Raw genomic sequence first — 57,671 nt, 5'->3', positions numbered from 1 at the left:
GTGGAAACACCCGTCGGCCAAAGACATGCCGTACGTGCTGAAGATGGTTGAAGGCGTGAAAGCCATGGGCCTGGAAACCTGTATGACCCTCGGTCGTCTCGATCAGGATCAGACGGAAGCACTGGCCAAGGCCGGCCTCGACTACTACAACCACAACCTCGACACCTCGCCGGATTTCTATACCAGCATCATCACCACCCGTACCTACAGCGAGCGCCTGCAAACCTTGGCCTACGTGCGTGACTCGGGGATGAAGATCTGCTCCGGCGGCATCCTCGGCATGGGCGAGTCCCTTGATGACCGCGCCAATCTGCTGATCCAGTTGGCCAACCTGCCGGAGCATCCGGAGTCGGTGCCGATCAACATGCTGGTGAAAGTCGCCGGTACGCCGCTGGAAAATGCCGAAGACATCGACCCGTTCGACTTCATCCGCATGCTCGCCGTCGCGCGCATCCTGATGCCGCAATCCCACGTGCGCCTGTCCGCCGGCCGCGAAGCGATGAACGAGCAGATGCAGGCCCTGGCGTTCTTCGCCGGTGCCAACTCGATTTTCTACGGCGACAAACTGCTGACCACCGCCAACCCGCAGGCCGACAAGGACATGCAACTGTTCTCGCGCCTGGGGATCCTGCCGGAAGCGCGCGAAGAGCACGCCGACGAAGTGCATCAGGCCGCGATCGAGCAAGCGCTGGTTGAGCAGAAGAGCAGCGAGCAGTTCTACAACGCTGCTGTTTGATCGACGCTGATCTCCGTAGGAGCGAGGCTTGCCCGCGAATGAAGGGCCTCGGTCAATCTGAATGACCGCAGCGCTCCCTTCGCGGGCAAGCCTCGCTCCTACAGGGTTGTGTGTTTTTTCCTACTCACGAGGCCTGCATGTCTTTCGATCTCGCCGCACGCCTTGCTGCCCGTCGTGCCGAAAACCTCTACCGCCAACGCCCCCTGCTCGAAAGCCCTCAAGGCCCGGAAGTGGTGGTCGACGGCCAGCCGTTGCTGGCGTTCTGCAACAACGACTACCTGGGCCTGGCCAATCACCCGCAAGTGATCGAAGCCTGGCGCGCCGGCGCTGCCCGTTGGGGCGTCGGTGGCGGGGCATCGCACCTGGTCATCGGCCACAGCACGCCACATCATGAGCTGGAAGAAGCCTTGGCCGACCTGACCGGTCGCCCGCGTGCGCTGCTGTTCACCACCGGTTACATGGCCAACCTTGGCGCGGTCACCGCGCTGATCGGGCAGGGCGATACGGTGCTGGAAGACCGCCTCAATCACGCATCGTTGCTGGATGCCGGTTTGTTGTCCGGCGCGCGCTTCAATCGTTATCTGCACAACGACGCGGCCAGTCTGGCCAAGCGTCTGGAGAAGGCCACCGGCAATACGCTGGTAGTCACCGACGGCGTGTTCAGCATGGATGGTGATATCGCCGACCTGCCGGCACTGGCCCGGGAAGCCAAGGCCAAAGGCGCGTGGTTGATGGTCGATGACGCCCATGGCTTCGGTCCGCTGGGCGCCAATGGCGGCGGGATCGTCGAGCATTTCGGCCTGAGCCAGGAAGACGTGCCGGTACTAGTCGGCACCCTCGGCAAGGCGTTCGGCACGGCGGGTGCGTTTGTGGCCGGCAGCGAAGAGCTGATCGAAAGCCTGATCCAGTTTGCCCGCCCCTACATCTACACCACCAGCCAACCGCCGGCCTTGGCCTGCGCGACGCTCAAAAGCCTTGAGCTGCTGCGCACTGAACATTGGCGACGCGAGCATCTGAAAACCTTGATCCGCCAGTTCCGCCATGGTGCCGAACAGATCGGCCTGGAGTTGATGGACAGCTTCACACCCATCCAGCCGATCATGATTGGCGATGCCGGGCGTGCGGTGCGGCTGTCGCAGATGCTGCGCGAGCGGGGGCTGATGGTCACGGCGATTCGTCCGCCGACCGTGCCCGCCGGCAGTGCCCGTCTGCGCGTGACCCTGACCGCCGCCCACAGCGAGGCGCAGGTGCAGCTATTGTTGAATGGACTGGCCGATTGTTTCCAACAACTTGGACCGGAGCCAAACCATGCGTGATCGACTGATTCTGCTACCCGGTTGGGGCCTCGGAATCTCGCCGCTGGAACCGTTAGCGGCCGCCTTGCAGGGGCTGGATGAGCATCTGCGGGTCGAGATCGAGCCGTTGCCGGAACTGGAATCGAGTGATCTTGAAGAATGGCTCGATGAGCTGGATTCGACGATCCCGCAAGACGCCTGGCTCGGTGGCTGGTCCCTCGGCGGCATGCTGGCGTCTGAGTTGGCGGCGCGTCGTGGTGATCGGTGCTGCGGTTTGCTGGCCCTGGCCAGTAATCCTTCTTTTGTCGCCCATGAGCAATGGCCGAGCGCGATGCCCGGCGAAACCTTCGACGCGTTTCTCGCCGGTTGCAAGGCCGATCCGCGGATGACGTTGAAGCGCTTTTCACTTCTCTGCGCGCAAGGGTCAGAAGACCCGCGCGGACTGTCGCGCTTGTTGCTCGGCGGCGCGCCGCATACCTCTGAAGCGGTGCTGATGAGTGGTCTGGAAGTACTCGCCCAACTGGATACCCGCCAAGCGTTGCAGGCATTTCGCGGTCCGCAACTGCATTTGTTCGCCGGGCTCGACGGCCTGGTCCCGGCCGAAGCGGCGGGCGACCTTCTGGCCTTGCTGCCGGATGTCGAAATCGGCCTGATTGAACAGGCCAGCCACGCGTTTCTTCTGGAAGACCCCCACGGTGTGGCGGGGGCGATTCAGGCCTTTTTGCACGAGTTCGGTGATGACTGATTTATCCCTTCCCGATTTACCCGGCGGTTTGCCAGACAAGCGCCAGGTGGCGGCCTCCTTTTCCCGCGCGGCGGCGAGCTACGACAGCGTGGCTGAACTGCAACGCGATGTCGGCAGCCAGTTGTTGAGCCGTCTGCCGGGCGATTTTGTGCCGGGTGTCTGGCTGGACCTGGGTTGCGGCACCGGGCATTTCAGTCGGGCATTGGGCGAGCGATTTCCCGCAGGTAGCGGACTGGCAATGGACATCGCCGAAGGCATGCTCAATCACGCCCGGCCATTGGGCGGTGCCACCCATTTCATCGCTGGGGACGCGGAGCGTTTGCCGCTGCAGGATTCGACCTGTGATTTGATCTTCTCCAGCCTGGCGGTGCAGTGGTGCGCGGATTTCGAATCAGTGCTCAGTGAGGCGTATCGGGCACTGAAACCGGGCGGGATTTTCGCGTTTGCTAGTCTTTGTGTAGGGACGTTGTTTGAATTGCGTGACAGCTGGCGTCAGGTGGATGGCATGGTGCACGTCAATCGCTTCCGCGAGCTGGGTGTTTATCAACAGCTGTGCGCCGCTAGCGGCTTGAAGGTTGTCAGCCTGCAAACCCGTGCGCATGTGCTGCATTACCCGGACGTGCGCAGCCTGACGCATGAACTCAAGGCGTTGGGCGCGCACAATTTGAACCCTGGTCGGCCGGGTGGTTTGACCGGTCGGGCGCGGATCCTCGGCTTGATCGAGGCTTATGAGCAGTTTCGTCAGGCCAATGGATTGCCAGCGACTTATCAGGTGGTCTACGCCGTGTTGGAGAAACCCGTATGAGCGCAGCCTATTTCATCACCGGCACGGACACTGATGTCGGCAAGACCACCATTGCTGCAGGCTTGTTGCACGCCGCGCGGTCGGCGGGCATGAGTACGGCGGCGGGCAAGCCGGTCGCTTCCGGCTGTGATGTGACGCCCAAGGGGTTGCGTAATGCCGATGCGCTCGCGCTGCTGGCCGAGTGCTCATTGCCTTTGACTTATGCACAGGTCAATCCGGTGGCGTTCGAACCGCCGATCGCACCGCACTTGGCCGCGCGAGAAGCCGGCGTGGCGCTGACGGTGCAATCACTGTTGACGCCGATGCTCGAGATTCTCGACATGCAGGCGGATTTCACCTTGATCGAAGGCGCGGGCGGCTGGCGCGTGCCCTTGGCGGATCAGGACAATCTGTCGGATCTGGCGATGGCACTGGGCCTGCCGGTGATCCTGGTGGTCGGCGTGCGCCTGGGTTGCATCAATCATGCGCTACTGACGGCCGAGGCGATTGCTCAGGACGGCTTGCAGCTGGCGGGTTGGGTGGCCAATATCATCGATCCGAAAACCTCGCGTCTGGAGGAGAACCTCGCGACCCTCGCCGAGCGGATTCCCGCGCCTTGTCTTGGTCGAGTGCCGAAACTCAAATCGGTAACCGCAGAAGCGGTGGCGGAACATCTGCAGCTGGATTTGCTGGATTGAGATTTTGCCTATGACAAGGCACTGTGCCATTAGTGTTTTTGTCGGGCCTTTTGCCATCAAGTCTGGTTCAATGGCCGCCATTGATCCTTTGTAGGACGAGTTCCCGTATGGAAATCTCAGGAAACACCGCTTTCTATGCCGGTCTGAGCACTATTCAGACAGGGCAGAACCGTGTCGATCAGGCTTCCAGCCAGATCGCCAGCAGCACCATTGAGCGTTCGGTGACCAGCCAGTCTTCCGAGTTTCAAGTGGACCGCCTGCGTTCGGTCGACCGCAGTCAACAATCGGACCTGGCCAGCAACATGGTCGAAATGGCACAGGGCAAGTTTCAGGTTGAGGCCGGTGCCAAAGTCGCCAAGGCTTCCGATGAAATGCTGGGAACGTTGATCGATACCTTCGCTTGATCCCTCGCTGAATCCGTACAACCAACGCCGCGATTATTCGCGGCGTTTTTGTGCGTAAGTCCTTCTCCCTCAACTAATCTTTTCTGCATGGCCTGTTGCGTTGTCAACGGCGGCAGTGCGGCCGCGTGTCCGGCATTTGCGCAGCGTGATGACGAACGGCAAAAGATCGGCGCTTGACAAGATTTGGGCGTAAACGTATGTTTCAAACAACTGTTTGACCGTCACAACAAATCAACACGGTCGTTCATTCCCGGTTACATCAGCAGAGGTTTATCGCTATGCCTGACTACAAGGCCCCCTTGCGTGATATTCGCTTCGTTCGTGACGAACTGCTCGGCTACGAAGCGCACTATCAGAGCCTTCCGGCTTGTGCAGACGCAACTCCGGACATGGTTGACGCCATTCTCGAAGAAGGCGCCAAGTTTTGTGAGCAGGTGTTGGCTCCGCTGAACCGCGTGGGTGACACCGAAGGCTGCACCTGGAGCGAGTCTGGCGTTAAAACCCCGACTGGCTTCAAAGAAGCCTACAAGCAATTCGTTGAAGGCGGCTGGCCAAGCCTGGCCCACGACGTAGAGCACGGCGGCCAAGGCCTGCCGGAGTCTCTGGGTCTGGCTGTCAGCGAAATGGTTGGCGAAGCCAACTGGTCGTGGGGCATGTACCCAGGCCTGTCGCATGGCGCGATGAACACCATTTCCGAGCACGGCACGCCTGAGCAGCAAGAGGCTTACCTGACCAAACTGGTTTCCGGCGAATGGACCGGCACCATGTGCCTGACCGAACCGCACTGCGGCACCGACCTGGGCATGCTGCGCACCAAGGCTGAACCTCAGGCCGACGGTTCCTACAAAGTCTCCGGCACCAAGATCTTCATCTCGGCCGGTGAACACGACATGGCCGACAACATCGTCCACATCGTGCTGGCACGTCTGCCGGATGCACCGGCCGGCACCAAAGGCATCTCGCTGTTCATCGTTCCGAAGTTCATGCCGAACGCTGACGGTTCGATCGGCGCTCGCAACGCCGTGACCTGTGGTTCCCTGGAACACAAAATGGGCATCCACGGTAACGCCACGTGCGTGATGAACTTCGACGCGGCCACCGGTTTCCTGATCGGCCCGGCGAACAAAGGCCTGAACTGCATGTTCACCTTCATGAACACCGCACGTCTGGGTACCGCTCTGCAAGGTCTGGCTCACGCCGAGATCGGCTTCCAGGGCGGCCTGAAATACGCTCGTGATCGTCTGCAAATGCGTTCGCTGACTGGCCCGAAAGCGCCGGAAAAAGCCGCTGACCCGATCATCGTTCACCCTGACGTACGTCGCATGCTGTTGACCATGAAGGCTTTCGCCGAAGGCAACCGTGCGATGGTTTACTTCACCGCCAAGCAAGTCGACGTCGTCAAATACGGCGTAGACGAAGAAGAGAAGAAGAAAGCCGACGCACTGCTGGCCTTCATGACGCCAATCGCCAAAGCCTTCATGACTGAAGTCGGCTTCGAATCCGCCAACCACGGCGTGCAAATCTACGGCGGCCACGGCTTCATCGCCGAGTGGGGCATGGAGCAGAACGTTCGCGACAGCCGCATTTCGATGCTGTACGAAGGCACCACCGGTATCCAGGCACTCGACCTGCTGGGCCGTAAAGTGCTGATGACTCAAGGCGAGGCCCTCAAAGGCTTCACCAAGATCGTCCACAAGTTCTGCCAGACCAACGAAGGCAACGAAGCCGTCAAAGAGTTCGTCGAGCCATTGGCTGCGCTGAACAAAGAATGGGGCGAGCTGACCATGAAGGTCGGTATGGCTGCCATGAAGGATCGCGAAGAAGTCGGCGCGGCGTCTGTGGACTACCTGATGTACTCCGGTTACGCCTGCCTGGCTTACTTCTGGGCTGACATGGCGCGCCTGGCTGCCGAGAAACTGGCTGCCGGCACTTCCGAAGAAGCGTTCTACACCGCCAAGTTGCAGACTGCGCGCTTCTACTTCCAGCGCATCCTGCCGCGTACCCGCACTCACGTTGCAACCATGCTGTCGGGTGCCAATAACTTGATGGACATGAAAGAAGAGAACTTCGCGCTGGGCTACTAAGTCTTAACGTCGTTCTTCGCACAGCCGCTATCTCTTTGGGGGTAGCGGCTTTTTTGTTCCTGGGAAAAGTAAAAGCTGTCGCCTGCGATCTTTGATGAGATCCAGGCACTGCCCATCCGGTCTGTAGCCACTGACGCGCCCGATAAAAAAACCTGACAATTGACTCAGTAAGTCGGCATTTCTGCCGTTACAGTAGGTGGGCACAATGCCATCTATTGTCATGACGGTCGGAGCTTTACCCTTGCCGCGTTCTTCCGCTGTACGTTTCAGCCATTTCCTACCGTCGTTACTGCTTTTACTTGCGGGGCTTGCGGCCGCCTACATCAAGGATCTCAACGTCTTCTTCACCTCGCTGTTCAACGTGCTGCCAACTCTGGTGCTGTTGCTCGGCGGCGCGTACTGCGCGGTTTACCGACGTCAGCGCGAGCTGTTTCTGATGGTCACGGTGTACATCGCCTACTTTCTGCTCGATACCCAGACCGACTATTACCGCGACAACGGCAAGGTCCGTGATGACGCGGCGGTGGTTTTCCATCTGTGTTGTCTGTTGTTGCCGCTGTTGTTTGGCGTGTTTGCGGCCTGGCAGGAGCGCACGCATTTGTTTCAAGACATGGTGGCGCGCTTCGCGGTGTTGCTGGCCGTCGGCAGTGTGGCGTTGGGGCTGGAGCAAAGTTATCCCCAGGCCGTGCTGATGTGGCTGTCGGAAATCCGCTGGCCGGCGCTGCATGGCGCCTGGATGAGCCTGATCCAGCTGTCCTATCCCGTATTCATCGCCTCGTTCCTGCTACTGAGCTGGCAGTACTGGCGTAACCCGAGACCTTTGCACGCCGCACAGCTGGTGGGTTTGCTCGGGTTGTTCTGGGCGTTGCCGAAAACTTTCATCCTGCCTTTTACGCTGAACATCATGTGCAGCCAGGTGATGTTGATGATTGCGGCAGCGGTCGCCCACGAGGCCTATCAAATGGCCTTCCGCGACGAGCTCACCGGTCTGCCGGGGCGCCGCGCCTTGAACGAGCGGATGCAACGTCTGGGGCGCAATTACGTGCTGGCCATGAGCGACGTCGATCACTTCAAGAAATTCAACGACACCCACGGACACGATGTCGGCGACCAGGTACTGCGACTGGTCGCCAGTAAGCTGTCGAAAATCGGCGGAGGCGGTAGGGCGTATCGCTACGGCGGTGAGGAATTTGCGCTGGTGTTTGCGGGCAAGACCCTCGAAGAGTGCATGCCGCACCTGGAAGTCATCCGCGAATCCATTGCTACTTACAGTATTCAACTGCGCAACCAAGACGCCCGCCCGCAGGACGACCAACAGGGGCGTCAGCGTCGCGCGGGCTCCGGCGCTTCAAGTGTGTCGGTCACCGTGAGCATCGGCGTTGCCGAGCGCGTGGAGCAGCGAACCCCCGAAAAAGTGCTCAAGTCCGCTGACGAAGCGCTCTACAGCGCCAAGGGCGCCGGGCGAAATTGTGTGGTGGCATTCGGTCAGACTCGCCGTGGCGCGGTGCGCATGGACGGCGCTGCGGGTTGAGTGATGATGGCGCATTCAGCGTCTGGACTGTGATTGTGAGGCAGGGTGGGCGGCAGTAGGTTTGAACGATCTGCTGACGGAGAAACGACCATGCCTGAGTACAAAGCCCCCCTGCGCGACATGCGCTTTCTGATCGACCACGTCTTCGACTTCCACACCAACTACGCCGCGCTGGGTGCCACCGATGCCAGTCCGGACATGGTCAATGCGATCCTCGAAGAAGGCGCGAAGTTCTGTGAGAACGTTCTGGCGCCGCTGAATCGCAGCGGCGACGAAGAAGGCTGCCATTTCGACAATGGCGTGGTGACAACGCCTACAGGTTTCAAGCAGGCCTTCGCACAATACGTGGAAGGCGGCTGGCACGGTCTGGCAGCTGATCCGGCTTACGGCGGCCAGGGTTTGCCAAGCTCCCTGGGCCTGGTCATCAGTGAAATGGTCGGCTCCAGCAATACGTCCTGGGGCATGTACCCCGGCCTGACCCACGGCGCGATGTCGGCCATCCACGCCCACGGCACCGAAGCGCAAAAGAGCACCTACCTGAGCAAACTGACGGCCGGCCAATGGACCGGCACCATGTGCCTGACCGAGGCTCATTGCGGCACTGACCTGGGCATCATCAAAACCCGAGCCGTGCCTTCAGCGGATGGCAGCTACGCGATTTCCGGCAGCAAGATCTTCATCTCGGCCGGCGAACACGACATGAGCGACAACATCATTCATTTGGTGTTGGCCAAACTGCCGGACGCTCCGGCAGGCACCCGGGGCATTTCCCTGTTCATCGTTCCCAAATTCCTACCCGATACCCAGGGTGAAGCCGGCGAGCGCAACGGCGTTTCCTGCGGCTCGATCGAACACAAAATGGGCATCAAGGCCTCCGCCACCTGCGTGCTGAACTTCGACGAGGCCAAGGGATTCTTGATCGGCGAGGCGAACAAGGGCCTGAACTGCATGTTCACCATGATGAACCACGCGCGGCTCGGTACCGGCATGCAGGGTTTGTGTCTGGGTGAGGCGAGTTTCCAGGGCGCCATCAAGTACGCCAACGACCGCCTGCAAATGCGCTCGCTCACCGGCCCGAAAGCGCCGGAAAAAGCCGCCGACCCGATCATCGTGCATCCTGATGTGCGCCGGATGTTGCTGACCATGAAAGCCTTCAACGAAGGCAACCGTGCGCTGACGTATTTCACCGCGCAGCTGCTGGACGTGGCGCATCTGAGCCCGGATGAAACGGCGCGCCAGGACGCCGAAGACCTGCTGGCGTTCCTGACGCCGATCTGCAAAGCCTTCATGACCGACACCGGTCTGGAAGTCACCAATCACGGGATGCAGGTGTTTGGCGGTCACGGCTTCATCCGTGAATGGGGCATGGAGCAGCTGGTCCGCGACTGCCGCATCGCGCCGATTTACGAGGGCACCAACGGCATTCAGGCGCTGGATTTGCTCGGGCGCAAAGTGCTTGGCAGCCAGGGCAAACTGCTGCGTGGTTTCACCAAAATCGTCCACAAATTCTGCGCGGCGAATGCCGAGCACCCACAACTTGCCAGCTATGTGGCGCAACTCAATGGCCTGAATCAGCAGTGGGGCGAGTTGACCACCAAGGTCGGCATGGCCGCGATGAAAAATCCGGATGAAGTCGGTGCTGCGTCGGTGGATTACTTGATGTACAGCGGTTACATCATCCTCGGCTATCTGTGGCTGCGCATGGCGTTGGTGGCCCAGGCGCAACTCGACGCGGGCAGCGGCGATGCTGATTACTGCCGGGGCAAACTGGCAACCAGCGAGTTTTACTTCAAGCGGTTGCTGCCGCGCACCGCCGCTCATCGCGCGGCTATTGAAGCAGGGAGTGATTGCTTGATGCAGCTGCCGGCGGAGATGTTTGCGCTCTGACGATTATTAAAAGCTTCGCGGGCAAGCCTCGCTCCTACAGGTCATCGCCATGCGCAAATTGCGTGATTGACACCGACCTGTAGGAGCGAGGCTTGCCCGCGAATGCGTTCTGGCAGGCGAGAACTATCTCAGCAGAAACTTTGATGACTAAAAATTACAAAAGGGTCATGAGCTGACCCTATGTGTCGTAAAAGTTGTTGGGTTACACTCGGACCCAACGAAAACACCATTCCTACGAATCACCTGTTTAGATCTGCGAGGTTTGCCATGGCTGACTACAAAGCGCCCCTGCGCGATATGCGCTTCGTCCTCAATGAAGTTTTCGAGGTCGCCAAACTCTGGGCCGAGCTGCCTGCGCTGGCCGAAACCGTCGATGCGGAAACGGTCGAAGCCATTCTCGAAGAGGCCGGCAAAGTCACCAGCAAGAGCATCGCGCCCCTGAGCCGTGCGGCTGACGAAGAAGGTTGCCATTGGGCGGACGGTGCCGTCACCACGCCGGCAGGTTTCCCACAGGCTTATCAGACTTATGCCGAAGGCGGTTGGGTCGGTGTCGGTGGCGATCCGACTTACGGCGGCATGGGCATGCCCAAGGCCGTTTCGGCGCAAGTCGAAGAAATGGTCAACTCCGCCAGCCTGTCATTCGGTCTGTATCCGATGCTCACCGCCGGCGCCTGCCTGTCGATCAACGCCCACGCCAGCGAAGCGCTGAAAGCTGCTTACCTGCCAAACATGTACGCCGGGGTCTGGGCCGGTTCCATGTGCCTGACCGAGCCGCACGCCGGCACCGACCTGGGGATCATCCGCACCAAGGCTGAACCTCAGGCCGACGGTTCCTACAAGGTCAGCGGCACCAAGATCTTCATCACCGGCGGCGAACACGACCTGACCGAGAACATCATCCATCTGGTGCTGGCCAAGCTGCCGGACGCGCCGGCGGGTCCGAAAGGGATTTCGTTGTTCCTGGTGCCGAAGTTCATGGTCAACGCCGATGGCAGCCTGGGCGCGCGCAACCCGGCGAACTGTGGTTCGATCGAACACAAGATGGGCATCCAGGCGTCCGCGACCTGCGTGATGAACTTCGACGAAGCCGTGGGTTACCTGGTCGGCGAGCCGAATAAAGGTTTGGCAGCGATGTTCACCATGATGAACTACGAGCGTCTGGGTGTTGGCATCCAAGGCCTGGCTACCGGCGAGCGCTCGTACCAGAATGCCGTCGAATACGCCCGCGATCGCCTGCAAAGCCGTTCGCCGACCGGCGCGCAGAACAAAGACAAGGTCGCTGACCCGATCATCGTCCACCCGGACGTGCGTCGCATGCTGCTGACCATGAAAGCCTCGAACGAAGGCGGCCGTGCATTCTCCACGTACGTGGCCATGCAACTGGACACCGCCAAGTTCAGCGAAGACGCGACCACCCGCAAACGTGCGGAAGACCTGGTTGCACTACTGACGCCAGTGGCCAAGGCGTTCCTGACCGACCTCGGTCTGGAAACCACCGTTCACGGCCAGCAGGTTTTCGGCGGCCACGGTTACATCCGTGAGTGGGGCCAGGAGCAACTGGTGCGCGACGTGCGTATCACCCAGATCTACGAAGGCACCAACGGCATTCAGGCGCTGGACCTTGTAGGACGCAAGATCGTCGGCACCGGCGGGGCGTTCTATAACCTGTTTGCTGACGAGATCCGTCATTTCACCGCGACCGCCAGCGATGAACTGGCTGAGTTCACCAAGCCGCTGAACGATGCCGTCACCACCCTCGACGAACTGACCTCGTGGCTGCTGGACCGGGCGAAAAACAACCCGAACGAAATCGGCGCCGCGTCGGTCGAGTACCTGCAAGCCTTCGGCTATGTGGCGTACGCCTACATGTGGGCATTGATGGCCAAGGCGGCCTTCGGCAAAGAAGCGCAGGACGATTTCTACGCGAGCAAGTTGGGCACGGCGCGTTTCTATTTCGCACGTCTGCTGCCGCGTATTCACTCGTTGAGTGCGTCGGTGAAGGCGGGTAGCGAGTCGCTGTTTCTGCTGGACGCTGCACAGTTCTGACGAAGTCGCGTCATGTAAGCATTCTCTTACATGACGTGCTGCTGTTTTCCCATAGGCGTCGATTGGATCCAGAGCTAATCTACTTCACATGGACGTCGCGCAGGAAGCGCAAAGCAACAACACGGACACGTAGGATTCTGCCAGGACGGCGGAGTGAAATGGATGTCAGGGAAACAGTCTGCAAAGCCCCGCTTCGGCGGGGTTTTCTTTTGCCCGCAGAAAAGTCGTCAGCTCAGCCCGTCGAGCGTAGGCGAGCTGTTCAAGCGGTCGTCCGGCCCGTCATCACTTCCTCCAACAGCGTGCGCAGTAAGGCCAGCGAGGCTTGTTGCCGTTGCACATCCCGACACACCAATCCGACTTTCAGCGGCACTCGCGGCTCGGTCAGCGGTTTCCACAGCAGCTCTTGATTGCCGAGCGCCTTTTGCGAGCGCCCAGGCAGGACGGTGGCCAGTCGGGTGTGGGGCAGACTGTCGAGAATCCCCGCCATGTTGTTCAGTTCTGCCTGCACCTGCGGGCGTCGTCCCAGATTGGCCAGTTGCGTCTGCCAGATCTGCCGCACCTGGAATTCCTCTCCCAGCAACAGCATGGGCAACTCGGCCGCCTGACTCATCGAGACTTTCTTGAATTCGCGCAGCGGGTGGTCCGCCGGGATGACCAGGGTCAGTTCATCTTCGTACAGCAGGACGCCCTGCAAACCGGGCTGACGGGGCGGCAGGTAGCTGATGCCGATGTCGAGTGAACCATTGAGCAGCCGTCGCTCGATTTCCAGACCGGTCAGTTCATAGATCTGCACCACCAGATGCGGCTGCGCCTTGCGCACACGTTCGAGCATCTGCGGTACCAGACTGGTGTGAACCGTCTGCAACACGCCAATGGCCAAGGTGCGTAATGCCTGCCCCTTGAAGTTGCCCAACGCCTCGCGTGCCCGTTGCAGGCCATCGAGCAAGGGCAGTGCGTGGTTGTACAAAGTGTGGGCGGCCAGGGTGGGCAGCAGACGCTTGCTGCTGCGTTCGAACAGGCTCACATCGAGGTTTTGTTCGAGCTGGCGGATCTGCTGGGACAGTGCCGGTTGGGAGATTGAAAGTCGCTCGGCCGCCCGGCCTACGTGGCCTTCTTCGTAGACCGCGACGAAATAACGCAGTTGCTTGAAATCCATAAGGTGCGCTTATCGAAAATGCTGGGAAATCGAAATGGCTCGACGCCTTGCCTGAGCCTAGTCTAACCGCATTCACAAGGCTTACAGGGCCAGAGCGCACGATGAATACCGTTTATGCCGATGGTGTTTACATAGGTAAGGCAAAAAACCTCAAGCGAGGTTTGTCCCGATGAATCTGTTCAACTTGCGTCGCACTCCGCCGAGCCTCGATGACTTGGTCGCAGACACTTTCCAGTCGTCCAGAAGCGACAACTTTTCCAGCGAGTGCCTGATGCCCAGTGTCGAGCGGCCGAAACAGATTTTCGTCCGCGGCCAAGGTTCATGGTTGTGGGACAGCGATGACCGTGCTTACCTGGATTTCTCACAGGGTGGCGGCGCCAATAGCCTGGGCCACAGCCCCTCAGTGCTGGTCAACGCGATCTCGGAACAGGCTCAATCGCTGATCAACCCCGGTTTTGGTCTGCATAACCGCGGCATGCTCAACCTTGCCGAGCGGCTCTGCACCAGCACCAGCAGTGATCAGGCGTACCTGCTCAACAGCGGCACCGAAGCCTGTGAAGCAGCGGTCAAACTGGCACGTAAATGGGGTCAACGCCATCGCGGTGGGGCTTCACGGATCATCGTTGCGAGTAACGACTGCCATGGCCGTAGTCCCGGGACGATTTCACTGTCGGACTTCCACCACGTTCCCTTCAATGATCTTGCAGCGATGCACGCAGCGGTCGATGCCCGGACCGTGGCAATCATGCTCGAACCGATCCAGAGCGAAGCCGGGGTGATTCCGGCCTCCGAGTCCTACCTCAAGGGGGGCGAACGCCTGTGCCGGGAACTGGGGATTCTGTTGGTCCTTGACGAAGTGCAAACCGGTATCGGTCGCTGCGGCACCTTGCTTGCCGAACAGTCCTGTGGCGTTCGAGCAGATATCGTCGTCCTCGGCGAAGGGCTCGGCGGTGGCGTGCCATTGGCCGCGTTGCTGGCGCGAGGCAAGGCCTGCTGTTTCGAGGTGGGCGAACTGACGGGCACGCATCATGGCAATGCGCTGATGACGGCGGCCGGTCTTGCCGTGCTCAACACCATTCAGGACAAAGGGTTTCTCGAGCATGTGAGCGAAACCGGCCAGCATCTGCGCGAAGGCCTGAGTCGTTTGTCCCATCGCTATGGTCACGGCGAGTTGCGCGGGCAAGGGCTGCTCTGGGGACTGACCCTGTCCGACGATTCGGCTGATGCCGTCGTCAAATCAGCGTTGTACGAAGGCTTGTTGCTCAACGCCCCGCAACCCGATTGCCTGCGCTTTACCCCGGCCCTCACCGTCAGCAAAGCCAACATCGACGAAATGCTCCTGCGCCTGTCCCGCGCCTTTTCCCGCGTGCGCACCGCGCAACTGCAGTGCCGCAAAGGGATTGCGGTCTGATCAGACCTTTCCCGCACGAATTCCCGAACCGTCTCGCGGTAATAACGCATCGCCCCACGTTTGATTTTTTCGCGTGGGGCGTTTTTTTGTCTCTGCGTTTTGCCAGATGCAATCAGCGCTTGAGTGACTGCTGGATCAGTGGCTTTTTAGAGCGAGCCGGCAAGGAGTGCCCCGCCAGAGAAACAACAAAATCCAGCGCTTGCTGGATATGAAGGAATTCGTGGAGATACATCATGAGTAAAAAATTCAGAAGTGAAATATCGGAATCGATCCACGAGTCGGCTAGTGCCTTGTTTGCCATCGGTGCAATCAGCAAGGCAACCATGCGCGAATTCGATGAATCATGTCTTGCGACGGTTCCGGACGCGATCCCGGCGGAGCAAATCAAAGCCCTGCGTGAGCGAAACAACGTAAGCCAGCCAGTATTTGCGCGTTATCTAAACACCAGCGCTTCTACGATCAAACAATGGGAGGCCGGTGACAAACATCCCAGCGGCATGGCGCTCAAGTTGCTGAGCATCGTTCAGAAACACGGTCTAGAGATACTTGCGTGAAGAACCGCGCTGAACCCTGACGAACGGCGCGGGTCGATTAGCTGTAGGGCTCACACGAGCCCACTTCAAATCAGGAGCTGCCCCATGGATTTCATTCGCATCATCATCGCCATTCTGTTGCCACCACTGGGTGTGTTTCTGCAGGTCGGTTTCGCCGGCGCGTTCTGGCTGAATATTCTGCTGACGTTGTGCGGTTACATTCCGGGGATCGTGCATGCGGTGTACATCATCGCCAAGCGCTGAAATCTGCGGTGTCAGATAGATCGCTTTCGCGGGCAAGCCTCGCTCCTACGGGGATAACACCGTACCTGTAGGAGCGAGGCTTGCCCGCGAAGGGCGCGACGCGGTTTCAGCTGGCGAGCCCCATCACCCGCCGATAAAACAACCACTCCTGCTCCAGCGCATGAGCCTGATTACCGGCCTTGCGAAAGCCATGGCGTTCGTCCGCGTAGTAATGCGCGTCAACCAGAATGCCGTTGTCCTGTAGCGCCTTGACCATATCGCGAGTCTGTTGCGGCACCACCACGGCATCCAGTTCGCCCTGAAAGAAAATCACCGGAACACTGATGTTGCTCGCATGTAGCAACGGAGTGCGCGCGGCGTAGCGCTCGGCGTCCTGTAGCGGATCGCCAATCAGCCAATCCAGATAATCGCCTTCAAACTTATGGGTCGCCCGGCCCAGTGCAACGGGATCGCTGACACCGTAAAGGCTGGCGCCGGCGCGGAACACCTGCTGAAAGGCCAGCGCACAAAGGGTGGTGTAACCACCGGCACTGCCACCGCGAATAAACGCCTTGTCGCCGTCGATCAAATCCCGTTCTGTGAGATGCGCGACGACTGCGCAGGCGTCCTCCACATCGACGTCGCCCCAACTCAAATGCAACGCCTGGCGATAAGCCCGGCCATAGCCACTGCTGCCGCGATAGTTGAGATCGGCCACGGCGAAGCCGCGTTGCGCCCAGTACTGAATGCGTGGATCAAGCATCGGGTAGCAGGCCGAGGTCGGACCGCCGTGGATGAACACCACCAGCGGCGGTTTCGCCTCGCCGGTCATCGCCGGATAAAAGAAGCCATGAGCCTCGCCCGACCCGCTCGGGTAGCGCAGGGTTTGCGGGACGCTGATCTTCTCAGCCGGTAACGGTGCCAGCCCGCCGGCCAATACCGTGACCTGTCGGGTCTCGCGGTCGATGGCAATGACCGCCGAAGAACTGACCGGCGATGCCGCGATGCAGTAAATGTATTGTTCATCGAGCGCGATATGTCGAAAGCGGCTGTAATCACCGGTGAAATCTTCAGCGGCGTCACCGCAAAGCCCCAACTTGCCAAACCCGCCTTCGGTCCAACTGGCCAGGAAGCTGTCTTCGCCCAGCGGCAACCACGTGCTGCCACCCAACTGCCACGGTGCCGGCCCGTGATCAGCGGCGGCACTCGGAAGTGGGCGCATACCCTCTGCGGATTCCACCCAAGGCTGCCAGTAGCCGCCGCGATCCGTCAGGCAAAACAGTTGGCCGCCGCCATCGAAACGAGGTTGTTGCAGCGACTCTTGAACCGCCTCGCCAGCCACACAACGCGGTTGAGCAAAGCCCCCATCGTTCTGGCGTTCGGCAACCATCAGGCGAGTCGCGGTCCATGGCTGATCCGGGCGGCTCCATTCGATCCACGCCAATCGTTGCGAGTCAGGACTCAACGTCGGTGCGGCATAGAAATCGGCGCCTTCGGCCAGCAGATGACGCCTGCCGTCAGGCACGTCGATCACGACCAGACGATGCCGATCACGGTTCTCTTCAACCGCGAGCACCTGGCCATTGGCAAACTGCAGATCGCCGTAACGGCATTCCCCTGAAGTCAGCACCTCAGGCGTCTCGCCCGCCAGCGATTGTCGATAGAGTTGTTGGTCCGTTTCGTTGACGAAAACGATCCCGTCATCGGTCAGACAAAACGCGCCACCGCCATATTCGTACACTCGGCTGCGCACGCTGAAGCCTGCCGGCGTCAGGCAATGGGCCTGGCCGTCGCGCCAATGCCAGATCCTGCAAGCAGCATCCTCGGGTCGGTACTCGTTCCAGAACAGGCCATGCTTGCCGACCAGCAACTCGGCGAAGTCGATGCCGGCCGCGACGGCCCGGGAGGCGCTGAAGGGTTCAGCTTCTAGCGATGAGGCGTGAATTTCGTTCATTGCGAAAGGCCAGTTGTTCGATGGTCTGGGTCGCGTGCTCGGCTTCTTCGCGGGCCTTGAGAATCACGCCGTGATGTTCCGACTTGCTGCACACCGGGTCGGCATTGCTCGCGTCACCCGTGAGCATGAACGCCTGGCAGCGGCAGCCGCCGAAGTCTTTTTCTTTCTCGTCGCAGGAACGGCACGGCTCGGGCATCCAGTCGTAACCGCGGAAGCGGTTGAAGCCGAACGAGTCGTACCAGATGTGCTGCATGCTGTGGTCGCGCACGTTGGGAAATTGCACCGGCATCTGTCGGGCGCCGTGACAGGGCAGTGCGGTTCCGTCCGGCGTGACCGTAAGAAAGATGCTGCCCCAGCCGTTCATGCAGGCTTTCGGGCGTTCTTCGTAATAGTCCGGCGTGACGAAAATCAGCTTGCACGGATGCCCTTCGGCTGCAAGTTTTGCGCGGTATTCGTTGGTGATGCGCTCGGCGCGGACCAGTTGCTCTTTGGTCGGTAGCAGGCCGACCCGATTGAGCTGTGCCCAACCGTAAAACTGGCATGTCGCGAGTTCGACAAAGTCGGCCTCAAGGGCGATGCACAGCTCGATGATCCGGTCGATCTTGTCGATGTTGTGCCGATGGGTGACGAAGTTGAGCACCATCGGATAACCGTGGGCTTTTACCGCGCGCGCCATTTCCAGCTTCTGCGCGAAGGCCTTTTTCGAACCGGCCAACAAGTTATTCACTTGCTCGTCGCTGGCCTGAAAACTGATCTGGATGTGGTCCAGACCGGCCTTCTTGAAGTCGCTGATTTTCTGCTCGGTGAGGCCAATGCCGGAGGTGATCAGGTTGGTGTAGAAGCCCAGTTTTCGCGCCTCGGCAATCAACTCGGCGAGGTCCTGGCGCACCAGCGGCTCACCGCCGGAAAAGCCCAATTGCGCAGCGCCCATTTCCCGCGCTTCGCGGAACACTTTGATCCACTGTTCGGTGCTCAGCTCTTTGCCTTGCTCGGCGAAGTCCAGCGGGTTGGAGCAGTACGGGCATTGCAGCGGGCAGCGATAGGTCAGCTCGGCCAGCAGCCACAAGGGCAGTCCGATTTCTGGTTTGGGCGGTAACTTGTCTGACGCAGAATCAGGCAAGTTCGATCCAGTGCTGAGCACGGGCAACCTCCATGAATTGCTCGATGTCCTCACCGAGCTCGGGCACACCGGGGAACTGCGCATCCAGTTCGGCGATGATCGCCGCGACATCACGCTGGCCATCGATCAAACCGCCGATCAGCGCGGCGCTTTCATTGAGTTTGATCATGCCTTCCGGGTAGAGCAGCACATGGCCTTTCTGCGCCGGTTCGTACTGGTAGCGGTAGCCCTGACGCCAGGTCGGGGTCTTGCTGCGATCAAAACTCATAAGGTGATTCCTTTATGCCAGACCCGTTGTTCGGTCACGCTGTGATACGGCGGGCGGTTCAATTCGTAGGCCATGCTCATGGCATCGAGCATGCTCCAAAGGATGTCCAGTTTGAACTGGAGAATTTCCAGCATGCGCTCCTGGCCTTCACGCGTCGTGTAATGCTGCAACGTGATCGCAAGGCCGTGCTCCACATCCCGGCGTGCCTGGCCGAGGCGCGTGCGGAAATACTCGTAACCGGTCGGGTCGATCCACGGGTAATGCTGCGGCCAGCTGTCCAGGCGCGATTGGTGGATCTGCGGCGCGAACAACTCAGTCAGCGAGCTGCTGGCGGCTTCCTGCCAACTGGCCCGGCGGGCGAAGTTGACGTAGGCGTCCACGGCGAAACGTACGCCGGGCAATACCAATTCCTGCGAACGCAGCTGATCCGGGTCGAGGCCGACCGCTTGGCCCAGACGTAGCCAGGCTTCGATACCGCCGTCTTCGCCGGGGGCGCCGTCGTGATCCAGCAGGCGCTGAATCCACTCGCGACGGATCTCGCGGTCCGGGCAATTGGCGAGGATCGCGGCATCCTTCAGGGGAATGTTCACCTGATAGTAGAAACGGTTGGCGACCCAACCCTGGATCTGCTCGCGGGTCGCCCGGCCTTCATACATCGCCACGTGGTAGGGGTGATAGATATGGTAATAGGCGCCCTTGGCGCGCAGGGCCGCTTCGAATTCGGCGGGGGACATTGGGGTGTCAGTCATTGCGGTTCTCCGGGAACAACCGGTGGATTTTGTCGTGTCTGGACCGGTCTCATCGCCAGCAGGCTGGCTCCCACAGTTGATCGTATTCCCCTGTGGGAGCCAGCCTGCTGGCGATAGACCGCGCAGCGGTCTCGATGCCCTACAACACAATACTCATGCCGTCATAAGCCACTTCAACATTGCGCCGAGCCAGTTCTGCACGCTCCGGCGAATCCTCATCAAGAATCGGGTTGGTGTTGTTGATGTGGATAAGCACCTTGCGCTGCTTGGGCAACTGCTCCAGCACTTCAAGCATGCCGCCGGGGCCGTTTTGCGCCAGATGGCCCATTTCCCGCCCGGTACGCGTGCCGACGCCTCGGCGCTGCATTTCGTCGTCATCCCACATCGTGCCGTCCACCAGCAGGCAATCGCTGCCGGCCATGATGTCCAGCAGCGGCGCATCGACTTTGCCCAGACCCGGCGCATAGAACAGTTTGCCGCCGGTGTTCAGGTCTTCGACGATCAGGCCGATGTTGTCCCCCGGGTGCGGGTCGAAGCGGTGCGGCGAGTACGGCGGCGCCGCGCTGCGCAGCGGCAACGGGGTGAAGCGCAGGCTCGGGCAGGCCGGGATGGTGAAGCTGCGGTCGAGTTCGATGCGGTTCCAGGTCAGCCCGCCGTTCCAGTGGGTGAGCATTTTGAACAGCGGAAAACCGGTGCTCAGGTCTTCGTGGACCATGTCGGTGCACCAGACCTGATGCGGGCAACCTTCGCGCAGGCTGAGCAGGCCGGTGGTGTGATCGATCTGGCTGTCCATCAGGATGATCGCGCTGATGCCGGTATCGCGCAGGGCGCGGCCCGGTTGCATCGGGGCGTAGCTCTGGAGTTGGACACGGATGTCCGGCGACGCGTTGCACAGAATCCAGTTCACGCCGTCATCGGAAATTGCGATGGACGACTGGGTCCGCGCCTTTGCGTTCAGGCTGCCGTTGCGAAAACCTGCGCAGTTCACGCAGTTGCAGTTCCACTGGGGGAAACCACCGCCGGCGGCAGAACCTAGAATCTGGACAAACATGGGCGCTCCATCATTTCAACGCTGAAAATAAAAACGCCTCGGCAATACCGAGGCGCTGAACCACACGACAACCTTAGCGGCTTGCGAAGTACATGGTGACTTCAAAGCCGATACGCAGGTCGGTGTAAGCAGGTTTGGACCAGGACATGGGAGCGCTCCTTCAGGTGATAAAACAGTTGAGACCTATACATATAGTCCACCTCCAGCCGGAGATGTTCAGATAGTTAGGTGGCTATGTTACTCAAAATTTCAGAGCGATTGGCCGCGAATCTTTGAGAAAGCTAATTGCAGCGTCGGTAATGATCATTTTGCCGCTTGCCAAGGCGCCTTTGCGCAAGCACTGCTGGCCAGGCAGCGCCAGCCACCTTCGGCATGATTCAGTTGTCGGGCGGCGGCTTTCAACGCGTCGCGATCGATCATCAGGATTGCTTCAGGCAGACGCTCCAGATAATCCGACGAGTGGCCGGCCAGTTTGCCCTGCCAGAGCAGTTCGGCTGCCTGAGTGTGGGGCAGTGCGGTGCTGTGGAATTGATCGGCCAGGGCCTGGCGCTGGGCGATGAAGGTCGCGGCATCGATGCCTTCAATCATGGCGGGCATTTCGCTCAAGAAGCGTTCTATGTGTTCCAGCAGATCCTGTGGGGCAACGCTCGGTGATTGAACGCCGAACAGCAGCCCGGTCTGCCCATGAATCTGACGCAGGCCGCTGAACACGGCATAACCCAATTGCAGCTCGACCCGCAGGCGCTGGTAAAACGGCGTCTGGCAGAAGTGGGCGAGTAAGCGCCACGCGGCTTCGTCCGTGATGTCCCGTGTGGCCGTCGGACAAAACAGCAACAACGCGTGTTCGCTGGAGCCGGTGTCGATCGCGCTCCAAAGGTGCAGCGAGTTTATCGAAGCGGGCGGCGACGGCTGATCGTCCGCAACACCGGGCACGCGGCTCAGTGCCAGGCCCATCGCTGCTTGAGTCTGCTCCGACAAGCCCGTCGCCAGACCTTGCCAGCGCGCGCTCGCCCACAACTGCTGGACGTCATCGGTGTCAGCGGTGCGCTCGAGGCACTGCTCGGGCAGCGTCTTCAACAGCTGTTTTATCGGCATCAACGGCACGCTGGTCGGTTCTTCCTGTGAGAAACCGGCCTCTGGTTGTGTCAGCTCTTTCAGCGCATGTTCGAGGACGGTCGGCATCGGCTCCTGCAGTCCTGTCATCTTCAGCAACCATTCATTGCCTGACGCACTGAAGGAAAAGTCGACGCCCGCCTGACGGGCATCTTCACGCAGAGGCTGCAGGCGATTTTCCAGGCTCGACTGAAGACGGCTGTGAGGTTTGGACAGCAGTCGCCAGCGCAGATAAATCGCACCTTCATCCGTGTTATCAGGCAACGCCTGACTGAACTGCATCGGGGAGTTTTCGCGACGGCTGCGCGAACGATCCTGAGCAAATGTCCGCAGGCCCCGGTGTTTGCTGGTCTGGCCGCGAATCAATCCGGCATTAGCCGCAGGTGCTTCAGCACGTAAAAACGGATTGGGCGTCGGCAATTGCCATTCGCCGGAGAAGTTATCCACAGCACCGATTTTCTTCAGGATGTCCATGAGCGCTACGACGCCCTGTTCGGATAAGCCTGCTTCAAGCTGCTCGCTGTCCAGACGGGCCAATTGCAGTGCGCCGCTGACTTGTTGCTGGCGGTCGAGCAGGGCGGCGTACTCGTTGCGCAACTCTGTCCAGTTTTGGTGAGAAGCAAAAAAGCCCAGCCAATCCATCAGTCGCTCGCGGATCGCGTTCGCCGATTGGGCCGTCGTGAATTCAATGTGCAGCAAGGCTTGCCCGGCAAACTGATACAACGGCGCAGCTTTCAGGCTTTCCGCCAGCCCGCGTGTGCGCAACTCAGCCAGCAGACCACCAGGTTTCGCGGCGTTCAGCCAATGGCACAGAAACGCTAATGCTTCGCGCGATGAGTCAGGTAACGCTTCGAACGCGAATAGAAGATCGAGCCGACGCTCGCCAACCTGTTGATAACTTTTATCGGAAGAATCCATCAGCGGTGCAGGCGCTTCTTGCTGGACCTTTTCCCCGACGCTAATAGCAACGTCGAAACGCTGGGCCATTGCCCTCAACTCATCGAGACTTTGCGGGCCGGCCAGGCTCAATGTCATCTGCCCGGTCTGATAAAACTGCTGATGGAAATCCTTCAACGCTTGCTGAAACTCCGGCTGCGGCACCGGCAGGCTGTACCGGTTGCCCGCATGAAACGCCCGGAGCGGGTGAGCGGCCGAAAGCCCATCGAACAACGCGAACTGCTGCTGGGCCGTGGCATCCCGGGACCATGCGACAAATTCGGCGTGCAGCACTTCCCGTTCCCGCCGCTGATCGTCCTGATTCATACGTGGATGAGCGAGCATGTCTGACAGACGCTCCAGCCCATCGGCGAATGCTTGCGGCGGCAGTTCGAAAAAGAAGTCGGTCGTGCGTTCACTGGTGCGCGCATTGACCTGTCCGCCGTGACCTTGCACGTAGGCCATCAGCCCTTGCCCTGCGGGAAAGCGCTTGGTACCCAGAAACAGCAAATGCTCAAGAAAATGCGCGAGGCCGGGCCATGCCAGCGGCACGTCGTGACTGCCCGCGCAAACCCGCAACGCAGCAGCGCAGCGCTTCAAATCGGGAGCATGACGCAGCGTCACCCGCAGGCCGTTGGCCAGGGTTTCAGTGTGGGGGCGAGGGTGATTCAGCGCAGGCATGAGCACTTCCAGAACAGAGAAGCGCTAATGCTAGCGGATTACGGTGGATCAGCGCTTGTTAAGGTCGCCGTAAAGCTCGGGACGGCGATCGATCAAGTAGCGATTGGCGGCGCGGGAATCGACCATCAACTGACGATCCAGCTCGCCGACAATCAGCGCTTCATCCAGGCCCGCCTGGGCGATGCGGCTGCCATCCGGCGCGGCGATGCTGCTCTGGCCGCAGTAATTGATTTCGCCTTCATGCCCGCAGTAGTTGGCGTAAGCCACATAACACTGGTTTTCGAAGGCGCGGGAACGGACGGTAACGTCGGCAACGAAGTCGAAAGGAATCATGTTTGCCGTTGGCACCAGGATCAACTCGGCGCCTGCCAAAGCGAGGCGTCGGGCGTTTTCCGGGAATTCCAGGTCGTAGCAGATCAAAAAGCCGAGTTTCCAGCCATTGAGTTCCACCAACGGAAACTCACCCTGCCCGGCGCTGAACATCGAGTGATCGAGGTCGCCGAACAGGTGAGTCTTGCGGTAGTTGCACAGGCGCTCGCCGTTGGCGTCGATCAACTGCACGGCGTTGTAGATCTGCCCGTCCTCGGTACGCTCGGGGTAGCCATACAAAATGGCGATCCCCGCGGTCTTGGCAATGCGCGCGATCTGCTGCGCCGACTCACCGTTGTGCACTTCTGCCAGCACGTTGACCGCATCGATGCCGATGTTGTAGCCGGTCAGGAACATCTCAGGCAGCACCAGCAAGTCTGCGCCTTTGGCCTCCAGTGCCAATTGATGCAGGCGTTGCAGGTTACCTGCGACATCCAGGGGCAGCGGTGGGCATTGGTAAAGGGCTACGCGCATTTAGAACTCCTTTTACTCGGGCAGGGCGATCGGACCGATCTCGTTGAACACATCTCCTGGACCCGGGTTCTCGGCGTGAGTTTCACCGCCGAAGTGTTTCATGATGCCCCACACCGCGTTGAGCGAGGTTTGCACAGCGCCTTCAACCCACGCCGGCGTCCACGAAACGTCGTCGCCGGCGATGAAGATCCCGCGTTGCTCGGCCGGCATGTCGTCCTGCATGAAGTGCGCGTACATGCGCTGGTTGTAGCGGTAGTGGCCGGGCAGGGCGCCTTTGAACGCGCCGAGGAAATGCGGGTCGGCTTCCCACGACACGGTGATCGGATCGCCGATGATCCGCGCGGCGATGTCGACTTTCGGGTAGATCTTTTTCAACGCGTTCAGCGCCAGTTCAACGCGTTTCTCCACCGGGTGCGGCAGCATTTTCAACGCATCGCTCATCCACGAGTACGACAGGCAAATCACGCCCGGCTTGTCGTCGCCGTTGTCGAAGAGATAGGTGCCGCGGGTCAGGCGATCGGTGAGGGTCATGCTCATCAGGTCGCGGCCGGTTTCCGGATCCTTGTCCTTCCAGAATGGCCGGTCGACCATCACGAAGGTTTTCGACGACTGCATGTAGCGCGTGCGGTCCAGGGCCATCCACATCTTTTGCGAGAACAGTGTTTCATCGCATTCAATCTGGGTGGTCAGCAGCCAGCTCTGGCAGGTAGTCAGTACTGCGGCGTACTCGCGGGTGTCGCCGTTGTTATCGGTGACTGCAAAACGGCCGTCCGGGGCGTGAGCGATTTTCTTGACCCCGGAGCGTGGCGCGCCTCTGTGCAGCGACTTGAGGCTGGTGCCTTCAGGCCAGTGCACGCAACGTTCTGGCACATGGCGCCAGATGCCTTGTGGCACTTGTTCGACGCCGCCGACGACCAGATGTTGGTGATCGTCGCAATTGGTCATCACGACGCGGAAGATTTCCAGCATCGAGTTCGGGAAGTCCGAGTCCCAGCCGCCGGTGCCGAAGCCGACCTGGCCGAACACTTCGCGGTGATGGAACGAAAGCTTGGCGAATGCTTCGGAGGTGGCGACAAAGTCGTAGAAGGTGCGGTCATCCCACAGCGGAACCAGCGTGTTCCAGAGCTCTTTGAGACGCGGCACGTCACGGTCGCGGATCGCTTGCTGGATATCGGAGAACTGCGAGCCGGCCTCCAGCGCATCCGCCCACGCGTCAGCCACTTCCTGGAACAGTGCAGGAAGATCCGCCAGTTTCTGTGCGTAGTGGGTTTTGCCTTCCAGGTCGATCACGGTGCTGCCAGAGGCCGGCGTCAGCGGATTGGGAAAAGGTTTGGTCTCGAGACCGAGCTTGTCGACATAGTGGTAAAACGCCGTGGACGACACCGGGAAGCGCATGCCGCCCAGTTCGGCGACGATGCCATCGGTCCCGTTGAACGCCTGGGAGCGCAGGCGGCCACCCATTTTCGAGGCTTCGTAGACGACCGGCTTGAGGCCCAGTTTCATCAACTCGTAAGCCGCCACCAGGCCGGCGATACCCGCGCCGACAATCGCCACTTCGGCGCCATGATTGTGCGCAGGAATGCTGCCCAGGCCTGCCGGGTGTTCGATCCAGTCGTCAAAGCCGAAAGGAAAGTCCGGGCCGAAAATGGTGACTGGTTTTTTACCGTCTGCAGGATGGCGATTGTTCTTGTTCATGGCTGACCTTACTGGCGACCCGACGCGGAATGCGCATCTGAGTATAGGAAAAGATGGCAGCCATTCTAGAGAGCGTAGAACACGTTAATAAGACGCAATGTGTCGTCGTTTTGCCAATAAACTGATCAATATGACGAGCTAAAGCTACACACCGTCAGTGTAGGAGCGAGGCTTGCCCGCGAAGAGGCCCTCAAGAACACTGCCAATCAAACCGGCTGCCCCCGATCAATCTTGCTACTCAAGATGATCGAAGTCGTGGTCTTCTCCACCCCATCCACACTGCCAATCTGATCCAGCAACTGATCCAGCTGCTCCGGCGAGTCTGTGCGCAACCACGCCACATAATCAAATTCGCCACTCACCGCACATAACTGCTGCACCTGGGCCATGGCACTGAGCCGACGCAACACTTCCTTGCCCGACCGTGGTTGCACCGTGATCCCGACATACGCCTGCAATCCACCGTCCACCACCCGTTGACCCAGGCGCACGCCGTAACCGGTGATGACTTTAGCCTTCTCCAGCCGCGCCAGACGTGAAGTCACCGTGGTCCGTGCGATGCCCAATTGGCGAGCGAGCATGGCCACGCTCTCGCGAGCATTGATCTGCAGGGCCGCGATCAATTGGCGGTCGATTTCGTCAAGAACGGGCGGGCGGGTGTCAGGCAAGGGGCGTCTCCGGCAACACAAATCAGTGGGTTGGCATGTTACAGCACGGCTGGCACAGCGGATGTCTGATCTGTTTTCGGAACATCAGATGGCGTGCGGAAGACAGGATGGACACCAGCAGTCAGTCATAGTCGAATGAGAAATCGAGGGATGCGAGGTGATAAAAATGACGCAGAAGATGCCACCCGCTGTACGGGATCATGCAGTGCAGATTGCCCATCACGAAATGGGGCATTACGTCGTTGCCCGAGCCCTGGGGTTTGAAACGGGTGACGTGAGCCTGAAAGTGACCATGGACTTGAGGCATCAAGCGGGCGCTTCCATTACCATGGCTCGTTCAATTTCGTCGATTGAGGCAATGAAGGAGCATCTGGAGGCCCGGATAATGGTGCTCTTTGCGGGCTCCATGGCGCAGTCATTGGCTTCAAAGCGTTCGGCCGGCAAACGCGTCGACAAGCCGAAAGCCGCCGCCATCCTGAGGGGAGAGCTTGGGGCGGAACAGGACTACGCAAAAATCAGGGAGTTACGGCACTTGCTGCGCAACATCACTTACCCCGATACGGATCCGGCTTTGCCTGACCGCATATCGGCCGAGCTGAAAGAGATTACGGATCGTCTGTGGGGCCGGACTCAAACAATCGTGGAGGCATTGGCCGATACGATTACCGGGTTGGGCGAGGCGTTGGTAGATGCCATGGGTATCGTCGAGCAATGGGGCAGGGCGGCGGATACGTATGAGGGGGTGTTGACGAGGGAGGTGCTTGAGCGGATGGGGTTGGTGCAGGGGATTCCTGTGTTGAGTGTCTGGTCTGGTAGTGGTGATGCCGATCCGCACAGTAAATAACGACATGCCCGGCGCGCATTGCGCGCTCGATCACGATTTGGAAGCCCCGAATAATCGGGGCGTATTTCAGGGGGATTTGCCGAGCTATTCCTCGGATTCCGTCGCGGTCCGAACCGGTCTCGGTGTCAGCACTTTCACCACATCATCAATCACCGCCTTACCCATCGCCGTCAGGTAGTGCGCGGCCCAGGCGTGTCGGTCGGTGTCTCTTGCGTAGGCTGCGTCCTCGGCAAATGATTTGGCGAGGAACAGCAGATCGGAGGCTTGTGACAATGCATCAACGATGGGGACGCCGGCACGGACGTTAAACAACGCCTGATCCGAGCAGTAGATGAGTGGGGTGAAACCGATGGTTTTCAGGTCAGACGGTGCGGACGGATTTGCTTTGCTCATTGTTTCGCTCCTTAAAACGAGGAGCTGCCGCATTCGTTACCACACGAATGGGTGGCAGCTGTACGCAGGGTGGTAAACCGGGAAAGCAAAGAAACCGGCAGACCCGAAGGTCTCCCACGCACAGCCGCCATAACACAGGATTACAGGCGTAAAAACGCATGAAATCGTAATGGGGAGCGCTGTTGCACTTTGCCTAGCCGGGTTACCACACCCGATCACTGCATTTGCAGCGACGTCCGGAGAGTATCCCTTCGAAGAGAACGCCAACAAGGCGGCAAAGTGCCCAAACGCACCCATTACGCAATTCTCGGAGTTTGCCTACAACCTTGACGGACGTCATCCGATAAACCGATGTGCGCGTAAAATTTAACCTAGGCGGCAGACAGGAAATATGACGTACACCCGCTGCGGAGCCGCGCATACGGCACCACTCGTGATCCATATAGGAAGACGCAATATGTCCACACCACCCACGACTCAAACCAACATTGAGCAGTTGCGCCGAGAGGTGGCCGCCTTGGCCGAAGACATGCGCAGCCCGGCTCCGACTGCCACCCGTGCGATCCTACTGCCGTTTGGGCTTGGTGCCGCGCTGGCCCTGGTGACCTATGTTGTCGTTACCTTGGTGGTTCCGCTGGTCTAATTTCGTTGCCAATCTCAGAAAGCAAAAAGCCGCGTATTTACGCGGCTTTTCGCTTGGTGTTGTCTCGTCCTGAATAAGGTTTACACCCGTTTCAGGGCTAGACACTCTTTTTAATTACAGAGAGATTTTTCTACGGCTGGATTTGTAGCTAGGATGGAGGGGCATTAGGTATGTTTTTTCGGAGCAAGGCAAACTTGATGGTCCGCGTCAAACCAAAGTACCCGCATTACCTCTCTTTCCCGTATACAGAAGACCCTCTTGGGACCAGTCACTCGAAATGACATAAGAGAATCGATATCGTCTTGTTGTATCTCTTGAAGACGCTGCTGGGCATCTCTTGAAAGTCTACTCAGCTCAATGTCATGGGATCCGCTTTTGGCTATCTCTTCAAGGCTCATCGTTTCAAAGCAGTGAAGTCGCTCCATTACAGCTTTGTAGTCAGCAGCATCCGCCAAACCACTCCAAGCAAAGGGCCCCCCCTTATCTGCACGACTGAATCTCCAGGATATGTCGCTGGCAGGGATTTGACGGGAATGAGGTTGTTTGGCTGGTTTTTCGGCTGGAGTCTGAGATGGTTTGTGTTAGCTATCTTTTTGCCATTTCCCTTAGCCATGTAGCCTCACAGTGAGCTGTAATACTCAGCCATCGCCGCTTGGGTGATCTCTGTGGTTCCACGTGCGCCATCGGGAAGACCAGCTTCTTTGCGAGCATACTTCCAAGGATCTTCTGCATGCGTGAGATCACTCAGCCATTGAGAGTGCTTATCACCGTAGTGGCTAAGGACTGCCTCAACAGTTTCACGCTGATCTTCATCGAGAGCGGCAGGGTTCCCTTCTATTTCGCCAGGAGCCACCGTGTATTTGCCCTTGTGTGCAAAGTAGAGTTCTGGGACAACCGGGCCATTCGCCCAGGCCTGAATTTTCTCGTGGATCAACGGTGCCTCATCCCAAACCAAGGACCATGCCTGACTGTAATAGACAAGCTTTTGCAGCTTCATCGCAGTAATTTCTCCCTGTTTCTCAAGGACAAAGGCTGCAACGTCCGCGGCATTGACAGGGGTGTGTTTCACGGTCATGTATACCTCCATGAGCATTGCGAGGCGACTATACCTCGCACAAATCCATATAGGGGATATAGCGCATATATTCCCGATACGCTCTCCTTGCATCCTCTCCGGTAGGACCATGGCTAGCACGCTTTGTTATTTTTACTGTATGTACGTACAGTTTTTTTGTCACCTACTTCGCACAGCTGATCGGGAGGCTTGGAAAGGGTCGTGCCTCTAGTGACGCAAGGCTTACCCGAGGGGCGGTGGCGAATCGAGGTGGACACGTTTTGGACACTTCGGCTGCTTCTAAAGAAAAACCCCCTCGGAAACCTAACTGCCAGATACACGAAAGCCGCGCATCAGCGCGGCTTTCTTGTTTGGTGGGCCCACACGGATTTGAACCGTGGACCAAAGGATTATGAGTCCTCTGCTCTAACCAACTGAGCTATAGGCCCTCAGTAGGCCGCGGATTATAGCGATGGTTTCTCGGCTGTGCTATCCGAAAAATCCGATACGGCTATACGAAGAAATGTCGCGGCGAATTCGTCGGGGGGAAGAGGCAGGCTGACGATATAGCCCTGGATCTGTTCGCAGCCTTCTTCGGCAAGGAATTGTTGCTGCGCCAGGGTCTCGACGCCCTCTGCAATGATGGTGAATTGCATGCTGCTCCCCAGTGCGATGATGGCGCGAACAATGGCCGCATCGTGGGGATCGTCAGGCAGGCCGCGGACGAAGGACTGGTCGATCTTGAGGATGTCCAGCGGCAGGCGCTTGAGGTAGCTCAGGGACGAGTAGCCCGTACCGAAGTCGTCGATCGCCAACTGCACGCCCAGTTGTTTGAGTTGGTGCAGCACTGCCAGCGCTTCTTCGGCCTGGCTCATGATGAAGTTTTCGGTAATTTCCAGTTGCAGAAAATCGGGTCTGAGGCCGTTGTCCTTGAGCAATTGTTCGATCCGGCCCAGCAGATTCGGCTGACGCAATTGGGCTCCTGCAAGGTTGACCGACAACGGCCCCAGGCTTTCGTAGAGTTGATTCCACTCAAACATCTGCCGGCAGGCAGTCTCCAGTACCCAGTCGCCGATTTGCAGGATCATGCCGTTTTCTTCTGCCAAAGGAATGAAGTGTTCCGGCGGCACCGCACCGAAGGTTGGGTGATGCCACCGAATGAGTGCTTCGGCGCCGACCAGTCGGTGGTCGGCGAGGCTGATTTTCGGTTGGTAATAGAGAAACAGTTCATTGCGCTCGATGGCGCGCCGCAGTTCATGTTCCAGCGCCACGCGCTCGCTGGCCTGGGCCGTGAGGTCGCGGGTGTAGCTTTCCACCCGGTTACGACCTTTGGCCTTGGAGCGATACATCGCGGCATCGGCGTTCTTCACCAGCGTGGCGACGTCACAGCCGTCCTTGGGATACAGGCTGGTGCCGATGCTGGCGCTGATGAAAAACTCGTGCTCGCCGGCCTGGAAGGGGGCGGCGAAGCAATTGAGCAGCTTGGTGGCAATGTTGTCGGCATCGCTGGATTGTTGCAGGCCGGGCAGCAGGATGATGAATTCGTCGCCACCCAGGCGCGCAACGGTATCGATATCGCGCAGTTGCTCTTTGAGGCGCACGGCGATGCCTTTGAGCAGCAGGTCGCCCACCGGGTGACCGAGGCTGTCGTTGATGTGTTTGAAGCGGTCCAGGTCGAGGAACAGCACCGCGCCCTGGCCACCGTTTTCCTGTTGGGTGTTGAGCGCGGTCTGCAGTCGGCTCTCGAACAGTGTGCGGTTTGGCAGGCCGGTCAGCGGATCGTGGTGCGCCTGGTAGTCGAGTTTGGCCTGCGCGTGTTTGAGGCTGGAAATGTCCGCGAACACCGCCACGAAGTGGGTGATGAACTTCTCCCGGTTGCGCACGGCGCTGATGGTCAGCCAACTCGGGTAGAGCTCGCCATTTTTGCGTCGGTTGGAAATCTCGCCTTGCCAGTGACCTTCGTCCGTCAGTTGGTGCCACATCGCCGCGTAGAACGCGCTGTCGTGGAGGCCCGAGGCGAGCAGGCGAGGGGTGTGGCCCAGTGCTTCGCTTTCGCTGTAGCCAGTGATTTCGGTGAACGCTCGGTTGACCGCGCTGATGTGCTGTTGGGTGTCGGTGATCAACACGCCCTCGGCGGTGCTCTCGAACACCGTGGCAGCCTGTTGCAGTTTCTCCTGCATCAGGTGCCGCTCGGTGATGTCCCGGGCAATGGTCAGCATACAGTCTTCATCGCCGATAGGCAGTGGACGGCTTGAAACCTCGCAGAGACGGATCTGCCCGTCACTGCGGCGGATGTGGCAGCTGAAGTCGCGAACGAACCCGTCACGGTGCAGCAAATCGAGCATTTGCTTACGTTCGTTGAGATTGACCCATATCCCCAATTCCAGGACTGAACGATCAACCGACATCGCGCTGTTGAAGCCTGTGATGCGGCTGAAACCCTCGTTGACCTCCAGCAGCAGCCCGTCGCTCTGCCGGGACAGCAGCAAACCGTCCGGGGAGGCGTGGAAGGCCTTGGCGAATTTTTCTTCGGAGGTTTGCAGTTGTTGCTGGGTCTCCTTGAGCTGACTGATATCGCGCACGACGACGACCAGGGCGGGGGTCGTATCGAGGTCGAAGGGCTCGGCGGAAATCAGGCCGGTAAACACTTGGCCATTGTTGCGGCGAAAGGGCATCTCCAGGTTGCGGATGCTGCCGGCCTGCAAGCGCTGCAGCAAACCCGGACCAACACCGGGGATGCCCCAGATGTTCAGGTCGGTGGCGGTCTGGCCAATGACGTCTTCGGCCTTGAGACCAATTTGTTCTTCGAACGCCTTGTTGACTTCCATCAGGCAGCCATCGGAAAGCCGCGCGATCACCAGGATGTCCGGGCATTGCTGAAACACCGAGGCGAATTTTTGCTCGGACAGGCTCAGCGCCTCTTCAGTGCGCTTGGCGTCGCTGATGTCGATCATCAGCCCGCGCATCACCGGCTCATGACCATGCTCGATCAGGCTGACGATATCGCGTACCCACAGACAGCGGCCATCGGCGGTGATCACCCGGTAATCGACGCTGTGATCGCGCCCGGCCAGTACCTCGTGGTCGCAGAACGTCTGGGCCCGGGTCAGGTCCGCAGGGTGGATGATGTTGCGCCAGAAGCCGGGAATCAGCCAGTGGGACAGGGGATAGCCAAGGAGTTCTTCGGCATGCGGTGACACATAACTGTAGGTGAAGTCGCTGATCCGCGCTTCCCAGGCAATCGCGGAAAGGCTCTCTACCAGCCCGCGGTAATGGTATTCGCTGCTGCGTAGTTCTTGCTCCAGATCGACCCGCCGGGCAATTTCCGAACTCAAACGGCGGTTAATCCGGATGACCACTGCCAGCATGATCATCAGAAACAGCAGCCCCGGCAGACCGTAAGCCAGCAAATCCGACCAGAAGGTTCGATGATCCAGGACATTACCGACCCAGTGTTCCTGGATGGCTTTGATTTCACTTGGGGTCATGTCGGCCAGGACTTTGTCCAGGATACCGACCAGCAACTTGTTGTCGGGGGGCACGGCCATCGCCAATTGATAGCGATAGGGTGTTTCACCGCTGACATACAGGCCGTCGAGCTTGAGCTGACGCAGGCTCCAGACACTGGAGGCGAGATCACCCACGACCGCGTCCACTTCATCGGTGGCCAGCGCCTGCAAGGCCGAGGCGACATTGGGCATCGCCACCAGATTCAGGTCGGGGTGATGCGTGCGTAGCAGCTCGTGGGGCGCATAGTTTTCCACCACGGCGACCTTCAGCCCGTAGAGCTCTTCGAGTTTGTGCGGCTGGGGGCCTCCGACATGGGCGAGGATGACGATCGGAAAGTCCAGATAGGGACGAGTGAACGACAGGTACGACTGACGCTCCGGGGTCGACATGATGCCCGGCAGGATGTCGAGTTTTCCTTGCTTGGCCTGCTGCAGGACTTCGGTCCAACTGATCGGCTCGATTGGCGTCAGTTTGGTGCCCAGCCGTTGACGGATCACGTTGATATAGTCCGCCGCCAGGCCCTGATAACGGCCCTGTTCATCACGAAATTCGAACGGCGGCCAGGACGCGTCGACACCCAGGCGCAAGTCCGGGTGAGCCGCCAGCCAGCTACGTTCTTCGTCGGTCAGAGTCAGCGCGCCAGCCGTTGCGGTCCAGGTCATCAGCGACAGCAAAAAAAGCACGGTCGGCAGTCTGGGCATAACGGTCTCGTTATGGCTCGGGGGAATGTTTCGAGTGTAGACGGGCAATTCGGCGGGGGGGAGGTGCGGGGGATTTAATCTGCACAAAGCAAAACCCCCGGCCTGGGCCGGGGGTTTTGTGATCACTCGTCGAGGAAGGAGCGCAGATGCTCGCTTCTCGTCGGGTGGCGCAGCTTGCGCAACGCCTTGGCTTCGATCTGACGAATCCGTTCACGGGTCACGTCGAACTGCTTACCAACCTCCTCGAGGGTGTGGTCGGTATTCATGTCGATACCGAAGCGCATGCGCAGAACCTTGGCTTCACGGGCAGTGAGGCCGGATAGAACTTCGCGAGTCGCTTCTTTAAGGCTCTCAACAGTGGCGACATCGATTGGCGACTGCATGGTCGAGTCTTCGATGAAGTCACCCAAATGGGAGTCTTCGTCATCACCGATCGGGGTTTCCATGGAGATCGGCTCTTTAGCGATCTTCAATACCTTGCGGATTTTGTCCTCAGGCATTTCCATGCGTTCGCCCAGCTCTTCCGGGGTCGGTTCGCGACCCATTTCCTGCAACATCTGCCGGGAAATACGGTTGAGCTTGTTGATCGTCTCGATCATGTGCACCGGAATACGGATGGTGCGGGCCTGGTCGGCGATCGAGCGAGTGATCGCCTGACGGATCCACCAGGTGGCATAAGTCGAGAATTTGTAGCCGCGGCGGTATTCGAACTTGTCTACCGCTTTCATCAAACCGATGTTGCCTTCCTGGATCAGGTCGAGGAATTGCAAGCCACGGTTGGTGTACTTCTTGGCGATGGAGATCACCAGACGCAAGTTCGCTTCAACCATCTCTTTCTTCGCGCGGCGGGCCTTGGCCTCACCGATCGACATGCGACGGTTGATGTCCTTGATCTCGGCGATCGTCAAACCGGTTTCGGTTTGCAGTGCGGTCAGCTTTTGCTGGCAACGAACGATGTCCGGTTGCAGGCGACCAATGGCTTCAGCGTATTTGCTTTTGCCTTTGGCCAGTGCATCGGTCCAGCTTTCGTCAACTTCGTTGCCCGGGAACTGGCGCAGGAAGTCGGCACGCGGCATGCGGGCATCACGAACGCAAAGTTGCATGATCGCGCGCTCTTGCTGACGCAGACGATCCAGGGCACTGCGAACACGCTCGACCAGGCCTTCGAATTGCTTCGGAACCAGTTTGATCGGCATGAACAGCTCAGCCAGCAGCACCAGCTCGGCAATTGCCAGCTTGTTGCCACGACCGTGCTTTTTCAGCGCCTTGCGGGTGATTTCCATCTGATCGGAGACAGCGCCAAAGCGCTGAGCTGCGATGACCGGATCCGGACCGCTTTCGGCTTCTTCTTCGTCATCAGTCGTCGCTTCGGCGTCATCGTCGTCGGTATCGTCGTCCGCTTTCACGGCTTTCGGATCGACAGGCGGCGGCACTTCTGCAGCAGGCGGCGCAATGCCGTCGTCCGGGTCGATATAACCGCTCAGGACGTCGGACAGGCGGCCACCTTCGGTGGTGACGCGAGTGTACTCGGACAGAATGTGGTCAACCGTGCCAGGGAAGTGCGCAATTGCGCCCATCACTTCACGGATACCCTCTTCAATACGTTTGGCGATTTCAATTTCGCCTTCACGTGTGAGGAGCTCTACCGTACCCATTTCACGCATGTACATGCGCACTGGGTCGGTGGTGCGACCAATGTCGGTCTCGACCGCTGCCAACGCTGCTGCTGCCTCTTCGGCCGCGGCTTCGTCGGTATCGGCGTCGGCCAGCATAAGGGAATCCTTATCTGGCGCAACCTCGAATACGTTGATCCCCATGTCATTGATCATGCGGATGATGTCTTCCACCTGTTCCGGATCTGAAATATCCTCCGGCAGGTGGTCGTTGACCTCCGCGTAAGTCAGGTAACCCTGCTCACGACCAAGTGTGATCAACTCTTTGATACGAGACTGCTGTTGCGCTTTTCCGGACATAACACCCTATCCACTGAAGGTCTTGGCGGGCAAAAAACAAGCCGAGGATTATACCTGAGCTATGACCTCACGCGCCAGTTGAGGTCGGGTCTGATACAGCCATATTGCGTTTTAATAGGTCGCGCATCTGATTTGCGATCTGATTTGCTTCCTCCGCAGTCAATCCTGGCTGCCTTGCTTTCCTGATAAGTACTTCCAGGCTATCCGTGTGTTGACTTGCCGATAACCTAGTAATGGTGTCTAAAAACTGTTGTTCAAGGTTGTCGCCGTCAATCAGCCATTCCTTTTCCGCCAAGGCCTTGAGCAATCGGCCCTGTTCAGTCCCGTGCCAGCGGGCCATCAACTGAATAGAGTTTAGCTTAGGATTTTTCTGCACCGCCCCGATGAGGGCTACCAGCAGTTGCGCGTATGTGTTGCTCTCATTCGCGAAGTGATCGGCGGTTTCTACCTTGCCCGCCAGTTCCGGGTGATGAATGAGGGTGCGCAGTGCTATCAGCGTTGGCGCTTCGACAGCGATCGGTGTGCGTGGTGCGCTATGTTGGTCGCGATCACCACCGCGCTTGCCGTTCTTGTCCCACGGTTTCTTGTCCCATTTCTTGCCGCCGGCCCCGGGTTTCTTCGGCGTCCATTCCTGCTGCGGCACATACATCTCTTGTGCCTGCGGCTGATGGTAGTCGCTGTAATCCGGCATGGCGTCGTAATCGATGCCCGGGTCGTACGCGGGTGGCGCATCCTGAGGAGCGCTTTGCACCAACTGGCTCACGGCTTCGCCGCTAAGCCCGGTAATTTCGGTCAGGCGCTGACGCATCAGGATGCGCAGGTTCGCGCCCGGGACCTTGTCGATCAGCGGCGCAGCGAGGGTGGCCATGTGGGCCTTGCCTTCGAGCGAGCGCGGATCCGATTCCTCGGTGAGCTGCTGGAAGAAATAATCCGCCAATGGCTGGGCGTGCTGGTTGATTCGCGCGCGGAACGCGTCAGTGCCTTCGGACCGGACCAGCGTGTCCGGGTCTTCGCCTTCGGGCAGGAACAGAAAGCGCGCGCGCCGGCCGTCCTGCAGGCAGGGCAGCGCCGCTTCCAGTGCGCGCCACGCAGCGTTGCGGCCGGCCTGGTCGCCGTCGAAGCAGAACAGCACGTTGGGCACGACGCGAAACAGCCGCTTCAAGTGCTCTTCGCTGGTGGCGGTGCCGAGTGTCGCGACGGCATTGCGCAAGCCTTGCTGGGCAAGGGCGATGACGTCCATGTAGCCTTCGACGACGATGATTTCGTCAAGATTGCGGTTGTTCTTGCGTGCTTCATAAAGGCCGTAGAGTTCCTGGCCCTTATGGAATACCGGGGTTTCCGGTGAGTTCAGGTATTTCGGTTTGTCATCGCCCAGTACCCGGCCGCCAAAAGCAATGATGCGCCCGCGGCTGTCGCGTATCGGGAACATCACGCGATCGCGAAAGCGGTCATAGCGCTTGCCGGTTTCGGCGTTCTCGATCAGCAGGCCGGCATCGACCATGGCTTTCTGTTGCAGGGTGTCGCTGCTCAAGTGCTTGAACAGATTGTCCCAGCCAGGTGGGGCGAAGCCGAGGCCGAAATCCCGGGCAATTTCGCCGGTCAGCCCGCGACCTTTCAAGTAATCCACGGCAGCCTTGCGCGATGGATGGCTTTTCAGGGCCTGCCGGTAAAAGTCGGCGGCAGCAGTGAGAAGCGGGTACAGCGGCGAATCGGTCGGCTGCCGCGTTTTGTGCGGCCGGCCGCTTTCTTCGCGGGGGATTTCCATGCCGGCGGCTTTGGCCAGTTCTTCGACAGCCTGGACGAAATCCAGGTTGTCGTGGTCCATCATGAAGCCGAGGGCGTTGCCGCCAGCGCCGCAGCCGAAGCAGTAATAGAACTGTTTGTCGGGGCTGACGCTGAAGGACGGGGTTTTCTCTTTATGAAAAGGGCAGCAGGCGGTGTAGTTCTTGCCAGCCTTTTTCATTTGCAGGCGCGAGCTGACCACATCGACGATGTCGGTGCGGTTCAGAAGGTCGTCAATGAAGCTCTGGGGAATTAGCCCGGCCATGGCGTTCTCGTCATCTGCGCTTAAATGGACCCAAAACGAAGAGCGGCCGAACGCGGGTCGTTGTTTGAGGCGCGCAAAATGTGCGGCTCGACCGGTGTCGTCTGCGTAATCGCTGTCGGGAAGTGTATCTGCCGAAAATCCACTGACGTTAGTGCCAATCAGTATTCGACTACATGAAAGTGTTTCGCTGAATCCGGCTGCGGCCAGTCGAGGGCCTCGGATAGCTCATAAGCGGGCACGCAAGAAGGTGCCTTGGGCTGATCGTCGTGAGAGGAATCAGTGGGTGTGCTCGTCAGTAGCCTTGGAAGGCTCGTCAGAAAAGACGTGCACTGCTGGCAAAAGAGCCAGGTCTGACGCTGTGAAGCAGGTTTGTCTCGGTCGCGTCTGCGGCTTTGACGGTGAAGCATCAAGCGTTTTCCGCAAATGCCATTAGCCCGGCTGAGGGCCGGGCTTGGCAGAAGCTTGCTACGAACGTCTGTGTATTAGTACAGACGAACGGCGCGGCGCTGTTCGCGCTGTACTTTCTTGGCGTGACGCTTAACAGCGGCTGCTGCTTTACGTTTACGCTCAGAAGTAGGCTTCTCGTAGAATTCGCGGCTACGAACTTCAGCCAGTACACCGGCTTTTTCGCAGGAGCGCTTGAAACGACGCAGAGCTACGTCGAAGGGTTCGTTCTCTTTTACTTTGACGGCTGGCATCCAGAGCTACCTTCATTCATTACCGGGGTCAACATCCTCGTGGCAAAAGAGCACTTGAAGACGTCGGTTTTTAAGGGTTGCGGATGTTAACTCCTCATCGACCGGAATGCAAAGCCTCTGATCGAAAACCGCTAGTCGGGGCATCCCATGGCGACTATTATGCGCGCCTTCGAATTCAGCCTAAACAAGGCGCAAACCCATGCTAGTACTGGGATTAGAAACCTCCTGCGACGAAACCGGTGTCGCATTATATGACAGTGAACGCGGCCTGCTGGCCGACGCGCTGTTCAGCCAGATCGACCTGCATCGCGCCTATGGCGGCGTGGTGCCGGAGCTGGCCTCGCGCGACCACGTCAAACGCATGCTGCCCTTGATCCGTCAGGTGTTGGCCGAAGCTGACTGTGTGCCGACCGAGATCGACGCCATCGCTTATACCGCGGGTCCTGGCCTGGTCGGTGCCTTGCTGGTGGGCGCTTCCTGCGCTCAGGCACTGGCCTTCGCCTGGGGCATTCCGGCGCTGGGTGTGCACCACATGGAAGGTCACTTGCTGGCGCCCATGCTGGAGGCGCAACCGCCGGAATTCCCGTTCGTCGCTTTGTTGGTGTCGGGCGGTCATACGCAGCTGGTTCAGGTCGACGGGATCGGTCACTACACGCTTTTGGGCGAGACCCTCGACGATGCCGCCGGCGAAGCGTTCGACAAGACCGCGAAGATGATGGGCCTCAATTATCCGGGCGGTCCGGAAATCGCAAAGCTGGCAGAGCGGGGCGTTGCAGGACGTTTCACCTTTCCGCGTCCGATGTGTGACCGTCCGGGCCTGGCTTTCAGCTTCAGTGGCTTGAAAACCTTCGCCCTCAACACTTGGCAGCAGAGCGTCAGCGCCGGGGACGACAGCGAGCAAGCCCGTTGCGACATCTCGCTGGCGTTCCAGCAGGCTGTGGTGGAGACTTTGACCATCAAGTGCAAGCGTGCCCTGAAACAGGCAGGCATGAAGCGTCTGGTGATCGCTGGAGGCGTCAGCGCCAACAAGGCGTTGCGCACGTCCCTGGAAAAAATGCTCGGCGACATGAAAGGCGATGTGTTTTATGCCCGTCCGGAGTTCTGTACCGATAATGGCGCGATGATTGCGTTTGCCGGTTGCCAGCGCTTGCAGGCCGGTCAGCACGAAAGCCTGGCAATCAGCGTGCAGGCGCGCTGGCCGATGGAGCAATTGTCGGCGCTGTGATGAGCGGTGCTCATGTCCGGTATTTAAAAATGCCGTTCGCGCCCCGCAAACAGGTCGCGTAGATTGCCGCGATGACGCCAGACGATCAGTCCCGTGAGTGCGCTCATGGGCAGCAGTGCCGCCGGTTCCTGCCAGGCCAGCAGTGGCAGGGTCAACGGCGTGGCGATCAGCGCGGCGAGTGAGCTGGTGCGGGTCAGGTAGAACGTCAGCAGCCAGGCGCAGACCGCCAGCAAAGCCGCAGGCGGGTACAGGCCCAGCAGCATTCCGGCAGCGGTGGCGACACCCTTGCCACCGCGAAAGCGGAAGTACAACGGGAACAGGTGACCGATGACGGCGAAGACGCCGATCCAGGCCTGTTCCTGCAGCGAAAGCCCTGCAAGACCTGCGATCAGTACCGGCAGCAGACCTTTGCAGAGGTCGCCGATCAAGGTCAGGATGGCGAGTTTCTTGCCGGCCAGGCGCAACATGTTGGTGGCACCGGCATTGCCCGAGCCACTCATTCGCGGATCGGGGTTACCGGTCAGGCGGCTGAGCAAAATGGCGAAGGACAGAGAGCCAAGCAGGTAGGCGAGAGTCGCCAGTAACCAAAACATGCTAACTATTCCGGGCGAGGACGCCCTGATTCTAACGGCGCATTGCGCCCTTGTCGTGCAGCGGAGAAAAGTGCTTGGACAGAGTGTTTATCGAGGGCCTGGAAGTCGACACCGTGATTGGTGCCTACGACTGGGAGCGAGGCATCCGACAGTGCCTGCGACTTGATCTGAGCTTCGCCTGGGACAATCGCCCGGCCGCTGCCGGGGATGACCTGACCCTGGCGCTCGACTACGCGAGCGTTTCGTCACGTATCCAGGCGTTTGCCGAGCAGGCGCAGTTCCAGCTGGTCGAGACGTTCGCCGAGCGTCTGGTTGAAGTGTTGATGAGCGAATTCAAGATCACCTGGATGCGCCTCAAGCTGACCAAGCCTGGTGCCGTCCCGGCGGCCACCGGTGGCGTGGGCGTGGAGATCGAGCGCGGATGTCGCTGACTCAGGTCTATCTCGGGCTCGGTAGCAATATCAAGCGCGAAACCCATTTGCAGGCTGGCCTCGAGGCCCTGGCAGGGTTTCTGGTGGATATTCGTTGCTCGGCGGTGTTCGAAAGCCAGCCAGTGGGGATCAAGAGCGGGCCGTTCTTCAATTTCGTGGTCTCGGCTTACACCGATCTGCCGCTGATGGAGTTGGACCGTCGATTGAAATTCATCGAGGCGGACAATGGCCGTTATGCGCCTGACCGCAAGGGCTTGCCGCTGGATATCGACGTGCTGCTGTTCGGCGATCTGGTGGGCAATTTCGACGGATTGATCCTGCCACGGGCAGAAATTCTAAAAAATGCCTTTGTGCTGTGGCCGCTGTCGCTGATTGCGCCGGACAGAGTGCACCCAGGCGTAGGCAAAAGCTTTGCGACGTTGTGGGATGAAGCAAAGATTGATCAGGTGTTGGCGCCAGTGGCGTTCGAGTGGCGCGGAGAGCAGCTGACACCCTTGAATTTGTTGTGATTCGACTGACGCCTTCGCGGGCAAGCCTCGCTCCTACAGGTACGAGCACGAATCTGTAGGAGCGAGCGGTGCGGCGATCCGGCTTGCCCGCGAAGCTTTTCAGTCAAGCGACGCCGACGCCTCTTTGTAAGCCTTAAGTGCTTTAAGCCGCTCGCGCTTGATCGCTTCACCCAACTCCGGCCCCTTGAATCCCTTCTCCAGCAACGGCTGTACCGCCACGCTCCGGGCCGCAGTCGCCGCCTCGCGCAAATAATCCGCCTGTGGATAACTTCTTTGCTCCAGCCCTTTGCGGCCCCGCGCATCCATCTCACACGCAGCAATGAACTCTACAAACCGCTGAGGCCGACGGTAAACGTCAAAACTCTGCAGTAACTCCAGCAAAGTCGAGGGTTTCAGCTCCAGGGCGCGGTGGCCATGGGTGTGATATTGGCCCACCAGCAATGCCAGTTCCTGACAATCCTTCGGTGCCTTGAAGCGTTCGTTGACCGCTTTGATTAGCTTCAAACCCGTGTGTTCATGAGCAATGTGGCGTGGCCACTCTTCTTTGGGCGTCAATCCTTTGCCCAGATCATGCAGCAGGCACGCCCAGCGCACGGTCAGCGGTTGTTTATGCAGCGCGGCTTGTTCGAGCACGCTCAGGGTGTGCACGCCAGTGTCGATCTCCGGATGATGGGCTTCGGGCTGGGGCACGCCAAACAGGGCGTCGACTTCCGGCATCAACACCTTGAGCGCTCCGCATTCACGCAGCACCTCGATGAACACCTGTGGCTGGTCTTCCATTAGCGCACGGGATATTTCTTTCCAGCTGCGTTCCGCAGTCAGCGCCTCCAGTTCGCCTGACTCACTGAGTTGGCGCATGAGCTCCATTGTTTCAGACGCGACGGTGAAACCCAGTCCGGCATAACGGGCGGCGAAGCGCGCAACGCGTAACACACGGAGCGGATCTTCGGCGAACGCGGGGGAAACGTGACGAAGTACACGAGCATCGAGATCGCGCTGGCCGTGGTAAGGGTCGGTCAGGTTCTGCTGATCGTCTTCGGCCATGGCGTTGATCGTCAGGTCGCGACGGATCAGGTCTTCTTCGAGGGTGACTTCAGGGCTGGCGTGAAAGGTAAAGCCGCCGTAACCGCGTCCGCTTTTGCGTTCGGTACGGGCGAGGGCATATTCCTCACCGCTCTTGGGGTGAAGAAATACCGGGAAGTCAGCACCCACGGGGCGATAGCCCTGAGCGAGCATTTCTTCAGTGGTGGCACCAACCACGACCCAGTCGATATCGGTGACAGGCTTGCCCAGCAGGCGATCGCGTACCGCACCGCCGACTTTATAAATCCGCATAAAAAACCTCCGTTAGCTCGACAGAATAACCTTTGCGTCAAACTTCCGGAGGCAGAAACAGGTTCAAAGATGGATGACAGCCAAGTCGAGCCGGCCGTAATCCCCCTCGGCGTGTTCACTTCTGGGTGGAACGTGCTGAACTTTCATGACCTGGTCGCCTTGCAGGGTTTCCAGGTGAATGTCGAAGCCCCAGAGGCGATGCAGGTGTTTGAGTACTTCCTCAGTGGACTCACCCAGTGGTTTGCGGTCGTGCTGCTGGTGACGCAAGGTCAGAGAGCGGTCGCCGCGCCGATCGATACTGTAGATCTGTACGTTGGGTTCGCGATTGCCGAGGTTGTACTGGGCCGCCAGGGTTTCACGGATGATCCGGTAGCCCGGCTCATCGTGAATGGCCGGCACCAGCAGATCGTCCTTCTGGTCGTCATCGAGAATGCTGAACAGTTTCAGGTCGCGGATCACCTGGGGCGACAGGTATTGGAGGATGAAGCTCTCATCCTTGAAACTGCTCATGGCGAACTTGATGCTTGATAGCCAATCGGTGCCGGCAATTTCCGGGAACCAGCGGTAGTCCTCTTCGGTTGGGTGTTCACACATGCGCCGAATGTCCCGGTACATGGCAAACCCCAGGGTGTAGGGATTGATGCCGTTGTAGTAGGGGCTGTCGAAGCCGGGTTGGTAGACCACGCTGGTGTGGGACGTCAGAAACTCCATCATGAAGCCGTCGGTGACGAGCCCTTCGTCATACAGGTCGTTCATCAGCGTGTAATGCCAGAACGTGGCCCAGCCTTCGTTCATCACCTGAGTCTGGCGTTGCGGGTAGAAATATTGAGCAATCTTGCGCACGATCCGCACGATTTCCCGCTGCCATGGCTCCAGCAGCGGCGCGTGTTTTTCGATGAAATACAGGATATTTTCCTGAGGTTCGGCGGGGAAGCGCGCGTTGTCCTTGTCGCTGTATTTGTCCGCGCCTTTTGGAATGGTCCGCCACAGATCGTTGATCTGCTTCTGCAAATGCTCTTCCCGATCCTTCTGCCGACGGCGTTCTTCTTCAGCCGATATCGGATAGGGGCGTTTGTAGCGATCGACTCCGTAGTTCATCAGCGCATGGCAGGAATCCAGCAGATCCTCGACCGCGTCGATGCCATGGCGCTCTTCGCACTGCATGATGTACTGCTTGGCGAAGACCAGGTAATCGATGATCGAGCTGGCATCGGTCCAGGTGCGGAACAGGTAATTACCCTTGAAGAAGCTGTTGTGGCCGTAGCAGGCATGAGCAACCACCAGCGCCTGCATGCAGATGGTGTTTTCTTCCATCAGGTACGCGATGCACGGGTCGGAGTTGATCACGATCTCGTAGGCCAGCCCCATCTGCCCACGGCTGTAGGACTTCTCGGTGCTGAGGAAGTGTTTGCCATAGGACCAATGGTGATAACCCAACGGCATGCCGACGGAGGCGTAGGCGTCCATCATCTGCTCGGCGGTGATCACTTCAATCTGGTTGGGGTAGGTATCCAAGGCATAACGAGCCGCCAGGCGACTGATTTCTTTGTCATAGGCCTGGATCAGCTCGAACGTCCATTCGGAGCCGGTGGAAATGGGTTGGCGCTTCTGCTCTTTGGCGGTCATGTCACTAACCTGCGCTGGAAGAGTTCACGGAAGACCGGATAGATATCCCCGGCCGAGACCAGTTGCTGCTGGGCGAAAGTGTCAGAGAAGGCTTCGGCAATGCGTTCGTACTCGAACCACAGGGCCTGGTGTTCGCGCGGGGTAATCTCAACGTAAGTGTAGTACTGCACGAACGGCATGATCTGGTTGATCAGAATATCGCGGCAAATCGGCGAGTCGTCGTTCCAGTTGTCGCCGTCGGACGCCTGGGCTGCATAGATATTCCATTCATTGCTCGGATAGCGCTCGGCCATGATCTCCTGCATCAGTTTCAAGGCGCTGGAGACGATGGTGCCGCCGGTTTCCCGGGAGTAGAAGAACTCTTCCTCATCCACTTCGCGGGCACTGGTGTGGTGGCGGATGAACACGACGTCGATCTTGTCGTAGTTACGCTTGAGAAACAGGTACAGCAGGATGAAGAAGCGCTTGGCGATGTCCTTGGTCGCCTGGGTCATGGAGCCGGACACGTCCATCAGGCAGAACATCACCGCCTTGGAGCTTGGGTTAGGCTGCTTGATGAGCAGGTTGTACTTGAGGTCAAAGGTGTCGAGAAACGGCACGCGATGGATGCGCGCACTGAGTTTTTCGATTTCCGCTTCGATTTCCTGAATATCGCCGAAGTTGTCCGGTTCATCCCGCTTGAGTCGCAGCAGTTCGTCTTTGGCTTCGCGTAATTTTGCCCGGCTGCTACCAGACAGGGCGATTCGCCGGGCATGGGCCGAGCGCAAGGTTCGGATGATGTTGATTCGCGACGGATTACCTTCGTTGCTGATACCCGCGCGCACGGTCTTGAAGGTGTCGGTGCCGGTCAGGTGACGCTTGACCAGGTTCGGCAGCTCGAGGTCTTCGAACATGAATTCGAGAAATTCTTCCTGGGTGATCTGGAAGACGAACTCGTCCATCCCTTCGCCCGAATTGCCGGCCTTGCCTGGGCCTCTGCCGCCACCACCTCCGGGTGGGCGCGCGATGTGCTCGCCGCTGGTGAATTCCTTGTTGCCGGGGTGCACGACCGTCTGCTTGCCACCGCGTCCGTGGTGAAGCACCGGCTCGTCGATGTCGCGGCCGGGGATGCTGATCTGTTCGCCGTGTTCCATATCGGTAATGGAACGCCGACTGACCGCCTCTTCGACGGCTTTCTTGATGTGATCACGATAACGCCGCAGAAACCGCTGACGGTTCACCGTGCTCTTGTTCTTGCCATTGAGACGTCGGTCGATCACATAGCTCATAGGCCCCTCCGGGGAGCTTCAAGTCGTAAGCTTCAAGCTGCAAGCGAAAGCGCCATTAACTCCCGTGGCCGGGATTCAACCGCTTTTCCCTTGCAGCTTGTAGCTAGAAGCTTGCAGCTGCTTCACTGCGATTTCCGGACCCGTAGGTACCATTCAGAAAGAAGCCTTACCTGTTTGTCGGTGTAGCCCCGCTCGACCATCCGTGTGACGAAGTCGTTGTGCTTCTGCTGATCCTCTTTGCTGGCCTTGGCGTTGAAGCTGATGACCGGCAGGAGGTCCTCGGTGTTGGAGAACATTTTCTTCTCGATGACCACCCGCAGTTTTTCGTAGCTGAGCCAGGTCGGGTTCTTGCCATTGTTGTTGGCCCGGGCGCGCAGGACGAAATTGACGATTTCGTTGCGGAAATCCTTCGGATTGCTGATGCCGGCCGGTTTTTCGATTTTCTCAAGCTCTTCGTTCAGCGCAACGCGGTTGAGGATCTCGCCGGTTTCCGGGTCGCGGTATTCCTGGTCCTGGATCCAGAAGTCGGCGTACAGCACGTAGCGATCGAAGATGTTCTGGCCGTACTCGCTGTAAGACTCGAGGTAGGCAGTCTGGATCTCCTTGCCGATGAATTCGATATAACGCGGTGCCAGGTATTCCTTGAGGAAGCGCAGATACCGTTCGCGGGTCTCGGCCTGGAATTGTTCCTGTTCGATCTGTTGTTCCAGCACGTAGAGCAAGTGCACCGGGTTGGCGGCGATCTCGTGCGGATCAAAGTTGAAGACCTTGGACAGGATCTTGAACGCAAACCGGGTCGAAAGGCCGTTCATGCCTTCGTCCACACCGGCGTTGTCGCGGTACTCCTGGATCGACTTGGCTTTCGGGTCGGTGTCCTTGAGATTCTCGCCGTCATACACACGCATCTTGGAGTAGATGTTGGAGTTTTCCGGCTCCTTGAGACGTGAGAGCACGGTGAACTGGGCAAGCATTTTCAGGGTGTCGGGTGCGCAATGGGCCTTGGCCAGGGAGCTGTTGAACAGAAGCTTGTCGTAGATCTTCACTTCGTCGCTGACCCGCAGGCAGTACGGTACTTTGACGATGTAGATCCGGTCGATGAAGGCTTCGTTGTTCTTGTTGTTACGGAAGGTGTGCCATTCCGATTCGTTGGAGTGAGCCAGCAGGATCCCGGTAAACGGAATCGCCCCGAGGCCTTCGGTACTGTTGTAGTTGCCTTCCTGGGTAGCGGTCAGCAATGGGTGCAGCACCTTGATCGGCGCCTTGAACATTTCGACGAATTCCATCAGGCCCTGGTTGGCCCGGCACAGCGCGCCCGAATAGCTGTAGGCGTCGGCGTCGTTCTGTGGGTATTCCTCCAGTTTGCGGATATCGACCTTGCCCACCAGCGCCGAGATGTCCTGGTTGTTCTCATCGCCCGGTTCGGTCTTGGCCACCGCGATCTGATTGAGGATCGACGGGTAGAGTTTCACCACGCGAAACTGGCTGATGTCGCCGCCGAATTCGGCCAGGCGCTTGGTGGCCCATGGCGACATGATGGTATTGAGGTAGCGCCGCGGAATGCCGAAGTCTTCTTCGAGGATCGCGCCATCTTCCGTGGCGTTGAACAGACCCAGCGGCGACTCGAATACCGGCGAGCCCTTGATGGCGTAGAAGGGCACTTTCTCGATCAGCTGTTTCAGCTTCTCGGCCAGGGACGATTTACCGCCACCGACGGGGCCGAGCAGATAGAGGATTTGTTTCTTCTCTTCCAGGCCCTGAGCGGCATGGCGGAAATACGACACGATCTGGTCAATGCATTCTTCCATCCCGTGGAAGTCTTCAAAGGCCGGATAGCGGCGGATCACCTTGTTGGAGAAGATTCGCGACAGTCTCGAATTGGTCGAGGTGTCGAGCAGCTCCGGTTCTCCGATGGCCAGCAATAGACGCTCGGCGGCGGAGGCGTAGGCGCTGCGGTCACTTTTGCACAGCTCAAGATACTCTTGCAGCGAGAGTTCTTCCTGGCGTGTGGACTCGAAGCGTTGTTGGAAGTGGCTAAAGATACTCATGACGTCACCTCGCTCGATACGTGGAGCCGACGCCGGATCATTCAGTCGATGCTGGCAGCAACCGGATATGCAGTTGCTGTTTACCCCCCAGAACTCTTTCGGAGCTGACTCCCCCGAAAGCTACTCCCGATGACCCGCGCGCCGGTGTACCGGCTCTCCCCTGTTTTGGATGGCCTGCGCTTAAGGATAGTTGGGAATTCGGGAGGTAAAGGCGAGATACGTAATTAGTTGTGGCAGACCGTTCGTCTGCCACCGCGCGAGCCCGCGGGGGCCGGGGCTTGCACGTTACAAAAAAATTATTCGGACGTGCCTTGCGCCGTTTCCGCAGGATAAGTCGTACGCCACAGCTCAAAACCGCCATCCATGCTGTACACGTCGGAGAAGCCCTGGCTTATCAGGTAAGCGGCGGCGCCCTGGCTGGAATTGCCGTGATAGCAGACCACCACGGTGGGTGCATCCAGATCGGCCGCCTGAATGAAAGTATGAAGAGAGTGATTGTCCAGGTGCTTCGAGCCGCTGATGTGCAGCGCGGCATAGGTAGCAGGGTCACGGACATCGACCACCACCGCGCCTTGTTCGCGCAGGGCTTGTGCCTGTTCCGGGGGGATGCGTTTGAATTCGCTCATGGCGGGCTCCTGTGGCTCGGCTGAAAGCGCAGTCTAGCGCTGGGCGCTGGCTGACGTTTGTTCGGGGATGGAGGGGGCGACTGGCGGTAAGGTGTGGCCATGTTCGTCACATTTGCACAGCAGGCGTTCACCGGTGTCGACATTCATCAGGGTCATGGAGCCGCCCCAGACACACCCGGTGTCGAGTGCGAAGACGTCTGGCTCGTCACACTGGCCTTCGAGCGCCGCCCAGTGGCCGAAGATGATCTTCAGGCCCTTGGTCTTGCGATCCTTGTGCTTGAACCACGGCGCATAACCCGGCGGGGCGGTGTCGATACCTTCTTTGCCCTTGAGGTCGAGTTTGCCCTCGCTGGTACAGAAGCGCATACGGGTGAAATAGTTGGTGATCACGCGCAGGCGGGTCACGCCTTTGAGGTCGTTGTCCCATTTCACCGGTTCGTTGCCGTACATGCCGTCAAGGTAGGCCGGGAAACGGTTGTCGTCGCGCAGGGCTTCTTCGACTTCAGCGGCGCATTTCATGGCTTTGCGCAGCGACCACTGTGGCGGGATACCGGCATGGACCAAGGCAATATTGCGCTGTTCGTCGTAGTGCATGAGCTTTTGCTGACGCATCCACTCCAGCAGTTCAGGGTGATCGGGTGCGTCGAGAATCTCGCGCAGGGTGTCGGCTTTCTTCAGGCGTTCAATGTTCTGCCCGGCCGCCAGCAAGTGCAGGTCATGGTTGCCGAGCACGCACACCAGCGATTCGCGAATGCTATAGAGAAAACGCAACGTCGCCAGCGACTGCGGGCCACGGTTGACCAGATCGCCCACCAGCCACAGACGATCCTTTGCAGGGTCGAACGCGACTTGTTTGAGCAGGCATTGCAGCGGCTCAAGGCAGCCTTGAAGGTCGCCGACGGCGTACGTCGCCATTAGTGCAGGGCTCCGGGCACCGCCAGGCGGAAGGGAGCGATGATGGCGTCGAAATGTTTGCCGTCGTCGGCGACCATCTCATAAGTGCCTTGCATCGTGCCGACCTTGGTGGTCATGACCGTGCCGCTGCTGTAAGTATGACTTTCACCGTTCTCAATCAACGGTTGCTGGCCCACCACACCTGCGCCACGAACCTCCTCGACATGCCCGTCGCCATCGGTAATCACCCAGTGCCGCGACAGCAGTTTGGCTGGTAGCTCGCCATTGTTGTGCACGGTAATGGTGTAGGCGAAGGCAAAGCGGTTGTGCTCGGGTTGCGATTGTTCTGCCAGATAGCGGGTGACGACGCTGACGTCGACCTGATAACGAGGATCGGACATGCAAGAGGCCTTAAAAACGAAGCGGGACGCGGGGCGTAGCTGATTGAATCAGTCTAGGCCAAGTATCGGGTAGTAAACCAGACATGAGGGCTGGTGTCCTACCCGATCACGCTCGCCAACTGTCAGTCAGCGGCAGGGTATTGCAGGACTTGTTCGCTGAGCTTGTCGGCCAGGCGCACGAAGGCGGCGAGGTCGAGCTGCTCTGGACGAAGGCTGCCGTCGACACCGGCGGCGGTGATTTCGTCGTTGCTCAGCAGCAATTTGAGGGTGTTGCGCAGGGTCTTGCGGCGCTGGTTGAAGGCTTCGCGCACGACACGTTCCAGCAGCTTGTGATCCTTGGCCGGGTGCGGCAGCACAGCGTGTGGCACCAGGCGAACGATGGCTGAATCGACTTTCGGTGGCGGGTTGAACGCGCCCGGGCCAACGTTGAACAGATGCTCAACCCGGCAGTGATATTGAACCATGATCGACAGACGACCCCAATCACCACCACCAGGGCCTGCCGCCATGCGCTCGACCACTTCCTTTTGCAGCATGAAGTGCATGTCGCGAATCAGGCTGGCGTTATGCAGCAAGTGAAAAATCAGCGGCGTAGAGATGTTGTACGGCAGGTTGCCGACGACCCGAAGGCTGCCCGGTGCTGCATTCAGGCTGTTGAAGTCGAACTTCAGCGCGTCGCCCTGATGCAGGTTGAAGTTGCTCTTGCCGGCGAACTGCTGATTGAGGATCGGGATCAGGTCTTTGTCCAGCTCCACCACGTCCAGTTGCGCGCCGCTGCCCAGCAGGCCTTGGGTCAACGCACCCTGGCCCGGGCCGATTTCCAGCAGGCGGTCTTCGGGCTTGGCGTGGATGGAGCGCAGGATGCGGTCAATAACGCCAGCATCGTGCAGAAAGTTCTGGCCGAAACGCTTGCGCGCCCGGTGTTGGTAATGCTCGGTCATAAACGGGTCTCGGCCATCTGGTAGGCGGTTTCCAGGGCGACTTGCAGGCTGCCGGTGTCGATGTTGCCGCTGCCGGCCAGATCCAGGGCAGTGCCGTGGTCGACCGACGTGCGGATGATCGGCAAGCCCAGGGTCACGTTGACTGCCGCGCCGAAGCCTTTGTATTTCAGCACCGGCAGGCCCTGGTCGTGGTACATCGCCAGCACCGCGTCGCAGTGCTCCAGATATTTGGGGGTAAACAGAGTGTCGGCGGGCAGGGGGCCACGAAGGTCCATACCCTCACCGCGCAGGCGCTCTAATGTAGGTTCGATGATGTCGATTTCTTCATGGCCCAGGTGTCCGCCTTCACCGGCGTGCGGGTTTAGCCCGCAAACCAGGATGCGTGGCTGGGCGATGCCGAACTTTTGTTGCAGGTCTGCGTGCAGAATGCGCGTGACCCGTTCCAGACGCTCCGGCGTGATCGCGTCGGCAATCTCCCGAAGGGGCAGGTGAGTGGTGACCAGCGCCACGCGCAAGCCGCGGGTGGCAAGCATCATCACCACTTGCGCGGTATGGGTCAGGTCAGCGAGAAATTCGGTGTGCCCGGAGAAGGCAATTCCGGATTCATTGATCACACCCTTGTGTACAGGGGCGGTGATCATGCCGGCGAAATGCCCGTCGAGGCAGCCTTGGCCCGCACGGGTCAGGGTTTCCAGAACGAAAGCTGCATTGGCCTTGTCCAGTTGCCCGGCGATGACCGGTGCATTAAGCGGGGTATCCCAGACATACAGGCTGTTGGCGGGTGCCGGAGCATCCGGCCAGCTGTCCGGCGCAACCGGGAGCAAGTCGACGACCACGCCCAGCTGCGCGGCCCGCTCGAGGAGCAGGTCGCGGCTGGTAATGGCAATCAGGGGGTGTGGCTGGGCTTGCGAGGCGAGCAGCAGGCACAGGTCAGGACCTATGCCAGCCGGTTCGCCGGGTGTCAGCGCAAAACGCTTGGGTTTCACTGCGCTGCCTGGTCTGCACCAGGGAGTTTGATCTCTACGTACGCTTCGTCACGGATCTGACGCAGCCAGGTTTGCAGCTCTTCGTCGTATTTGCGGTTACGCAGTACGGTCATTGCTTGCTGCTCACGGGCCTGGGTGGTGCTGTCGGTGGCGCGGCGGCCAAGGACTTCCAGTACGTGCCAGCCGTATTGGGTCTGGAACGGCTTGGACAGCTGACCTTGCGGGGTCTTGGCCATCACTTCGCGGAACTCAGGCACCAATGCGTTCGGGTCGATCCAGTTCAGGTCGCCACCGTTGAGGGCGGAACCCGGATCTTCCGAGAAGCTTTTCGCCAGTTCGCTGAAATCTTCGCCCGCTTCGATTCGGGTGTAGAGCGATTCAGCCAGGGCTTTGGTTTTTGCTTCGTCACGGATCGGGCTAGGTTTGACCAGGATATGACGCACGTGCACTTCGTCACGCGTCTGGGTTTCACCGCCACGCTTGTCGAGGATCTTCAGGATGATGAAGCCGCCCGGCGTACGCATTGGCTGGGTAATGTCGCCAACCGTCATGGTGCTCAGCATGCGATCGAACGGAGGTGGCAATTGAGCAGCTTTACGCCAGCCCATGTCGCCGCCTTCCAGTGCGGTTTCGCTGGCGGATTTAGCGATTGCCAACTGACCGAAGTCAGCGCCTTGCTTGAGTTGCTGGTAGACCGCATCAGCCTGTTTGGCCGCACTCTGAATTGCGTCGGAGTTGGCGCTTTCCGGTGTAGGAATCAGGATGTTGGCTAGGCGGAATTCTTCGGACAGCTGCATTTTGCCAAGGTCGGAAGCCAGGAAGTTCTTCACTTCCTGTTCAGACACCTGGATGCGCTCTGCCACGCGACGCTGGCGCACACGGCTGATGATCATTTCGCGACGGATCTGTTCGCGGGCGTCGTCGTAAGACAGACCGTCGCGAGTCAGGGCGGCGCGGAATTGATCAATCGACATGTTATTGCGCTGGGCAATGGTGCCGACGGCCTGGTTCAGTTCTTCATCGGTGATGCGGATGCCGGAACGCTCGCCGATCTGCAGTTGCAGGTTTTCGACGATCAAGCGCTCAAGCACCTGCTGATCCAGCACGCCGGCCGGCGGCACGGCAGAGCCGCGTTTGGCGATGGTTTGCTGAACTTCATGAACACGCTGGTCCAGTTGGCTCTGCATGACCACGTCGTTGTCGACAATGGCCACCACTTTATCGATGGACTGTACCGCGGCGTTCGCCGCAGTACCCAGGAACAGCGCGCCCAACACTAGCGGGCGCAGACAATCAGAAAGCTTGGTCTTCACGTTCACGATAACCTTGGATGCCTTTGTCGAGGAAGCTCTCTACTTTGGCGCCGGTGAGGCCGCCGAGACCTTTCAGAACGATTTGTAGGAAAATGCCGTGGTCGCCTTTTTCGTTTTCCGGGGCGTTCTGACTGAATTCGTCATACGAAACCCAGTAACGGTTGATCAGGCGCAGTTTCCAGCAGCAGTTGTCGTACTCGAAACCACCGAAGGCTTCCAGGGTACGGTTGCGGTTGTAGTCATACTGCCAGCGGCTGATAGCGTTCCATTGCGGCACGATCGGCCAGATCACCGAGAAATCGTGCTGTTGGATTTTGTAGTAGTCCTTCACATAGCCAGGTTGGCCAGGGGTGCCATAGTCACCACCGCCCACCGACCATTTACCGGTGTTCTGATCGTAACGGACCTGGTCGTTGCGATAGCGATAACCGGCGTTGATGACCTTGTTCGGGTTGTCTTCAGGCTGGTAGTGGAACATCGCGCTGCCTGAGCGAGGGCTGCGGCTGTCCGGGTCCCAGTTGTAGTCGGCTGTGGTGCGCCAATCGCGGTTCCAGCGATACTCGTATTCCAGCGCATACGGTGAAACGTTGGACTGCGCATCGTCGCGGGTTTTTGCATCGATACCCGGCAACTGGACTTCGCGGTCCTTGAAGTACAACGCCTGGCCTACACTGATCCGTTGACGTTCGAAACCGTCCTCTTCGATCCAGCGGTTGGTAACGCCCAGGGACAGCTTGTTCTCGTCGCCGACACGGTCGGAGCCCGAGAACCGGTTGTCACGGAACAGCGACGCATAGTTGAAGGTGTATTCACCGGTGTCGAAAACTGGAATGTCTTCCTGATCTTCTTCTGGAACGTAGAGGTAGTACAGACGTGGTTCCAGGGTCTGGCGATAGTTCTTGCCGAACCATTGGGTGTTGCGATCGAAATACAGGCCGCTGTCGATACTCGCGATTGGCACGCCACGGTTCTGGTTGCTCCCGAAGGTGCCGTTGAGTTTGTCTTGCTCAGCGTTCTGTGCGGCAATCTGGGATTTACCGGTCCCGTCCAGGTCCAGCTGATACTGAGTGTATTGGTACTTGAGCGATGGCTTCAGGAAACCATATGTCCAGTTCAGCGGCAGGCTGACGGCCGGAGCAAGGTTGAGGCGGTCGCCAGTGGCGCGCGCAAGACCTGCAACGTTAGTGTCGAGACGCGGGGACACATTACCGTCTTCATCGGTGAAGGTGCCGTTTTCCAGATCCCGGTCAAATCGCACAAGTTCAGTGTTGTACGAGAAATCCAGCCCGCCCGGGTGATACGGCAGAGCGCCATCGAAGGTGATCTGTGGCAAACGGTTGTAAGGCGTGATGTTCGACACGGTCGCCAGCTGATAGGCCTGGGCATTGAGTCGAGCTGTGTAGCTATCTCCACGGTACGTAACGGAACCCTGCTGGTTGACGTAATCTGCACTTTTGACACCAATCTGATCAGTCTGCAGATCCTGGAAGTAATACGGATCGCTGATCTTGGTGTAATCGACCTGCGTGAGAACACGCGAATCCAGACCACCCTTGTGCTGCCAGTTATACATGTAGCGGTTTTTCTGGTAGTCGGTCTGCTTGCTGCGATCGGTGTCTTCGTCGTTGAGGTACGCGGCGCCGAACTGACCTTCGCTGGACGGGGTCAGGTAGCGGAACTCGCCTTCCATCAACAAGCCGTGCTTGCTCATGTAACGCGGGTACAACGTGGCATCGTAGTTCGGTGCCAGGTTGAAGTAGTACGGTGTCACCAGCATGAAGCCGGTATCGCTGCCGGTGCCGATAGTCGGCGGCAGGAAGCCGGACTGGCGACGGTCATCGATCGGGAAGTAGATGTATGGCGTGTACAGGACTGGAATGTCCTTGACCCGCAGTGTCACGTTGGTCGCGGTACCGAAGCCGGTCGCCGGGTTCAAGGTGATGTTGTTGCCCTTGAGCTGCCAGGCGTTGCTGTTCGGTTCGCACGTGGTGTACGTACCATCCTTGAGGCGGATGATCGCGTTTTCGGCACGTTTGGCGTACAGCGCGTTACCGCGGATACGGGATTTGTGCATCACGTATTCGGCGTTATCAACCTTGGCTTCACCGGTATCGAGCTGCACGTCGGCGTGGTCGCCCACGATCAGCGCGCCGTTGTCGCGAATGCGCACGTTGCCGCTCAGTTCGCCACGGCTTTCAGCCTGGTAAAGGTTCGCTTCGTCGGCTTCGACCTGCATGCTGCCCTGACGCATGACGACGTCACCGGCCAGGGTCGCAATTTGCTCATCCTGCTTGTAGCGAGAGGCCTTGGCGCCGATAAAGGTCGGGGCGTCACTTTTATTCGTCTTGTCATTCATGCCAGGACGAATCGGTTCGATATAGGAACCAGAGCAGTAAGGACCGGTCTCGGCCAGTTGCGCTGCCGTGAGGTTCTCGCGCGGAACCCAGTCGAGGTGACTGTAGTCTGCACTACGCGACTTCAGGCCGCGGCCTTTGGACTCGGTAACCAGAACAGGCTTGGCGCCGGTGTCTTCACTGGTGCCATTCTCGGTCGCAGGTTCGCCTGTGGCGGAAACTGCGCTGCCGTCATGGACGGGACGCGGTGGCAATGCCGCCGCTGGCGCTTTTGGCGCACAGTCCCAGGCACCCGAAGCAGAGACTGAGCAGTCATACTGTTCCGCGGCGACCACGAATGAAGTGGCTAGAGGTTGCAGGGCCAGCAGACTGCCGGTAACCAACAACGGAAATTTTTTACGAAACGCGGGGGATTTCAATGCCATCTTATTAGTCCGGGCTTCCTGCGTGCCATCTGCCCGCGGTGTGGGCCGCACGCCTCTCGATGGTCTGAAAAAGATGCTGGATAATAAAGCATGACCCGCTTGACGGCTAGCGCCGTCGGAGACCCTTGCAATGCCTGACCAAGATGTACGTTTGCAACACCTGAAAGTTTGGCTCGATGAGCAGTTGGCAACCCTCTTTGCAGAACAGGGCTGGGGCGCCGTACCCCCGGCCACATTGACCGCGGCCAGTAGCGACGCAAGTTTTCGGCGCTATTTCCGATGGGAAGGCGAGGGCCGAAGTTTCGTCGTGATGGATGCTCCACCGCCCCAGGAAAACTGCAAACCCTTCGTGGATATCGCTTTTTTGCTGGCGAAATCCGGAATAAATGTTCCGAAAATTTATGCCGAAGACCTCGAGCGCGGTTTTCTTTTGCTCAATGACCTGGGCAACAAGACTTATCTGGACGTAATCGACAGCGAAAATGCCGACGATTTGTTCAAGGATGCCCTGCAAGCATTGCTGGCTTTTCAACAGTTGCCGATGGTTGCGCCGCTGCCAAGTTATGACGTGGCATTGCTGCGTCGCGAGCTGGAACTGTTCCCCGAGTGGTACGTGAAACGCGAGCTGGGCATCGAGTTCGATTCGGCGCAGCAGATGCTCTGGCAGAACGTGACTGAGCTGCTGATCGACAGCGCACTGGCTCAGCCGAAAGTGCTGGTGCATCGCGACTACATGCCACGCAACCTGATGCTCAGCGAGCCGAACCCTGGCGTGCTGGATTTCCAGGACGCGGTCTATGGTCCGGTGACCTACGACGTGACCTGTCTGTTCAAGGACGCCTTCCTCAGTTGGCCCGAGGAACGTGTGCGTGCCTGGCTGGAAGATTACTGGCAGCAAGCAGGCGCTCTGGGCATTCCCGTACAGCCTGATTTCGAAGACTTCCGGCGCGCCAGCGACCTGATGGGCGTGCAGCGTCACCTGAAAGTGATCGGCATCTTCGCTCGCATCTGCCATCGCGACGGCAAGCCGCGCTACCTGGCCGATGTACCGCGCTTCTTTGCTTATGTAGAAGCGGTGATCGCCCGCCGTCCAGAACTGGCTGAGCTGGATGTGTTGCTGCTAAGCCTGCGTGCTGGAGCCCCTGCATGAAGGCGATGATTCTGGCAGCCGGTAAAGGCGAGCGCATGCGCCCGCTGACCCTGACCACTCCAAAGCCGCTGGTTCGTGCCGGCGGCGTGCCTCTGATCGAGTACCACTTGAAAGCCCTGGCGATCGCCGGGTTTACCGAGATCGTGATCAATCACGCCTGGCTCGGTCAGCAGATCGAAAGTTACCTGGGTGACGGTTCGCAATACGGCGTGCGTATTCAGTACTCGCCAGAAGGTGAGCCACTGGAAACCGGCGGCGGGATCTTCCGTGCGTTGCCGTTGCTGGGCGATGAGGCTTTCCTGTTGGTCAATGGTGACATCTGGACTGACTACGACTTCAGCGTGCTGCATCAACCCATCGCCGGGTTGGCGCATCTGGTGCTGGCGGCCAACCCGGCCCATCACCCCACCGGCGATTTCACGCTGGTCGACGGGCAAGTGCGCGATGGTCAGCCGGACACCGACACCCTGACCTACAGCGGCATTGCCGTGCTGCATCCGCAATTGTTCGACGGTTGCTCGGCCGGTGCCTTCAAACTGGCACCCTTGCTGCGCAAAGCCATGGACGATGGACAAGTAACCGGTGAACGCCTGAAGGGGCACTGGGTGGATGTCGGCACGCACGAACGCCTGGCTGAAGTTGAAACTCTGATAGAAGCGAGACGCTGACATGCTGTGGCCAGGGACTCTGATTGGAGCCGGAGCGGGCTTTGCCATAGCCAGCATTCCGGGGGCCATGCTCGGCGCTTTGTTGGGACAGGCGCTGGATCGGCGCTTGCACCTGCAAAGCTGGGGGCATTTGCGTGAAAGGCTCGGCGGTCGTCCGATGCTGCGCAACGATGAGCTTTTGTTTGTGTTGCTGGGACGGCTGGCCAAGAGCGATGGGCGAGTGGGGGAAGGACATATCCTGCAGGCACGTCAGGAAATGCATTCGCTGGAAATGACCGAGCCTGCAAAGCGGCGGGCAATTGCTGCATTCAATCGCGGCAAGTCAGGCAACGACCGGTTGCGCGGCTATCTGCGGCGCTTGAGCGCTCAGCCACATGCAGCGGAAGG

General features: G+C 59.1%; 50 protein-coding genes and 1 tRNA gene (2 of these 51 running past the window's edge). 21 read left to right on the top strand and 30 right to left on the bottom strand.

Annotated elements, in window-relative coordinates:
* The 10 genes from bioB to ACYZTY_RS25955 form a co-directional block, all read left to right on the top strand.
* Positions 1 to 736, top strand: the 3' portion of a protein-coding gene (bioB, locus tag ACYZTY_RS26000; RefSeq protein ID WP_461956016.1) for a biotin synthase BioB. 320 nt of this gene lie to the left of the window's left edge; only the last 736 of its 1,056 coding nucleotides appear in the window; the start codon falls outside the window, past its left edge; it ends in the stop codon at positions 734 to 736.
* A gap of 137 nt (positions 737 to 873) precedes the next feature.
* Positions 874 to 2,052 (top strand): 8-amino-7-oxononanoate synthase, encoded by a 1,179-nt coding sequence (gene bioF, locus ACYZTY_RS25995; protein ID WP_461956015.1) that lies wholly within the window; start codon positions 874 to 876, stop codon positions 2,050 to 2,052.
* On the top strand, positions 2,045 to 2,776 hold the full coding sequence (locus ACYZTY_RS25990; protein ID WP_461956014.1) for an alpha/beta fold hydrolase: 732 nt from the start codon (positions 2,045 to 2,047) through the stop codon (positions 2,774 to 2,776). Before bioF ends, ACYZTY_RS25990 begins: the two co-directional genes overlap by 8 nt.
* Positions 2,769 to 3,581 carry a malonyl-ACP O-methyltransferase BioC gene (gene bioC, locus ACYZTY_RS25985; protein ID WP_461956013.1) on the top strand — a complete coding sequence of 271 codons (813 nt, stop codon included), beginning with the start codon at positions 2,769 to 2,771 and terminating at the stop codon, positions 3,579 to 3,581. Before ACYZTY_RS25990 ends, bioC begins: the two co-directional genes overlap by 8 nt.
* Positions 3,578 to 4,258, top strand: coding sequence for a dethiobiotin synthase (gene bioD / locus ACYZTY_RS25980; RefSeq protein WP_461956012.1), 681 nt, complete (start codon positions 3,578 to 3,580; stop codon positions 4,256 to 4,258). Before bioC ends, bioD begins: the two co-directional genes overlap by 4 nt.
* A 107-nt stretch (positions 4,259 to 4,365) precedes the next feature.
* A complete protein-coding gene (locus tag ACYZTY_RS25975; RefSeq protein WP_461956011.1) occupies positions 4,366 to 4,662 on the top strand; it encodes a pyrroloquinoline quinone biosynthesis protein PqqE in 297 nt (98 codons plus the stop codon).
* Between the two features lie 278 nt (positions 4,663 to 4,940).
* Positions 4,941 to 6,746 carry a phenylacyl-CoA dehydrogenase gene (locus ACYZTY_RS25970; protein WP_461956010.1) on the top strand — a complete coding sequence of 602 codons (1,806 nt, stop codon included), beginning with the start codon at positions 4,941 to 4,943 and terminating at the stop codon, positions 6,744 to 6,746.
* A gap of 241 nt (positions 6,747 to 6,987) precedes the next feature.
* Complete coding sequence (locus tag ACYZTY_RS25965) at positions 6,988 to 8,277, top strand: GGDEF domain-containing protein (RefSeq protein ID WP_461959400.1); 1,290 nt, start codon at positions 6,988 to 6,990, stop codon at positions 8,275 to 8,277.
* Positions 8,278 to 8,367: 90 nt separating this feature from the next.
* A complete protein-coding gene (locus ACYZTY_RS25960; RefSeq protein ID WP_461956009.1) occupies positions 8,368 to 10,164 on the top strand; it encodes an acyl-CoA dehydrogenase C-terminal domain-containing protein in 1,797 nt (598 codons plus the stop codon).
* A 267-nt stretch (positions 10,165 to 10,431) separates the two neighbouring features.
* Entirely contained in the window at positions 10,432 to 12,210 is a 1,779-nt protein-coding gene (locus ACYZTY_RS25955; RefSeq protein ID WP_461956008.1) for an acyl-CoA dehydrogenase C-terminal domain-containing protein, read from the top strand.
* Positions 12,211 to 12,469: 259 nt separating this feature from the next.
* Here ACYZTY_RS25955 and ACYZTY_RS25950 read toward each other — a convergent pair whose 3' ends face one another.
* A complete protein-coding gene (locus ACYZTY_RS25950) occupies positions 12,470 to 13,366 on the bottom strand; it encodes a LysR family transcriptional regulator (protein WP_461956007.1) in 897 nt (298 codons plus the stop codon).
* A 169-nt stretch (positions 13,367 to 13,535) separates the two neighbouring features.
* Here ACYZTY_RS25950 and ACYZTY_RS25945 point away from each other — a divergent pair, with 169 nt between their 5' ends.
* The 3 genes from ACYZTY_RS25945 to ACYZTY_RS25935 all read left to right on the top strand — a co-directional run bounded on the left by ACYZTY_RS25945 (position 13,536) and on the right by ACYZTY_RS25935 (position 15,574).
* A complete protein-coding gene (locus tag ACYZTY_RS25945; protein WP_461956006.1) occupies positions 13,536 to 14,777 on the top strand; it encodes an aspartate aminotransferase family protein in 1,242 nt (413 codons plus the stop codon).
* A gap of 233 nt (positions 14,778 to 15,010) precedes the next feature.
* Complete coding sequence (locus tag ACYZTY_RS25940) at positions 15,011 to 15,331, top strand: helix-turn-helix domain-containing protein (protein ID WP_461956005.1); 321 nt, start codon at positions 15,011 to 15,013, stop codon at positions 15,329 to 15,331.
* Positions 15,332 to 15,415: 84 nt separating this feature from the next.
* Complete coding sequence (locus ACYZTY_RS25935) at positions 15,416 to 15,574, top strand: YqaE/Pmp3 family membrane protein (protein ID WP_007904205.1); 159 nt, start codon at positions 15,416 to 15,418, stop codon at positions 15,572 to 15,574.
* A 106-nt stretch (positions 15,575 to 15,680) separates the two neighbouring features.
* On the opposite strand, the gene ACYZTY_RS25930 is transcribed toward ACYZTY_RS25935, so the two are convergent.
* The 10 genes from ACYZTY_RS25930 to ACYZTY_RS25885 form a co-directional block, all read right to left on the bottom strand.
* Positions 15,681 to 17,507 (bottom strand): S9 family peptidase, encoded by a 1,827-nt coding sequence (locus ACYZTY_RS25930; protein WP_461956004.1) that lies wholly within the window; start codon positions 17,505 to 17,507, stop codon positions 15,681 to 15,683.
* Complete coding sequence (gene pqqE / locus ACYZTY_RS25925; protein WP_461956003.1) at positions 17,473 to 18,627, bottom strand: pyrroloquinoline quinone biosynthesis protein PqqE; 1,155 nt, start codon at positions 18,625 to 18,627, stop codon at positions 17,473 to 17,475. The genes ACYZTY_RS25930 and pqqE overlap by 35 nt, the downstream gene beginning before the upstream one ends.
* The gene (gene pqqD, locus ACYZTY_RS25920; protein ID WP_461956002.1) at positions 18,620 to 18,895 is read right to left on the bottom strand and encodes a pyrroloquinoline quinone biosynthesis peptide chaperone PqqD; all 276 of its coding nucleotides are present in this window, start codon (positions 18,893 to 18,895) and stop codon (positions 18,620 to 18,622) included. The genes pqqE and pqqD overlap by 8 nt, the downstream gene beginning before the upstream one ends.
* Complete coding sequence (gene pqqC, locus ACYZTY_RS25915; protein WP_194693807.1) at positions 18,892 to 19,644, bottom strand: pyrroloquinoline-quinone synthase PqqC; 753 nt, start codon at positions 19,642 to 19,644, stop codon at positions 18,892 to 18,894. Before pqqC ends, pqqD begins: the two co-directional genes overlap by 4 nt.
* 139 nt (positions 19,645 to 19,783) lie before the next feature.
* Entirely contained in the window at positions 19,784 to 20,695 is a 912-nt protein-coding gene (gene pqqB, locus ACYZTY_RS25910) for a pyrroloquinoline quinone biosynthesis protein PqqB (protein WP_461956001.1), read from the bottom strand.
* Between the two features lie 73 nt (positions 20,696 to 20,768).
* Positions 20,769 to 20,843 (bottom strand): pyrroloquinoline quinone precursor peptide PqqA, encoded by a 75-nt coding sequence (gene pqqA / locus ACYZTY_RS25905; protein WP_009045898.1) that lies wholly within the window; start codon positions 20,841 to 20,843, stop codon positions 20,769 to 20,771.
* A gap of 155 nt (positions 20,844 to 20,998) precedes the next feature.
* Positions 20,999 to 23,425, bottom strand: coding sequence for a pyrroloquinoline quinone biosynthesis protein PqqF (gene pqqF / locus ACYZTY_RS25900; protein ID WP_461956000.1), 2,427 nt, complete (start codon positions 23,423 to 23,425; stop codon positions 20,999 to 21,001).
* Between the two features lie 48 nt (positions 23,426 to 23,473).
* Complete coding sequence (locus ACYZTY_RS25895) at positions 23,474 to 24,268, bottom strand: carbon-nitrogen hydrolase family protein (protein ID WP_461955999.1); 795 nt, start codon at positions 24,266 to 24,268, stop codon at positions 23,474 to 23,476.
* 12 nt (positions 24,269 to 24,280) lie between these two features.
* Positions 24,281 to 25,963 carry a flavin monoamine oxidase family protein gene (locus ACYZTY_RS25890; protein WP_461955998.1) on the bottom strand — a complete coding sequence of 561 codons (1,683 nt, stop codon included), beginning with the start codon at positions 25,961 to 25,963 and terminating at the stop codon, positions 24,281 to 24,283.
* A gap of 206 nt (positions 25,964 to 26,169) precedes the next feature.
* A complete protein-coding gene (locus tag ACYZTY_RS25885; RefSeq protein ID WP_007980298.1) occupies positions 26,170 to 26,631 on the bottom strand; it encodes an Lrp/AsnC family transcriptional regulator in 462 nt (153 codons plus the stop codon).
* Positions 26,632 to 26,797: 166 nt separating this feature from the next.
* On the opposite strand from ACYZTY_RS25885, the gene ACYZTY_RS25880 reads away from it, so the two are divergent.
* Positions 26,798 to 27,475, top strand: a complete 678-nt coding sequence (locus ACYZTY_RS25880) for a peptidase M41 (RefSeq protein WP_461955997.1) — start codon at positions 26,798 to 26,800, stop codon at positions 27,473 to 27,475.
* An 84-nt stretch (positions 27,476 to 27,559) separates the two neighbouring features.
* Here ACYZTY_RS25880 and ACYZTY_RS25875 read toward each other — a convergent pair whose 3' ends face one another.
* The gene (locus ACYZTY_RS25875; RefSeq protein WP_461955996.1) at positions 27,560 to 27,868 is read right to left on the bottom strand and encodes a DUF3077 domain-containing protein; all 309 of its coding nucleotides are present in this window, start codon (positions 27,866 to 27,868) and stop codon (positions 27,560 to 27,562) included.
* A gap of 457 nt (positions 27,869 to 28,325) precedes the next feature.
* Here ACYZTY_RS25875 and ACYZTY_RS25870 point away from each other — a divergent pair, with 457 nt between their 5' ends.
* A complete protein-coding gene (locus tag ACYZTY_RS25870) occupies positions 28,326 to 28,511 on the top strand; it encodes a hypothetical protein (RefSeq protein ID WP_461955995.1) in 186 nt (61 codons plus the stop codon).
* 619 nt (positions 28,512 to 29,130) lie between these two features.
* Here the strand turns inward: ACYZTY_RS25870 and ACYZTY_RS25865 are convergent.
* From ACYZTY_RS25865 to rpsU, 6 genes are all read right to left on the bottom strand, one after another.
* Positions 29,131 to 29,586, bottom strand: a complete 456-nt coding sequence (locus ACYZTY_RS25865) for a Panacea domain-containing protein (protein WP_461955994.1) — start codon at positions 29,584 to 29,586, stop codon at positions 29,131 to 29,133.
* Positions 29,587 to 29,937: 351 nt separating this feature from the next.
* Positions 29,938 to 30,014 (bottom strand) — tRNA-Ile (locus ACYZTY_RS25860).
* Between the two features lie 15 nt (positions 30,015 to 30,029).
* Positions 30,030 to 33,776, bottom strand: coding sequence for an EAL domain-containing protein (locus tag ACYZTY_RS25855; protein ID WP_461955993.1), 3,747 nt, complete (start codon positions 33,774 to 33,776; stop codon positions 30,030 to 30,032).
* 122 nt (positions 33,777 to 33,898) lie between these two features.
* Positions 33,899 to 35,749, bottom strand: coding sequence for an RNA polymerase sigma factor RpoD (gene rpoD / locus ACYZTY_RS25850; protein WP_461955992.1), 1,851 nt, complete (start codon positions 35,747 to 35,749; stop codon positions 33,899 to 33,901).
* Between the two features lie 67 nt (positions 35,750 to 35,816).
* Positions 35,817 to 37,796, bottom strand: coding sequence for a DNA primase (gene dnaG, locus ACYZTY_RS25845; RefSeq protein WP_461955991.1), 1,980 nt, complete (start codon positions 37,794 to 37,796; stop codon positions 35,817 to 35,819).
* Positions 37,797 to 38,278: 482 nt separating this feature from the next.
* Positions 38,279 to 38,494 (bottom strand): 30S ribosomal protein S21, encoded by a 216-nt coding sequence (gene rpsU, locus ACYZTY_RS25840; RefSeq protein ID WP_002551877.1) that lies wholly within the window; start codon positions 38,492 to 38,494, stop codon positions 38,279 to 38,281.
* Positions 38,495 to 38,693: 199 nt separating this feature from the next.
* Here rpsU and tsaD point away from each other — a divergent pair, with 199 nt between their 5' ends.
* The gene (gene tsaD, locus ACYZTY_RS25835) at positions 38,694 to 39,719 is read left to right on the top strand and encodes a tRNA (adenosine(37)-N6)-threonylcarbamoyltransferase complex transferase subunit TsaD (protein ID WP_461955990.1); all 1,026 of its coding nucleotides are present in this window, start codon (positions 38,694 to 38,696) and stop codon (positions 39,717 to 39,719) included.
* A gap of 23 nt (positions 39,720 to 39,742) precedes the next feature.
* Here the strand turns inward: tsaD and plsY are convergent, their stop codons facing one another.
* On the bottom strand, positions 39,743 to 40,312 hold the full coding sequence (gene plsY / locus ACYZTY_RS25830; protein WP_461955989.1) for a glycerol-3-phosphate 1-O-acyltransferase PlsY: 570 nt from the start codon (positions 40,310 to 40,312) through the stop codon (positions 39,743 to 39,745).
* 74 nt (positions 40,313 to 40,386) lie between these two features.
* Here plsY and folB point away from each other — a divergent pair, with 74 nt between their 5' ends.
* Both folB and folK read left to right on the top strand, forming a co-directional pair.
* Entirely contained in the window at positions 40,387 to 40,743 is a 357-nt protein-coding gene (gene folB / locus ACYZTY_RS25825; RefSeq protein WP_008051601.1) for a dihydroneopterin aldolase, read from the top strand.
* Positions 40,734 to 41,252 (top strand): 2-amino-4-hydroxy-6-hydroxymethyldihydropteridine diphosphokinase, encoded by a 519-nt coding sequence (folK, locus tag ACYZTY_RS25820; RefSeq protein ID WP_461955988.1) that lies wholly within the window; start codon positions 40,734 to 40,736, stop codon positions 41,250 to 41,252. Before folB ends, folK begins: the two co-directional genes overlap by 10 nt.
* 99 nt (positions 41,253 to 41,351) lie before the next feature.
* On the opposite strand, the gene ACYZTY_RS25815 is transcribed toward folK, so the two are convergent.
* From ACYZTY_RS25815 to ACYZTY_RS25765, 11 genes are all read right to left on the bottom strand, one after another.
* Positions 41,352 to 42,587: a multifunctional CCA addition/repair protein gene (locus ACYZTY_RS25815; RefSeq protein ID WP_461955987.1), complete on the bottom strand. Its 1,236-nt coding sequence runs from the start codon at positions 42,585 to 42,587 to the stop codon at positions 41,352 to 41,354.
* 63 nt (positions 42,588 to 42,650) lie between these two features.
* Complete coding sequence (locus ACYZTY_RS25810; RefSeq protein ID WP_131060990.1) at positions 42,651 to 44,213, bottom strand: SpoVR family protein; 1,563 nt, start codon at positions 44,211 to 44,213, stop codon at positions 42,651 to 42,653.
* Positions 44,210 to 45,481, bottom strand: a complete 1,272-nt coding sequence (locus tag ACYZTY_RS25805; RefSeq protein ID WP_461955986.1) for a YeaH/YhbH family protein — start codon at positions 45,479 to 45,481, stop codon at positions 44,210 to 44,212. Before ACYZTY_RS25805 ends, ACYZTY_RS25810 begins: the two co-directional genes overlap by 4 nt.
* Positions 45,482 to 45,603: 122 nt before the next feature.
* Positions 45,604 to 47,526 (bottom strand): PrkA family serine protein kinase, encoded by a 1,923-nt coding sequence (locus ACYZTY_RS25800; RefSeq protein ID WP_461955985.1) that lies wholly within the window; start codon positions 47,524 to 47,526, stop codon positions 45,604 to 45,606.
* 296 nt (positions 47,527 to 47,822) lie between these two features.
* A complete protein-coding gene (glpE, locus tag ACYZTY_RS25795) occupies positions 47,823 to 48,152 on the bottom strand; it encodes a thiosulfate sulfurtransferase GlpE (protein WP_461955984.1) in 330 nt (109 codons plus the stop codon).
* 33 nt (positions 48,153 to 48,185) lie between these two features.
* Complete coding sequence (locus ACYZTY_RS25790) at positions 48,186 to 49,067, bottom strand: symmetrical bis(5'-nucleosyl)-tetraphosphatase (RefSeq protein ID WP_461955983.1); 882 nt, start codon at positions 49,065 to 49,067, stop codon at positions 48,186 to 48,188.
* On the bottom strand, positions 49,067 to 49,447 hold the full coding sequence (apaG, locus tag ACYZTY_RS25785; RefSeq protein WP_461955982.1) for a Co2+/Mg2+ efflux protein ApaG: 381 nt from the start codon (positions 49,445 to 49,447) through the stop codon (positions 49,067 to 49,069). The genes ACYZTY_RS25790 and apaG overlap by 1 nt, the downstream gene beginning before the upstream one ends.
* Before the next feature lie 122 nt (positions 49,448 to 49,569).
* On the bottom strand, positions 49,570 to 50,388 hold the full coding sequence (gene rsmA / locus ACYZTY_RS25780; protein ID WP_461955981.1) for a 16S rRNA (adenine(1518)-N(6)/adenine(1519)-N(6))-dimethyltransferase RsmA: 819 nt from the start codon (positions 50,386 to 50,388) through the stop codon (positions 49,570 to 49,572).
* A complete protein-coding gene (gene pdxA / locus ACYZTY_RS25775) occupies positions 50,385 to 51,374 on the bottom strand; it encodes a 4-hydroxythreonine-4-phosphate dehydrogenase PdxA (protein WP_461955980.1) in 990 nt (329 codons plus the stop codon). The genes rsmA and pdxA overlap by 4 nt, the downstream gene beginning before the upstream one ends.
* Positions 51,371 to 52,687 (bottom strand): peptidylprolyl isomerase SurA, encoded by a 1,317-nt coding sequence (surA, locus tag ACYZTY_RS25770; RefSeq protein WP_461955979.1) that lies wholly within the window; start codon positions 52,685 to 52,687, stop codon positions 51,371 to 51,373. The genes pdxA and surA overlap by 4 nt, the downstream gene beginning before the upstream one ends.
* Complete coding sequence (locus tag ACYZTY_RS25765) at positions 52,668 to 55,466, bottom strand: LPS-assembly protein LptD (RefSeq protein ID WP_461955978.1); 2,799 nt, start codon at positions 55,464 to 55,466, stop codon at positions 52,668 to 52,670. Before ACYZTY_RS25765 ends, surA begins: the two co-directional genes overlap by 20 nt.
* A gap of 130 nt (positions 55,467 to 55,596) precedes the next feature.
* Here ACYZTY_RS25765 and ACYZTY_RS25760 point away from each other — a divergent pair, with 130 nt between their 5' ends.
* The 3 genes in view from ACYZTY_RS25760 to ACYZTY_RS25750 are tightly spaced (at most 1 nt apart) and all read left to right on the top strand, a layout consistent with a single transcriptional unit that may run on beyond the window.
* Positions 55,597 to 56,616, top strand: a complete 1,020-nt coding sequence (locus ACYZTY_RS25760; RefSeq protein WP_461955977.1) for an aminoglycoside phosphotransferase family protein — start codon at positions 55,597 to 55,599, stop codon at positions 56,614 to 56,616.
* Entirely contained in the window at positions 56,613 to 57,284 is a 672-nt protein-coding gene (gene murU, locus ACYZTY_RS25755) for an N-acetylmuramate alpha-1-phosphate uridylyltransferase MurU (protein ID WP_461955976.1), read from the top strand. Before ACYZTY_RS25760 ends, murU begins: the two co-directional genes overlap by 4 nt.
* Before the next feature lies 1 nt (position 57,285).
* A protein-coding gene (locus ACYZTY_RS25750) for a TerB family tellurite resistance protein (protein ID WP_461955975.1) crosses the window boundary here: on the top strand, positions 57,286 to 57,671 show its 5' portion. The gene runs 382 nt beyond the window's last position; only the first 386 of its 768 coding nucleotides appear in the window; its start codon is at positions 57,286 to 57,288; the stop codon falls past the right edge of the window.

Source organism: Pseudomonas sp. LB1P83 (assembly GCF_054897885.1).
This window is presented reverse-complemented; position numbering and strand designations above follow the sequence as displayed.

Bases quoted from the DNA above. Each gene is read 5' to 3' on its own strand.
- bioF (WP_461956015.1), top strand. From the start codon at position 874: ATGTCTTTCGATCTCGCCGCACGCCTTGCTGCCCGTCGTGCCGAAAAC.
- ACYZTY_RS25990 (WP_461956014.1), top strand. From the start codon at position 2,045: ATGCGTGATCGACTGATTCTGCTACCCGGTTGGGGCCTCGGAATCTCG.
- bioC (WP_461956013.1), top strand. From the start codon at position 2,769: ATGACTGATTTATCCCTTCCCGATTTACCCGGCGGTTTGCCAGACAAG.
- bioD (WP_461956012.1), top strand. From the start codon at position 3,578: ATGAGCGCAGCCTATTTCATCACCGGCACGGACACTGATGTCGGCAAG.
- ACYZTY_RS25975 (WP_461956011.1), top strand. From the start codon at position 4,366: ATGGAAATCTCAGGAAACACCGCTTTCTATGCCGGTCTGAGCACTATT.
- ACYZTY_RS25970 (WP_461956010.1), top strand. From the start codon at position 4,941: ATGCCTGACTACAAGGCCCCCTTGCGTGATATTCGCTTCGTTCGTGAC.
- ACYZTY_RS25960 (WP_461956009.1), top strand. From the start codon at position 8,368: ATGCCTGAGTACAAAGCCCCCCTGCGCGACATGCGCTTTCTGATCGAC.
- ACYZTY_RS25955 (WP_461956008.1), top strand. From the start codon at position 10,432: ATGGCTGACTACAAAGCGCCCCTGCGCGATATGCGCTTCGTCCTCAAT.
- ACYZTY_RS25950 (WP_461956007.1), bottom strand. From the start codon at position 13,366: ATGGATTTCAAGCAACTGCGTTATTTCGTCGCGGTCTACGAAGAAGGC.
- ACYZTY_RS25945 (WP_461956006.1), top strand. From the start codon at position 13,536: ATGAATCTGTTCAACTTGCGTCGCACTCCGCCGAGCCTCGATGACTTG.
- ACYZTY_RS25940 (WP_461956005.1), top strand. From the start codon at position 15,011: ATGAGTAAAAAATTCAGAAGTGAAATATCGGAATCGATCCACGAGTCG.
- ACYZTY_RS25935 (WP_007904205.1), top strand. From the start codon at position 15,416: ATGGATTTCATTCGCATCATCATCGCCATTCTGTTGCCACCACTGGGT.
- ACYZTY_RS25930 (WP_461956004.1), bottom strand. From the start codon at position 17,507: ATGAACGAAATTCACGCCTCATCGCTAGAAGCTGAACCCTTCAGCGCC.
- pqqD (WP_461956002.1), bottom strand. From the start codon at position 18,895: ATGAGTTTTGATCGCAGCAAGACCCCGACCTGGCGTCAGGGCTACCGC.
- pqqC (WP_194693807.1), bottom strand. From the start codon at position 19,644: ATGACTGACACCCCAATGTCCCCCGCCGAATTCGAAGCGGCCCTGCGC.
- pqqB (WP_461956001.1), bottom strand. From the start codon at position 20,695: ATGTTTGTCCAGATTCTAGGTTCTGCCGCCGGCGGTGGTTTCCCCCAG.
- pqqF (WP_461956000.1), bottom strand. From the start codon at position 23,425: ATGCCTGCGCTGAATCACCCTCGCCCCCACACTGAAACCCTGGCCAAC.
- ACYZTY_RS25895 (WP_461955999.1), bottom strand. From the start codon at position 24,268: ATGCGCGTAGCCCTTTACCAATGCCCACCGCTGCCCCTGGATGTCGCA.
- ACYZTY_RS25890 (WP_461955998.1), bottom strand. From the start codon at position 25,963: ATGAACAAGAACAATCGCCATCCTGCAGACGGTAAAAAACCAGTCACC.
- ACYZTY_RS25880 (WP_461955997.1), top strand. From the start codon at position 26,798: ATGACGCAGAAGATGCCACCCGCTGTACGGGATCATGCAGTGCAGATT.
- ACYZTY_RS25875 (WP_461955996.1), bottom strand. From the start codon at position 27,868: ATGAGCAAAGCAAATCCGTCCGCACCGTCTGACCTGAAAACCATCGGT.
- ACYZTY_RS25870 (WP_461955995.1), top strand. From the start codon at position 28,326: ATGTCCACACCACCCACGACTCAAACCAACATTGAGCAGTTGCGCCGA.
- ACYZTY_RS25865 (WP_461955994.1), bottom strand. From the start codon at position 29,586: ATGACCGTGAAACACACCCCTGTCAATGCCGCGGACGTTGCAGCCTTT.
- ACYZTY_RS25855 (WP_461955993.1), bottom strand. From the start codon at position 33,776: ATGCCCAGACTGCCGACCGTGCTTTTTTTGCTGTCGCTGATGACCTGG.
- rpoD (WP_461955992.1), bottom strand. From the start codon at position 35,749: ATGTCCGGAAAAGCGCAACAGCAGTCTCGTATCAAAGAGTTGATCACA.
- dnaG (WP_461955991.1), bottom strand. From the start codon at position 37,796: ATGGCCGGGCTAATTCCCCAGAGCTTCATTGACGACCTTCTGAACCGC.
- rpsU (WP_002551877.1), bottom strand. From the start codon at position 38,494: ATGCCAGCCGTCAAAGTAAAAGAGAACGAACCCTTCGACGTAGCTCTG.
- tsaD (WP_461955990.1), top strand. From the start codon at position 38,694: ATGCTAGTACTGGGATTAGAAACCTCCTGCGACGAAACCGGTGTCGCA.
- plsY (WP_461955989.1), bottom strand. From the start codon at position 40,312: ATGTTTTGGTTACTGGCGACTCTCGCCTACCTGCTTGGCTCTCTGTCC.
- folK (WP_461955988.1), top strand. From the start codon at position 40,734: ATGTCGCTGACTCAGGTCTATCTCGGGCTCGGTAGCAATATCAAGCGC.
- ACYZTY_RS25815 (WP_461955987.1), bottom strand. From the start codon at position 42,587: ATGCGGATTTATAAAGTCGGCGGTGCGGTACGCGATCGCCTGCTGGGC.
- ACYZTY_RS25810 (WP_131060990.1), bottom strand. From the start codon at position 44,213: ATGACCGCCAAAGAGCAGAAGCGCCAACCCATTTCCACCGGCTCCGAA.
- ACYZTY_RS25805 (WP_461955986.1), bottom strand. From the start codon at position 45,481: ATGAGCTATGTGATCGACCGACGTCTCAATGGCAAGAACAAGAGCACG.
- ACYZTY_RS25800 (WP_461955985.1), bottom strand. From the start codon at position 47,526: ATGAGTATCTTTAGCCACTTCCAACAACGCTTCGAGTCCACACGCCAG.
- glpE (WP_461955984.1), bottom strand. From the start codon at position 48,152: ATGAGCGAATTCAAACGCATCCCCCCGGAACAGGCACAAGCCCTGCGC.
- ACYZTY_RS25790 (WP_461955983.1), bottom strand. From the start codon at position 49,067: ATGGCGACGTACGCCGTCGGCGACCTTCAAGGCTGCCTTGAGCCGCTG.
- apaG (WP_461955982.1), bottom strand. From the start codon at position 49,447: ATGTCCGATCCTCGTTATCAGGTCGACGTCAGCGTCGTCACCCGCTAT.
- rsmA (WP_461955981.1), bottom strand. From the start codon at position 50,388: ATGACCGAGCATTACCAACACCGGGCGCGCAAGCGTTTCGGCCAGAAC.
- ACYZTY_RS25765 (WP_461955978.1), bottom strand. From the start codon at position 55,466: ATGGCATTGAAATCCCCCGCGTTTCGTAAAAAATTTCCGTTGTTGGTT.
- ACYZTY_RS25760 (WP_461955977.1), top strand. From the start codon at position 55,597: ATGCCTGACCAAGATGTACGTTTGCAACACCTGAAAGTTTGGCTCGAT.
- murU (WP_461955976.1), top strand. From the start codon at position 56,613: ATGAAGGCGATGATTCTGGCAGCCGGTAAAGGCGAGCGCATGCGCCCG.